34 protein-coding genes (1 of these 34 running past the window's edge) are annotated in these 43265 nt (G+C 70.6%); 18 read left to right on the top strand and 16 right to left on the bottom strand.

The features are described from left to right. Window positions 1-160 precede the first annotated feature (160 nt). Window positions 161-1270 carry a potassium channel family protein gene (locus IF67_RS0121525; protein ID WP_030988024.1) on the bottom strand — a complete coding sequence of 370 codons (1110 nt, stop codon included), beginning with the start codon at window positions 1268-1270 and terminating at the stop codon, window positions 161-163. A gap of 475 nt (window positions 1271-1745) precedes the next feature. On the opposite strand from IF67_RS0121525, the gene IF67_RS0121520 reads away from it, so the two are divergent. The 3 genes from IF67_RS0121520 to IF67_RS0121510 all read left to right on the top strand — a co-directional run bounded on the left by IF67_RS0121520 (window position 1746) and on the right by IF67_RS0121510 (window position 4515). Beyond that, on the top strand, window positions 1746-2723 hold the full coding sequence (locus IF67_RS0121520) for an NAD(P)H-quinone oxidoreductase (RefSeq protein WP_030988022.1): 978 nt from the start codon (window positions 1746-1748) through the stop codon (window positions 2721-2723). Window positions 2724-2876: 153 nt separating this feature from the next. Further along, complete coding sequence (locus IF67_RS0121515) at window positions 2877-3812, top strand: hypothetical protein (RefSeq protein ID WP_030988020.1); 936 nt, start codon at window positions 2877-2879, stop codon at window positions 3810-3812. Window positions 3813-3951: 139 nt separating this feature from the next. Then, entirely contained in the window at window positions 3952-4515 is a 564-nt protein-coding gene (locus tag IF67_RS0121510; protein ID WP_030988019.1) for a bacterial proteasome activator family protein, read from the top strand. A 171-nt stretch (window positions 4516-4686) separates the two neighbouring features. On the opposite strand, the gene IF67_RS0121505 is transcribed toward IF67_RS0121510, so the two are convergent. After that, complete coding sequence (locus IF67_RS0121505) at window positions 4687-6381, bottom strand: protein kinase domain-containing protein (RefSeq protein WP_030988017.1); 1695 nt, start codon at window positions 6379-6381, stop codon at window positions 4687-4689. A gap of 310 nt (window positions 6382-6691) precedes the next feature. Here IF67_RS0121505 and IF67_RS0121500 point away from each other — a divergent pair, with 310 nt between their 5' ends. Further along, window positions 6692-8305: a protein kinase domain-containing protein gene (locus IF67_RS0121500; RefSeq protein WP_030988014.1), complete on the top strand. Its 1614-nt coding sequence runs from the start codon at window positions 6692-6694 to the stop codon at window positions 8303-8305. 51 nt (window positions 8306-8356) lie between these two features. Here IF67_RS0121500 and IF67_RS0121495 read toward each other — a convergent pair whose 3' ends face one another. The 3 genes from IF67_RS0121495 to IF67_RS0121485 all read right to left on the bottom strand — a co-directional run bounded on the left by IF67_RS0121495 (window position 8357) and on the right by IF67_RS0121485 (window position 10656). Then, window positions 8357-9400 (bottom strand): phosphotransferase, encoded by a 1044-nt coding sequence (locus IF67_RS0121495; protein ID WP_030988013.1) that lies wholly within the window; start codon window positions 9398-9400, stop codon window positions 8357-8359. A 52-nt stretch (window positions 9401-9452) separates the two neighbouring features. After that, window positions 9453-9869: a pyridoxamine 5'-phosphate oxidase family protein gene (locus tag IF67_RS0121490; protein ID WP_030988010.1), complete on the bottom strand. Its 417-nt coding sequence runs from the start codon at window positions 9867-9869 to the stop codon at window positions 9453-9455. A gap of 127 nt (window positions 9870-9996) precedes the next feature. Continuing rightward, window positions 9997-10656 (bottom strand): response regulator, encoded by a 660-nt coding sequence (locus tag IF67_RS0121485; protein WP_030988009.1) that lies wholly within the window; start codon window positions 10654-10656, stop codon window positions 9997-9999. Between the two features lie 327 nt (window positions 10657-10983). Here IF67_RS0121485 and pdhA point away from each other — a divergent pair, with 327 nt between their 5' ends. The 5 genes from pdhA to IF67_RS0121465 all read left to right on the top strand — a co-directional run bounded on the left by pdhA (window position 10984) and on the right by IF67_RS0121465 (window position 16095). Further along, window positions 10984-12201 (top strand): pyruvate dehydrogenase (acetyl-transferring) E1 component subunit alpha, encoded by a 1218-nt coding sequence (gene pdhA, locus IF67_RS0121480; RefSeq protein ID WP_030988007.1) that lies wholly within the window; start codon window positions 10984-10986, stop codon window positions 12199-12201. 2 nt (window positions 12202-12203) lie between these two features. After that, window positions 12204-13187, top strand: a complete 984-nt coding sequence (locus IF67_RS0121475; RefSeq protein ID WP_030988006.1) for an alpha-ketoacid dehydrogenase subunit beta — start codon at window positions 12204-12206, stop codon at window positions 13185-13187. 23 nt (window positions 13188-13210) lie between these two features. Further along, on the top strand, window positions 13211-14719 hold the full coding sequence (locus IF67_RS0121470) for a dihydrolipoamide acetyltransferase family protein (RefSeq protein ID WP_030988004.1): 1509 nt from the start codon (window positions 13211-13213) through the stop codon (window positions 14717-14719). A gap of 767 nt (window positions 14720-15486) precedes the next feature. Beyond that, a complete protein-coding gene (locus tag IF67_RS45775) occupies window positions 15487-15621 on the top strand; it encodes a hypothetical protein (protein WP_267959225.1) in 135 nt (44 codons plus the stop codon). Between the two features lie 51 nt (window positions 15622-15672). Next, a complete protein-coding gene (locus IF67_RS0121465) occupies window positions 15673-16095 on the top strand; it encodes a VOC family protein (protein ID WP_030988002.1) in 423 nt (140 codons plus the stop codon). Between the two features lie 27 nt (window positions 16096-16122). Here IF67_RS0121465 and IF67_RS44340 read toward each other — a convergent pair whose 3' ends face one another. Further along, a complete protein-coding gene (locus IF67_RS44340) occupies window positions 16123-16299 on the bottom strand; it encodes a hypothetical protein (RefSeq protein WP_199812759.1) in 177 nt (58 codons plus the stop codon). Window positions 16300-16506: 207 nt separating this feature from the next. Here IF67_RS44340 and IF67_RS0121455 point away from each other — a divergent pair, with 207 nt between their 5' ends. The 3 genes from IF67_RS0121455 to IF67_RS0121445 all read left to right on the top strand — a co-directional run bounded on the left by IF67_RS0121455 (window position 16507) and on the right by IF67_RS0121445 (window position 19571). Beyond that, on the top strand, window positions 16507-17379 hold the full coding sequence (locus IF67_RS0121455; RefSeq protein WP_030988001.1) for a GNAT family N-acetyltransferase: 873 nt from the start codon (window positions 16507-16509) through the stop codon (window positions 17377-17379). A gap of 165 nt (window positions 17380-17544) precedes the next feature. Continuing rightward, complete coding sequence (locus IF67_RS0121450; RefSeq protein WP_030987999.1) at window positions 17545-18228, top strand: GntR family transcriptional regulator; 684 nt, start codon at window positions 17545-17547, stop codon at window positions 18226-18228. A gap of 89 nt (window positions 18229-18317) precedes the next feature. Further along, window positions 18318-19571, top strand: coding sequence for an MFS transporter (locus tag IF67_RS0121445; protein WP_037839669.1), 1254 nt, complete (start codon window positions 18318-18320; stop codon window positions 19569-19571). A 164-nt stretch (window positions 19572-19735) separates the two neighbouring features. Here IF67_RS0121445 and IF67_RS0121440 read toward each other — a convergent pair whose 3' ends face one another. Then, window positions 19736-20560, bottom strand: coding sequence for a maleylpyruvate isomerase family mycothiol-dependent enzyme (locus tag IF67_RS0121440; RefSeq protein WP_030987995.1), 825 nt, complete (start codon window positions 20558-20560; stop codon window positions 19736-19738). Between the two features lie 151 nt (window positions 20561-20711). Next, entirely contained in the window at window positions 20712-21242 is a 531-nt protein-coding gene (locus IF67_RS0121435; RefSeq protein WP_051818395.1) for an LURP-one-related/scramblase family protein, read from the bottom strand. Window positions 21243-21306: 64 nt separating this feature from the next. On the opposite strand from IF67_RS0121435, the gene IF67_RS0121430 reads away from it, so the two are divergent. Next, the gene (locus tag IF67_RS0121430) at window positions 21307-23115 is read left to right on the top strand and encodes an NHL domain-containing thioredoxin family protein (RefSeq protein WP_030987994.1); all 1809 of its coding nucleotides are present in this window, start codon (window positions 21307-21309) and stop codon (window positions 23113-23115) included. Window positions 23116-23187: 72 nt separating this feature from the next. On the opposite strand, the gene IF67_RS0121425 is transcribed toward IF67_RS0121430, so the two are convergent. From IF67_RS0121425 to IF67_RS0121395, 6 genes are all read right to left on the bottom strand, one after another. Beyond that, window positions 23188-23859, bottom strand: coding sequence for a DUF4232 domain-containing protein (locus tag IF67_RS0121425; protein WP_030987993.1), 672 nt, complete (start codon window positions 23857-23859; stop codon window positions 23188-23190). Between the two features lie 226 nt (window positions 23860-24085). Further along, window positions 24086-25156, bottom strand: a complete 1071-nt coding sequence (locus IF67_RS0121420) for a helix-turn-helix domain-containing protein (RefSeq protein WP_234341229.1) — start codon at window positions 25154-25156, stop codon at window positions 24086-24088. Between the two features lie 724 nt (window positions 25157-25880). Further along, on the bottom strand, window positions 25881-26708 hold the full coding sequence (locus IF67_RS0121410) for a DUF4232 domain-containing protein (protein WP_030987990.1): 828 nt from the start codon (window positions 26706-26708) through the stop codon (window positions 25881-25883). 400 nt (window positions 26709-27108) lie between these two features. Next, window positions 27109-29175 (bottom strand): AfsR/SARP family transcriptional regulator, encoded by a 2067-nt coding sequence (locus tag IF67_RS0121405; protein WP_030987989.1) that lies wholly within the window; start codon window positions 29173-29175, stop codon window positions 27109-27111. 1 nt (window position 29176) lies between these two features. Continuing rightward, the gene (locus IF67_RS0121400) at window positions 29177-30472 is read right to left on the bottom strand and encodes a M18 family aminopeptidase (protein WP_030987988.1); all 1296 of its coding nucleotides are present in this window, start codon (window positions 30470-30472) and stop codon (window positions 29177-29179) included. Window positions 30473-30771: 299 nt separating this feature from the next. After that, window positions 30772-32598 (bottom strand): acyl-CoA dehydrogenase, encoded by a 1827-nt coding sequence (locus tag IF67_RS0121395; RefSeq protein ID WP_030987986.1) that lies wholly within the window; start codon window positions 32596-32598, stop codon window positions 30772-30774. A gap of 164 nt (window positions 32599-32762) precedes the next feature. Between IF67_RS0121395 and IF67_RS0121390 the strand changes: the two genes are divergently transcribed. From IF67_RS0121390 to IF67_RS0121380, 3 genes are all read left to right on the top strand, one after another. Continuing rightward, complete coding sequence (locus IF67_RS0121390) at window positions 32763-33236, top strand: SseB family protein (protein ID WP_030075592.1); 474 nt, start codon at window positions 32763-32765, stop codon at window positions 33234-33236. A gap of 215 nt (window positions 33237-33451) precedes the next feature. Next, the gene (locus IF67_RS0121385; protein WP_030987984.1) at window positions 33452-34405 is read left to right on the top strand and encodes a pirin family protein; all 954 of its coding nucleotides are present in this window, start codon (window positions 33452-33454) and stop codon (window positions 34403-34405) included. Window positions 34406-34564: 159 nt separating this feature from the next. Next, window positions 34565-35650 (top strand): AI-2E family transporter, encoded by a 1086-nt coding sequence (locus tag IF67_RS0121380; RefSeq protein ID WP_420708701.1) that lies wholly within the window; start codon window positions 34565-34567, stop codon window positions 35648-35650. Here IF67_RS0121380 and IF67_RS0121375 read toward each other — a convergent pair. Next, a complete protein-coding gene (locus IF67_RS0121375) occupies window positions 35590-37743 on the bottom strand; it encodes an ATP-binding SpoIIE family protein phosphatase (protein WP_030987978.1) in 2154 nt (717 codons plus the stop codon). The genes IF67_RS0121380 and IF67_RS0121375 overlap by 61 nt on opposite strands. A gap of 276 nt (window positions 37744-38019) precedes the next feature. On the opposite strand from IF67_RS0121375, the gene aspS reads away from it, so the two are divergent. Continuing rightward, window positions 38020-39816, top strand: coding sequence for an aspartate--tRNA ligase (gene aspS / locus IF67_RS0121370; protein WP_030987975.1), 1797 nt, complete (start codon window positions 38020-38022; stop codon window positions 39814-39816). A gap of 190 nt (window positions 39817-40006) precedes the next feature. Beyond that, on the top strand, window positions 40007-41761 hold the full coding sequence (locus IF67_RS0121365; RefSeq protein WP_051818393.1) for a hypothetical protein: 1755 nt from the start codon (window positions 40007-40009) through the stop codon (window positions 41759-41761). Window positions 41762-41939: 178 nt separating this feature from the next. On the opposite strand, the gene metG is transcribed toward IF67_RS0121365, so the two are convergent. Continuing rightward, a protein-coding gene (gene metG, locus IF67_RS0121360) for a methionine--tRNA ligase (RefSeq protein ID WP_030987972.1) crosses the window boundary here: on the bottom strand, window positions 41940-43265 show its 3' portion. The gene runs 390 nt beyond the window's last position; the window shows 1326 of its 1716 coding nt (coding positions 391-1716); its start codon lies off the right edge, out of view; its stop codon occupies window positions 41940-41942.

Here is a 43265-nt window from a genome sequence, read left to right as displayed (position 1 = left end):
GCAGATGTCGCAATCCACACCAGGCCAGAAGGCCCTCACCCATTTCAAGATCACTCAGCCGAGACCTGCGTCACCAACCTCCGTGGACAGAACACCTAGTAGGCGCCGCCCGCCCCCTCAGCCGGCCGTCCGCCAGGCGTACCCGTCCGCTGCTCCCCTGTCAGCTGCTCGGTACCGCCTGCCTGATGGTGATCACACGGTCGGTGAGTTCGAGCGTTGCGGCCTGCGGGTCGGTGTAGTTCAGCACCCGGTGCCCCCGTACGACCGCCACCACCAGATCCTCCAGCTCGCGGGGGGAGCGGCCTGCCTCGCTCCTCGTCACCGGCCGCTCGTCGAGATCCAGACCGTTTCCGTAGGTCAGCAGGTCCTCCAGGATCGTGCCGACGTTCGGGCTGGCCATGGACATACCGAGCAGTCGCCCCGCCGCGCTCGAACTCGTGATGACCAGGTCCGCGCCGCTCTGCTTCAGCAGCGGTACGTTCTCGTCCTCCCGGACCGCCACCACGATGGAGGCGTGCTTGTTGAGCTGCCGTGCCGTCAGGGTGACCAGGGCGGCGGTGTCGTCGCGCTGGGTCGCCACGACCACGCGCGCGGCGCGCTGCAACTCGGCTCGAGTGAGAGTGTCGGAGCGGGTGGCGTCTCCGTGCACGCCCACGAAGCCGTCGCTGCTGGCAGCGTCCACGACCGTCTGCTGGGGGTCGACGATGACGATCTTCTCTTTGGAGATGCCCTGGACGATCAGGGTCTCGATGGCGTGGCGGCCCTTCGTCCCGTAGCCGATGACGACGACGTGATCTCGCATACGGGATCTCCAACGGTGAATGCGTACCTGGTGCCGGGTGCGTGCGGTGAGGACTTCGAGCGTGGTGCCGACCAAGATGATCAGGAACAGTACGCGGAGCGGTGTGATGACCAGGATGTTGATCAGCCGTGCGCTGTCGCTGACCGGAGTGATGTCGCCGTAGCCGGTGGTCGAGAGGGTGACGGTCGCGTAGTAGGCCGCGCCGAGAAAATCGACCTGCTGATGGGCGTGGTCGCGGTATCCGTCGCGGTCGAACCAGACGAGCAGCGTGGTGACGGCGAGTACCCCGAGCGCCATGATCAGCCGTCGCAGGACCTGTTGGAGCGGCGGTGCCATGCCCTGGGCGGGCAGGACGATGGAGCGGCCGGCCTCGGTGTCGTCCTTGGCCTCGGTCCGTGTGCGGGACCAGAGGGAGCGGAGGATCGAGAATCTGCCGGTCTCACGGCGCGGTTGCTGCGCGTCACTCATCCGGCCGACCCTCCCGGAACGGTGTGCGCTGCGACGGTCTGCGTAGGGGACATGCCTCCCATGCTCCGGCATGCGGGCGCCCGTGCGCCCGCAACTGCGGCAGGAATTGGGGACCGGCGGCAGGGCTCTGCCGCAACGGCGAAGATGCGAACCGACGTCTTGACCATGGAGCGTTGATATCGCCGGCAGGGGAGCCGTGGTGGGGCAATGCCGGGGTGCTCACCCGGTGGAGTGGCACGTGGTGGCGGAGCGACGAGATGCCCTGCCCGAAGCACCGCACCAGGCCCGCCGACCCCGTGCACCGCGGTATGTCCAGCACCCGCCGCGGACCCCCGATTCCCCCGCAGCGGCATCGCCCCGGTCCGGCGGGCGGACGGATAACCGCACTTCATGCGGGGTCCGGTGGCCGACCCGGCGGTAGTCGTCGGCCCCCGCACCGTCGCCCCGTGCGCGGACGGCGAGTAGCCTCGCGCCCATGCGAGCGATCACTATCCCCGAGCCCGGTGGCCCCGAAGCACTTGTCTGGGCGGACGTGCCCGATCCGAAGCCCGCCGAGGGCGAGGTCCTGATCGAGGTCGCGGCCAGCGCTGTGAACCGCGCCGACCTGCTCCAGCGCCAGGGCTTCTACGATCCGCCGCCCGGGTCCTCCCTCTACCCGGGGCTGGAGTGCTCGGGGCGGATCATCGAGCTCGGACCCGGCGTGCACGGCTGGGCCGTCGGTGACGAGGTGTGCGCGCTGCTGTCGGGCGGCGGATACGCGGAGAAGGTGGCCGTCCCGGCCGGGCAGCTGCTGCCGGTGCCGGACGGCCTGGACCTGGTCTCCGCTGCCGCGCTGCCCGAGGTGACCTGCACGGTCTGGTCGAACGTCTTCATGATCGCGCACCTGCGCCCCGGCGAGACGCTGCTGGTCCATGGCGGCGCCAGCGGCATCGGCACCATGGCGATCCAGCTCGCCAAGGCGGTCGGCGCGCGGGTGGCGGTCACCGCGGGCGGACCCGAGAAGCTGGCCCGCTGTGCCGAGCTGGGCGCGGACATCCTCATCGACTACCGCGAGCAGGACTTCGTCCAGGAGATCCGCAAGGCCACCGACGGCAAGGGCGCGGACGTCATCCTCGACATCATCGGCGCGAAGTATCTCCAGCGGAACGTCAAGGCGCTGGCGGTCAGCGGACGGCTGGCGATCATCGGGCTTCAGGGCGGGGTGAAGGCGGAGCTGAATCTCGCCGCCCTGATGGCCAAGCGCGCCGCGATCACCGGCGCCGGGCTGCGCGCCCGCCCGCTGAACGAGAAGGCGGCCATCGTCGCCGCCGTACGGGAGCACGTCTGGCCGCTGATCAGCAACGGTCAGGTGCGGCCGATCGTGGACCGTACGCTCCCGCTGGCGGAGGCCGCCGAGGCGCATCGCATCGTGGAGGCGAGTACGCACATCGGCAAGGTCGTACTGACGGTCTGAGCCGCCCAGCACCCCGCCCCGTAGCCCGCGCCGCCTGCGCCCGCCCTCCCGCGTTCCCATCGAGTAACCCGTGCGATATGCCCGAGATGCCGTGAATCTCATCACATGTGACGCTGGGGTGGTCACTCGACGGCTCGGCACGGGAGGGGCACTGTGGTCGCTCCAGGTTTCCGTTCGCGCATTGCCACCGGTCTGTTGGTGGCCGCCGTCGTGCTGCCCGTACCGATAGGAGCCGCCTCCGCGGCGGCTGCGGATCGGCGGGCCACACCGGTCGACCGCCCCCCGCAGCTCGCCCGGCCGGGCGATCAGCCCGAGGACTATGCGCAGGAAGAGGCCGGGCCCGGCGGCGACGACTTCGACGGCTACGGCTCCGACGACTATGCGGCTGACCCCCGCGCGGGCGACGGGCGGGGTGCCGGAGGGCGCCGGGGCCACCATGGTCACTCCGGCCATCCGGGGGCCCCGGGGCACCTCCCGGAGCTGCCGCCCCGCTTCCCCGGCCTGCCGGACGCCGTTCCGGGCTTCCCGCACGGGCCTTCGCACCACCACTTCGGCGGGCTTCGTGGGTCCGGGCGGTGGTACCACCGCCCGCATCACCCGTTCGACCCTTCCTTCATCGGGCCGGACGCGCCCCGGTACTCCTTCCCGGGTCGCGACGACGACGTGTACTACCGGAGGCCTGGCCATCACGGGCCGTCCGCCGGGGCGAGCTCTTCCGACGCCGACCGTGCGCACCCCCGGCCTGGCCGGCGCGCCCCGTCACCGAAGCGCCACAAGCCCTCGGCGCCCACACCCCATGCGAGAGACGGGGCCCCGGCACGGCCGTCCCCCTCGCACCGCTTCCAGGCCGCGGACCGGCTCATCCAGCACCCCTACGAGGCATTGCCGCCGCTCCCGACCCCTGCCGTCCCGCAGGAGGAGGCGCGCTCTGCACCGGACAGCGCGGATGGCGAATCGGCCGCGACGGCGAGTCCCTATGCGATGGAAGCCCCGGGCGCACCGGTCGAGCGGGTCCTTCCGATGGGCGCCGGCCTTGCTCTGACGGGTCTGGGTCTGGCCTTCTTCGCCCTTCGGCTGCGTCGGAGCTGATTTTTCGGTGGTTTCACGTGAAACGGTGGGAATCCGTTGTTTCACGTGAAACCACGGCAGCCGAGGCCGCCCAGAAGGGTGGATCACCTTCTCTCAGGGGCACCACCCTTCATGACCCCTCGTACGAGAGAATGGCGGCATGGATATGCCGATGAATGAACGGTCGCAGGAGAATTCGCACGTCCTGGTCGTCGGCCCGGACGGCATGGCACTCGGCAGCACCGGCTCCGGTGGCGGGGACGACGACAACGAGTCCCGCGAGACCCCCGTGACGGACATGGTCGAACAGCCTGCGAAGGTCATGCGCATCGGCAGCATGATCAAGCAGCTGCTGGAGGAGGTGAAGTCCGCTCCTCTGGACGAGGCGAGCCGGGTCCGGCTCAAGGAGATCCACTCCAGCTCGGTCAAGGAGCTGGAGGACGGGCTGGCGCCCGAGCTGGTCGAGGAGCTGGAGCGGTTGTCGCTTCCGTTCACCGATGAATCGGTGCCGACGGATGCGGAGCTGCGGATCGCCCAGGCCCAGCTGGTGGGCTGGCTGGAGGGCCTCTTCCACGGCATCCAGACCGCATTGTTCGCCCAGCAGATGGCCGCCCGCGCCCAGCTGGAATCGATGCGCCGTGCCCTTCCGCCCGGCGCCGTTCCGATGGAGGCCGAGGACGGCCACCCGGGTCAGGGCGGCGCCCGCTCGGGCCCGTACCTCTAGCCCGTACCTTCCAGGGAGACATCCCCTGGCGTTGTCCCCAGGGCCTGCACCGTCGAGCCGGCGCATCCGCGCGCGGATACGGCACCGGCTGACAAAGACAGAAGGGGCCGGCACGCATTCCGCGTGCCGGCCCCTTCCGCTGTCCACGGGAGGCCCGTGGGCCGTATGCCGTCAGCCGCTGCGGCCGGTCGAGACGGTCAGCTCGATGGTGTCGGACTTGCTCGGGTACCACCAGCTGATGGCGGCCGGGGTCTGATTCGTGACGGTGTTCTTACCCCAGATCGAGCTGTCCTCCTGCCCGACGACCTTGTACTTCCAGCCCGCGGCCTCGATGCACTTCTTCACCGAGTCGAGGTTCTTGAAGCGGAACGACGGGATGAGGATCTTGCCCTTGTCGCTGTAGCTCTTGGTGGGGTTGGTGCACTCGGACGCCAGGATCGTCGCCGACTTGTCCTCGGGCCGGACGCTCTCGGTGGGCGACGGCGACGAGGTGTCGGAGTACGCCGACGTCGGGGTGACATCCCCGCCGTTGGCGTCGCTGGAGCCGGCACTCAGACCGATGCCGATCGCGATCGCGGTGACCACGACCACGCCGACTATCGCCGAGACGACGATCACCGCGGTGTTGCTCTTCCGCGGGCCGGGGCCACCGGCCGACGGCATCGAGGCCGTCACGGGCGGCGGGGTGTAGGCCGGCGGGGGCTGGAAGCCACCCGAGTTGAACGGTGCCGGCCCCGGGATGGGACCCGGCGCCGGCGTCGGGTAGGCGTTGTTCGGCGGCGGCGTCGGGTAGGTGTTGTTCGGCGGCGGGGGCGTCGAGGGGCCGAACCCGACCGCCTGCGTCGGCTGATACGGCTGCTGCACGCTCGGCGGGGCCGGGGTCTGAAGGTTGCCGGAGGCGGTGGGGAACACCGCGGACGCGACCGACGAGCCGCTGGTGCGCGCCTTCGGGCCCTCGCCGATGATCAGCGGCGTCGCACCGGACTGCCCGGAACCGACGATCCGCAGGCACTCGTCCCGCATCGCCTCGGAGGTGGGGAACCGCTCGTTGGGATTCTTCTTCAGCGCCCGGGCCACCAGCGCGTCCACGGCCGGCGGCAGCGAGCTGTTGATGCTCGACGGGACCGGGGGCTCTTCCTGGACATGGGCGTAGGCGATGGCGAGCGGGGAGTCCGCGTCGAACGGCAGCTGACCGGTCAGCAGCTCGAAGAGCATGATGCCGACGGAGTAGAGGTCGGAGCGGGCGTCCACAGCGCGGCCCAGGGCCTGCTCGGGCGACAGGTACTGCGGAGTGCCGACGACCATGCCGGTCTGCGTCATCGACGTCACACCGGACTGCATGGCGCGGGCGATGCCGAAGTCCATGACCTTGACGACGCCACGCTTGTTCAGCATGACGTTCCCGGGCTTGATGTCGCGGTGGACCAGGCCCATTTCATGGCTGACCTCGAGCGCGGCCAGGACATCGGCCGTGATCTTCAAGGCCTTTTCCGTCGGCATCGCGCCAATCTGCGCAATGTCGTTGTCCAGATCGGAGCGCAGCGGCTGGCCCGCGACGTACTCCATGACGATGTACGGCACCATGCCGCCGTCGAGCTCGTCCTCACCGGAGTCGTAGACCGAGACGATATTGGTGTGCGTGAGTTTCGCCACGGACTGGGCCTCGCGGCGGAAGCGCTCACGGAAGGCCTGCTCGCGACCGAGCTCGGTGTGCAGGGTCTTGATCGCGACCTCGCGGTCGAGCACGCTGTCGTAGGCGAGGTGCACGGAGGCCATGCCACCGGCGCCCAGAAGATCACGAAGCTGGTAACGTCCTCCGCCGACCGAACGGCCCTCGAATTGGCCTTGAGCGCCGTCCTGGCTCATCGTCCGCTTCCCCCTAGGCGCACTACATACGTAGAGCGATCAAAATCTGGAATTCCGCAGCCAAGTCTGCCCCAGGCCTCGGACACGTCAAGCCGTGTGCCCGTTCCGTGACCAGATGTGCAAGATCCCGTCACGGCCATGAGACTTTTGCGCGCCCGGTCACCCCTGGTGAACTTGCGACTCTTGGCTCTCGGCAGGTTCGATGGCCGGTCCACGACGGACCGGCGGGTGCCGCGGAACCTGTAGCGTGCTCTAGCGAAGACCGATGACCCTACCGCTCTCATGCGGATCGATTCGACGGCGAGGACCGATGGCACCGACGCAGAGCCCACAGGGCCCGTCCGATCCTGACGCCACCGGCTCCAATATCCCCGACGCACCGGAGATGTGGGGCAATGGCGGGCTGGTCGGCGATGGCCGCTACCGGCTCACGCATCGGCTCGGCCGCGGTGGAATGGCGGAGGTGTTCGCGGCCGAGGACGTACGTCTCGGCCGGACCGTCGCCGTGAAGCTGCTGCGCGCCGACCTGGCCGAGGACCCGGTCTCCAAGGCCCGCTTCACGCGTGAGGCACAGTCCGTGGCCGGGCTGAACCACCACGCGGTGGTGGCGGTCTACGACTCCGGCGAGGACCTGGTCGGCGGCAACACCGTGCCGTACATCGTGATGGAGCTGGTCGAGGGCCACACCATCCGCGATCTGCTGCTCAACGCCGATGCCCCGCCGCCGGACCAGGCGCTGATCATCGTCTCCGGTGTGCTGGAGGCGCTGGCCTACAGCCACCAGCACGGCATCGTGCACCGTGACATCAAGCCCGCGAACGTGATCATCACGAACAGCGGCGCCGTCAAGGTCATGGACTTCGGCATCGCCCGCGCCCTGCACGGCGCCGCGTCCACCATGACCCAGACCGGCATGGTCATGGGCACCCCTCAGTACCTCTCCCCGGAGCAGGCGCTCGGCAAGACCGTCGACACCCGCTCCGACCTGTACGCCACCGGCTGTCTGCTCTACGAACTCCTCACGTTGCGGCCGCCGTTCACCGGCGAGACCCCGCTGTCGGTCGTCTACCAGCACGTCCAGGACATGCCGGTGGCGCCTTCCGGGGTCGCCAACGCGGTGCCGCCGGAGCTGGACGGCCTGGTCATGCGGTCGCTGGCCAAGGACCCCGACGACCGGTTCCAGTCCGCCGAGGAGATGCGCGGCCTGGTCCAGTACTCGCTCCAGATGCTGCACGAGCAGGGTGGCCACACCGGCACCTGGAACACCGGCCCGGTCGCCCTGCACGAGGGCGGTCACAGCCCCATGGGGACCGCGGCCACCACGGCGTTGCCGCACCCCGACGCCGGCCGCACCACGGCGCAGCCGATTCTGACGCCCGGAATGCGGGATGACGACGGCGGCTTCGACGGCGGTCCCCGGTCGGCCAAGGGTGGCCGCGGCAAGATCTGGCTGATCGCGGCGCTCGCGGTGATCGCCATCGCCATGGGTGTGGCCTACGCGATACAGAACACCGATGGTCAGGGCAAAAAGCACGAGACCCCCACGTCGCAGTCGCCGAAGCCGACGAAGGACGACAAGGCGAGCGAGTCGCCTTCGGAGGAGCCCAGCGTCCCGGAGACCGACCCCGGCGACACGGGCGAGGACGACAGCACCTACAGCCAGCCGCCGCCCGAGCAGCCCAGCACGCCGGAGACCTCGCAGTCGCCCAGCTCGCAGCCTTCGACGCCTGAGCCTTCGACGCCTGAGCCGTCGACCGACCCCTCCGGTGGGACGACCGACGGCGGTCCCACGGACGGTGGCACCGATGACGGGGGTGCCGCGAACGGTGGCGCCGCCGACGGCGGGACGAGCACCGGTACGGACAGCGGGGCCACCGCCGGCAGCGGCACGGACAGCGGCGCCTCACTCGGTACGACCGGCTGACCGGACGCGGTATGACCGGCTGACCGGCTGACCGGCGCCCCGCGCGCCGGTTCAGCGGGTGAAGGCGTTCCGTACGGCCCGGTACTCGCGGGTCCACCACACGGCCAGTGCGGCCGCCGCCGGGAACTGTGGATCGGTGCGGCGGTCACCCAGCTGGTAGCGCCAGGTGAGCATCCAGAAGTCGTTCAGCCGCTCCCACCACACCCGGTGGACGGCTGCCGCGAGCTCATCGGCTCCCGCTCCGCAGGCCCTGCGGTAGGCGCCCGCGTACGCCGCCACCTTCGCCAGGTCCAGCGTGCCGCAGGGGCGGACGAAGAAGATCGCGGCGGCGCGTACCGTCTCCTCGGCGCGGGGCTGGACGCCCAGCCGGTCCCAGTCGACGATCGCGGTCGGCTCCGCGTCGCGGTAGAGCACATTCAGCGGGTGGAAGTCGCCGTGCACCCAGCCCGCCGGGGGCTCCGCGCCCGGGGCCGGGCGATGGCGCGCATGCTGCGTCAGCAGGGCGCGGCGCTCCAGCAGACGGTGTTCGGCGAGTTCGTCGAAGCTGGTGCGCGGGCGGGCGCCGCGGGCCAGCGCCAGCAGCTCGTCGATCATCTCGAAGGTCCGCTCGGGGTCGGCGGCGGCGTCCGCGCACGGTGGCCGGGGCGGATGCGGCTCGTCGGCCATGACCTGCTCCAGCGCGGTGTGGACGAGCCCGAGCAGAGCGCCGAGCTGCCAGGACTGGCCGCGGGTCAGTGCGGCGCCGCCCAGGTGGTGGCCTTCGACCCAGGGGTGCAGGGCGTAGCAGCGGCCGTCGAGGACGGTGACGGTCCGGCCGTCCGCGTCGGCGACGGGTGGGGCGACCGGCAGACCGAGCGCGGCGAGCCGACGGCCGGCGCGGTGCTGGCGGGTGAGGGCGGCGCGGTCGCCGTCGAGGTGGTGTTTGAGGAAGTAGCGGCCGCGCGTGGTGGCGAGGAAGTAGCCATGGTTGAGCAGGCCCTCGGCGACGGGTTCGCAGGAGAGCGGCGCGCCGGCACCGGTGTAGTGGCGGAGCAGGGATCCGAGAGTGTCTTTGTCGGGCGTCGCCGCCGTCCGGACTACAGATGAGCGCAGCACGCGCCAGATGTTAGATCAACTACGCCCGTCGGAGTGGGTGTACCGCATGGATTTACGGAGAGTGCGCATAGCGGAAGACCGGTACATCGGTGAGGTAGTGCAGGGTCACGAACTCCGGCTCGATGCGCAGGAACACCGGGTCGAAGGGGACGCCGTCGGCCAGCAGGGGGGTGCGGCCGAAGAGCTCGCGCTCGGCCGGGGTGGGCTCGACGACCCGGGCGGTGCCGGTGAACTGCACCGACCATGTGTCGTGCTCACCGCTGTTGACGTTGTCGGCCTCGTAGGCGACCACGCTGCCGTCCAGGGCCTGGTGGTAGTCGTAGCCGCGGTGCAGCCGCAGCATCAGTCGCCCGTCCAGGATGAGATGGCGGGTGACGGTGGTGAAGGGCAGCGCCCGCCGACTGGCCGAGACGCGCCCGTAGGGCGTGCGGCTCAGCAGCTCGATGGCACGGTGATTGTCGGTGGGCATGTCACCACCTTGCCGGGTGGGTCCGGTCGCAAGTAGGGGCCGGCAGCCCCGAGGAACCGGGACGATGGTCCTGAATCACCATGAGCCGGGCGGAGTGTTACCGGTGTCTCTTTGCCGACCTGGTGTTTCAGTGGCGTTCCGCCTGCATCCGCGCGACATACGCGGCGGCCTGGGAACGGCGCTCCATGCCGAGCTTGGACAGCAGGCTGGAGACATAATTCTTGATCGTTTTCTCGGCGAGATGGAGCCGTTCGCCGATGGCGCGATTGGTCAGTCCCTCGCCGATCAGATCGAGGATCCTGCGCTCCTGGTCGGTGAGGCTCGTCAGCCGGTCGTCGCCCTTCGGGGCGTTGCCGTCGCGCAGCCGCTCCAGTACCCGGGCGGTGGCCACGGGGTCGAGCAGCGACTTGCCGGCCGCCACGTCGCGTACCGCGGAGAGCAGTTCGTTGCCCCGAATGGCCTTGAGGACATATCCGGCCGCACCGGCCATGATCGCATCGAAAAGGGCCTCGTCATCCGCGAACGAGGTGAGCATCAGACATTTGATGTCCTCGTCCTGCGAACGGATCTCGCGGCAGACCTCGACACCGCTCCCATCCGGCAGCCGGACGTCGAGCACCGCGACGTCGGGACGCGTCGCCGGGATCCTGACCAGGGCATCTGCGGCGGTACCCGCCTCGCCGATCACCTCGATGTCGTCCTCGACCGACAGCATTTCGTGAACGCCACGCCGGACAACTTCGTGGTCATCGAGCAGGAATACCGTGATTTTTCCGTCTTCGCGCACCTCACCAGTCTCACACATCAACCCTTCCCGTGCTCCAGGTCAGCGATATAACGTGCCGTTGTCCCGGCGGCCTGCAACGCTGTGACCAGGAGTTGTTCCAAGCCTTAGCGATTTACTTGGAAATCCAAGCAAAATCGCAGGTCAGCGCCGTTTCCACTTCGGCTTTGACAATGGGTAACGTGCAATGAGCAGGCCACTGTCCGGGAGCTTTGTTCCACCCGGATCCGGCCGCGTTCGCACACACCCCGTGCGCCGTATCGGATACCGGGTGAGCCGCAATACGGCCACCGGCGGACCCCGGGGGCCGGACAGACGGAGGAGCAGCACGTGACCGTGGAAGGCACTGCGCAGCGGAAAAACGCCCGCGGCAGCAGCAAGCGCACCACCGCCAAGAAGGCGACGTCGGCCAAGAAGGCGTCCCCGGCCAAGACCCGGAACTCCGGTGGGCCCGAGCAGGCGGAGCAGGACCAGCTCGTACAACTGCTGACCCCTGAAGGCAAGCGGGTCGAGCACCCGGATTACTCGATCGATCTTTCCGCCGACGAGCTGCGCGGGCTCTACCGCGACATGGTGCTGACGCGGAAATTCGATGCCGAGGCGACCACTCTCCAGCGCCAGGGCGAACTGGGTCTGTGGGCTTCGCTGCTGGGCCAGGAGGCCGCCCAGATCGGCTCCGGCCGTGCGCTGCGCGACGACGACTATGTCTTCCCGACCTACCGCGAGCACGGTGTGGCGTGGTGTCGTGGCGTCGACCCGACGAATCTGCTGGGCATGTTCCGCGGTGTCAATCACGGCGGCTGGGACCCCAACAGCAACAACTTCCACCTCTACACGATCGTCATCGGTTCGCAGACACTGCATGCGACCGGCTATGCGATGGGAGTGCAGAAGGACGGCGCGGATTCCGCGGTCATCGCCTATTTCGGTGACGGCGCCTCCAGCCAGGGAGATGTCGCGGAATCCTTCACCTTCTCCGCGGTCTACAACGCCCCGGTCGTGTTCTTCTGCCAGAACAACCAATGGGCGATTTCCGAACCCACCGAGAAGCAGACCCGGGTGCCGCTCTACCAGCGCGCCCGCGGTTACGGATTCCCCGGTGTACGGGTCGACGGCAATGACGTACTGGCCTGTCTGGCGGTGACCAAGGCGGCGCTGGAGCGGGCGCGCACCGGCCAGGGCCCGATGCTCATCGAGGCGTTCACCTACCGCATGGGCGCGCACACCACCTCCGACGACCCGACGAAGTACCGGGCGGACGAGGAGCGGGTGGCCTGGGAGGCCAAGGACCCGATCCTGCGGCTGCGGACGTATCTGGAGGCCGAGGGCCTGGTCGACGAGGCGTATCTCGCCTCGATCGACGAGGAGAGCGAGGCCCTGGGCAAGCGGGTCCGCGACGCCGTTCGTGCCATGCCCGACCCGGACGACATGGCGATCTTCGAGAATGTCTATGCCGACGGGCATGCGCTCGTCGATGAGGAGCGCGCGCAGTTCGCCGCGTACCAGGCGTCGTTCGCCGACGCCGATGCCGTCGCGGAGGGGAACTGACCATGGCCGTCTTCGAGAAGATCACCATTGCCAAGGCGATCAACGAGTCGCTGCGTGCCTCCATGGAGGCAGACCCCAAGGTCCTCATCATGGGCGAGGACGTCGGCAAGCTCGGCGGAGTCTTCCGTGTCACCGACGGCCTCCAGAAGGACTTCGGCGAGGAGCGGGTGATCGACACCCCGCTGGCCGAGTCCGGCATCGTCGGCACCGCGATCGGTATGGCGCTGCGCGGCTACCGCCCGGTCGTCGAGATCCAGTTCGACGGCTTCGTCTTCCCCGCCTACGACCAGATCGTCACCCAGCTCGCGAAGATGCACGCCCGTGCGCTGGGCAAGGTCAAAGTGCCGGTCGTCATCCGCATCCCGTACGCGGGCGGCATCGGCGCGGTCGAGCACCACTCCGAGTCCCCCGAGGCGCTGTTCGCGCATGTCGCGGGCCTCAAGATCGTCTCCCCCTCGAACTCCTCCGACGCCTACTGGATGCTCCAGCAGGCCATCGCGGGTGACGACCCGGTCATCTACTTCGAGCCCAAGCGCCGCTACCACGACAAGTCGCGGCTGGACACCGAGTCGATCCCCGACCCGCTGCACAAGGCCCGGGTCGCCCGGACCGGCTCCGACCTCACGCTGGCCGCCTACGGCCCGATGGTCAAGGTCTGCCAGGACGTCGCCAATGTCGCGGCCGAGGAGGGGAAGTCGCTCGAGGTCGTCGACCTGCGCTCGCTCTCCCCGATCGACTTCGACACCGTGCAGTCGTCGGTGCAGAAGACCGGCCGGCTGGTCGTCGTCCACGAGGCCCCGGTCTTCTTCGGTGCGGGTGCGGAGATCGCCGCCCGGATCACCGAGCGGTGCTTCTACCAGCTGGAGGCCCCGGTCCTGCGGGTCGGCGGTTTCCACTCCCCGTATCCGCCCTCCCGTCTGGAGGACGAGTACCTTCCGGGGCTGGACCGGGTGCTCGACGCCGTCGACCGTGCGTTGGCGTACTGAGGGTTTGAGGAGAGTTCGTGACCATGACTGCAAGTACCGCCAATGCTCAGCGCTTCCGCGAGTTCAAGATGCCCGACGTGGGCGAGGGGCTCACCGAGGCCGAGATCCTCAAGTGGTACGTCAAGCCGGGCGACACCGTCACCGATGGCCAGGTCGTCTGTGAGGTCGAGACCGCCAAGGCCGCCGTGGAACTGCCCATCCCCTACGACGGGGTGGTGCATGAGCTGAACTTCGGCGAGGGCGTCACCGTCGATGTCGGCACCGTCATCATCTCCGTGGACACCGATCCCGGAGCCGGGCCCGCAGCGGCGCCGGCGGCGCAGCAGGCGCCGCAGCAGGCCGCCGCGTCCGAGGCGGAGGACGCCGAGCCGCAGGGCCGGCAGGCGGTGCTGGTCGGCTACGGCGCCGCGCCGTCCTCGACCAAGCGCCGGGCGCGCAAGCCCCAGGCGGCGGTGCCGGCCCAGCCGGAGCCCGCGAGCGCCGCGCTCCAGGCGGAGCTGAACGGGCGGGTCGCCCCCGCACCGACGGCCGCCCCGGCAATCACTTCCGCCGCGCCCGCGGCCGCTCCGGTGGCCCCGGTCGCGAACGGCACAGGTGCCGGGGCCGCCGGGCGGCCGCTGGCCAAGCCGCCGGTGCGCAAGCTCGCCAAGGACCTCGGCATCGACCTGGCGGCGATCGCCCCCACCGGGCCGGACGGCATCATCACCCGCGAGGACGTCCATGCGGCCGCCGCCCCGGCAGCGGCGCCGTCCGCGGCCGCCCCGACCGAGGCCGTCGCGCCGGTCTCCGCCCCGGCGGCTGCCCCCGAGCCCGGCCTCGTCGATGCGGCCGCCCGCGAGCGGCGGGTGCCGGTCAAGGGCGTACGCAAGGCCACCGCGCAGGCGATGGTCCACAGCGCCTTCACCGCGCCGCATGTCACGGAGTTCATCACCGTCGATGTGACCCGCACGATGAAGCTCGTCCAGGAACTCAAGCAGGACCCGGACATGGCGGGGCTGCGCGTCAACCCGCTGCTGCTCGTCGCCAAGGCCTTCCTGGTCGCCATCAAGCGTCACCCGGAGGTCAACGCTTCCTGGGACGAGGCGCGTCAGGAGATCGTCTACAAGGACTACGTCAACCTCGGGATCGCGGCGGCCACCCCGCGCGGGCTGATCGTCCCGAACATCAAGGACGCCGGAGTCAAGACACTCCCCCGACTCGCCGAGGAACTGGGCGAGCTGGTCGCCACCGCCCGCGAGGGCAAGACCTCCCCGGCCGCGATGAGCGGCGGCACGGTCACCATCACCAATGTCGGCGTCTTCGGCGTCGACACCGGTACGCCGATCCTCAACCCGGGGGAGTCGGCGATCCTCGCCTTCGGTGCGGTCAAGCTCCAGCCGTGGGTCCACAAGGGCAAGGTGAAGGCGCGCCAGGTCACCACCCTCGCGCTGTCCTTCGACCACCGGCTCATCGACGGCGAGCTGGGCTCCAAGCTGCTCGCGGACATCGCGGCCGTGCTGGAACGGCCCAAGCGTCTGATCACCTGGGGATGAGCCAGGATGCGGGGCCGGGCGGTTCGGAGCGGTGTTTCACGTGAAACGCCGCCTCGGGACCGCCCCGGCCTCGTGGACGAGCACCCGCTCACCCGCCCCGCTCCGCCGCTCCGGCCGTACGTCAGCTCGTACGCCGGATACCGGCAGGCCGGGGTCCCACCGGGGCGGCACCGTGGGCTTCCCTCGCCACGGCTGACCCTGATCTTCACTCTCGACGAGCCGCCAGGCCCCCGGCACCTACGGCGCCCTCATCGGCGGTCTGCACACCGGCCCCGCGCTGATCACCCACCAGGGCCGTCAGTCCGGCATCCAGGTCGGTCTGCACCCGCTGGGCGCCCGCGCGTTGCTGGGGCTGCCCGTCGCAGAGCTGGCAAGCATCGACCTTCCCGCGGAGGCGGTGCTCGGGCAGCAGGGCACGGACCTCGGGGAACGGCTGCGGACGGCCCGCAGCTGGCCGGAGCGGTTTGCGCTGCTGGACGCCTATCTGCTGCGCTGCCTGTCGCAGGAACCGCGCGGCACCGGCGCCGGTCCGGTGCCGGAGGTCGTCCGTGCCTGGCGGTTGCCGGCCCGGTCACGGGGTGCCGCACCGGTGGCGACGCTCGCCGAGGACATCGGCTGGAGCACCCGCCATCTGACCGCCCGTTTCCGGCAGGAAACCGGTCTGACGCCCAAGACCGCCGCGCGGGTCATCCGCTTCGACCGGGCACGCCGGGCGCTCGCTGACGCGGGCCCGTTCGGACACCCCGCCGCGGCTGTCCGATCTGGCCGTGCGCTGCGGCTACTTCGACCAGGCCCATCTCGCCCGGGAGTTCCGCTCGCTGGCCGGCTGCCCGCCCAGCCAATGGCTCGCCGAGGAGTTCCGAAACGTCCAAGCTCCCGGGGATGCCATCGAGGAATGCTGAGGTCAGCGGCTCACCAGGGGTCGCCTGTCCGATCTAGGAGGTCCGGCCACCATGCCCGAGAACCTGTCCGACACCACCCCCGCACCCCAGGTTTGGCCGACGCTGCGGGCCCGCGACGCCCGCGCGCTGATCCGTTTCCTGGTCGATGCGTTCGGCTTCGAGGAGACCGTGGTCTACGGGGAGGGCGAGCGCGTCGAGCACGCCCAGCTCTCCTGGCCGGAAGGTGGCGGGATCATGCTCGGCTCCGTCAAGGACGCGGACGAGGACCGCTGGCCGCTGCGGCCGGGGACGTTCGGGGCCTATGTCGTCACCGAGCACCCCGACGAGCTGTGTGCCCGCGCCAGAGCGGCCGGCGCGGAGATCACCGATGAGCTGACCGACACCGAGTACGGTTCGCGGGGCTTCGGCGCCCGCGATCCCGAGGGCAACCGCTGGTCGTTCGGCACCTATTGCGGTGAGCCGCGGAAGGCGTAGCGGGCACCGCGGCGCCCGCCGCCCCGGTCAGCCGCGGATGAGCTCCACCGCGCGGCTGAAGTGTGCCACCGGCCCGACCGGGACGGAATCGTCGGGGTGCGAGGCGCCGCGGGTCAGTGCGACGCCCGCCCACAGGCCGGCGACGATCAATGCCAGCACGACGGTGTTCCGCGTACGGCGGCCGGCGTTCGTCCTGGGCTGCATGGTCAACTCCCCTTGGATGGGGGAGCCTCCCCGGCTCCCTGCCTCTATTCACCCATGGGATCCGCGCCGGGCCGTACGCGGCAGGTATGGACTCTTGTCAGACTTGAGGCGGACCCGACATCCCTCTGCGGTCCCCCTTTCGACAGAGTCCGGGCCCGGCGCGAAAAGGGTTTGCCGCCCTCGGCCGTGCTGTTTACGGTCGGCGAAATGAGCAGCGAAATGATCATTCGGCGTTATCGGGCCTCCGACCAGGACGTGGTCACCGATCTGTGGTCCCGGGCCGTGCGGCAGGCGCACCCGTTCGTCGACGGGGAGGGCGAGGGGGAACGGGCCCGGGTCCTCCGCGAGGTGTATCTCGTCCAGGCGGAGAACTGGGTCGCCGAGCGTGCGGGCAGTGTCATCGGGCTGCTCGGACTGCTGCACGGCGGCCCCGGGGAAGGCGACGGGGGCGGTCCCGGGGCCGAGGTCGGCGGACTGTTCGTGGCACCGGAGGCCCAAGGGGGCGGCGCCGGGCGGGAGTTGCTGGAGCATGCGGCGGCGCTGCACGGAGCGCTGGCCCTGGAGGTCTTCGAGGGCAACGGCCGGGCCCGCCGCTTCTACGCGCACCTGGGCTTCACGGAGCGGGGGCGGCGGACGGACGAGGAGACCGGCCATCCGCTGATCGCCCTGGAGCGTGCCGCGCCGCTGAAGTCGGTGAGCTGGCTGCATCTGCGCGACGGGCGGCTGCTGAGCGTACGGACACGGGGGAATGACACGTTCTACCTCCCGGGCGGCAAGTACGAGCCCGGGGAGACCGCACGGGAGGCGCTGTCGCGTGAGCTCCACGAGGAACTCGGCCTGGTGGTGCCCGCCGAGGAGCTGTCGGAGGCGTTTGTCATCCATGACGTCGCCCATGGCAAGAGCGGCCGGCGGCTGCATATGACCTGCTTCACCGGCGGGCCGCAGAACATCGCACCGGCGCCCGGCCGGGAGATCGCCGAGTTCGCCTGGTTCGACCGCCGGGAGGCGCGTGAGCGCTGTGCCCCCGCCCACGCACAGGTGGTGAACCGGTTGATCGCCCAGGGGCGGATGCCGGCCTGAGCACGCGGCCGGGCAGCGGTCGGCCGGGGCTCGCCTCGCCGACCGGCCGCCGTTCAGCCGTCGGGACGCCGCCAATAGCGCCCCTACCAGGGCAAATGCCCACACCGTTGTCCGCATCGCGGAATGGACTGCCGTGTGCATACCTGTTGTATCTATCCTGTGTGCATGCCCTCCGCCGCTACGCCCACCGCTCCTGCCAGAGTGCCCGCCGCCAAGCAGCCGCCCGCCGCCGAGCGGGTCTATGCGCACATCAAGGACGCCGTCCTGGACCGCCGCTACGAGGGCGGGATGCTGCTCACCGAAGGTGAGCTGGCCGACGCCGTGGGGGTGTCACGGACGCCGGTCCGTGAGGCGCTGCTGCGGCTGGAGGTCGAGGGGCTGATCAAGCTCTATCCGAAGAAGGGCGCGCTGGTGCTGCCGGTCTCCGCGCAGGAGATCGCCGATGTCGTCGAGACCCGGCTGCTGGTGGAGAAGCATGCCGCGGCCAAGGCGGTGCCCGTGAGCGAGGCACTGACCGGCGAGCTGACCGAGCTGCTGGAGACGATGCGGGAGCAGGCCGCATCCGGTGATCTGGCCGCCGTCTCCGTCACCGACCGCGCCTTCCACGCCGCCATTGTGCGCAGCGCCGGCAATCAGATCCTGGACCGGCTCTACGAGCAGCTGCGCGACCGTCAGTTGAGGATGGGCGTCGCGGTGATGCATGCCCACCCGGACCGGATCGCCAAGAACATCACCGAGCATGCGGAGATCCTCGAAGCCCTGCGCGCAGGGGATGCGGACGCCGCCACCGACGCCGTGCACCGGCACGTCAGCTGGGTCCGTAACCTCGCGCAGGGGGACGTGCGATGAGCGGTGGCCCCGAAAGCGCCGGCAGCTCCGGCATAGGCGGCGGCTCCGCCCGGCTGCTGCCCGCCGATCCGCCCGGCGGCCGTAAGGCGATGGCCGTCTGGGGCATCGGCGTTGCGGTCTACTTCGTGGCGATCACCTACCGCACCAGCCTCGGCGTCGCCGGCCTGGACGCCGCCCAGCGCTTCCACATCAACGCCTCGGCGCTGTCGACGTTCTCCATCCTTCAGCTGCTGGTCTACGCGGGGATGCAGATCCCCGTCGGCCTGATGGTCGACCGGCTCGGCCCCAAGAAGGTGCTGACCCTCGGCGTGGTGCTCTACACCGTCGGCCAGTTCGGCTTCGCCCTCTCCTCGTCGTACGCCATGGCGCTCGGCTCGCGGGCCCTGCTCGGCTGCGGGGACGCGATGACCTTCATCAGCGTGCTGCGGCTGGGCTCCCGGTGGTTCCCGGCCCGCCGCGGCCCGATGATTGCGCAGATCGCCGCGCTGGTGGGGATGGCGGGCAATCTGATCTCCACGCTCGTCCTCGCCCGCTTCCTGCACACCTTCGGCTGGACCCCGACCTTCGCCTCCAGCGCTGCCGGCGGCATCGTCGTGCTGGTCGTGCTGCTGCTCTTCCTCAAGGACCACCCCAAGGGCTTCGAGCCGCCGCCCGCATCCGCCGAGCACACCGGCGCCGGATTCGTGCGCCGTCAGATCATGGACGCCTGGCGTGAGCCCGGCACCCGGCTGGGCATGTGGGTGCACTTCACCACCCAGTTCCCCGCGATGGTGTTCCTGCTGCTCTGGGGCCTGCCGTTCCTCGTCGAGGCGCAGGGCCTGTCCCGTGGCACCGCCGGTGAACTGCTCACCCTCGTGGTGCTCTCCAACATGGCGGTGGGCCTGGTCTACGGCCAGATCATCGCCCGCCATCACGCGGCCCGGACCCCGCTGGCACTGGGCACCGTCGGCGCCACAGCCCTGATGTGGGCGATCGTGCTGTGCTGGCCGGCCGATCATGCGCCGATGGGGCTGCTGATCGCACTGTGCGCGGTACTGGGCGCCTGTGGCCCCGCCTCGATGATCGGCTTCGACTTCGCGCGGCCCGCCAACCCGCCGGAGCGCCAGGGCACCGCCTCCGGCATCGTCAACATGGGCGGCTTCACGGCCTCGATGACGACCCTGCTCGCCGTCGGCGTCCTGCTGGACGCGACCGGCGACAACTACCGGATCGCCTTCGCCTCGGTCTTCGTCCTGGAAGCGACCGGCGTTTCTCAGATTCTGCGGCTGCGTCGGCGCGCGGCACGGCGCGAGCGCGAGCGGCTGGTCGTCAGCCGCGTCGAGGCGTTCCACGTGCCGGCCTGAGGCCCGGAACCGGGGCGGTCGGCCGGTCCGTTTCACGTGGAACGGACAGGGCTGTTTCACGTGAAACGGCTCAACTCCGGGCCCCCTCCGCGTGTGCCGGCCGGCCGAGGGGCAGGGCCTCGGTTGGCGTGGCGACTCGCCGGGACGCCGCCGGGCCCTCCCCGCTACGGCGTGATGGCGAAGTTGTCCAGGATCGCCTGGGCCAGCCCATGATCGCCGTCGATCTTGACCTGCTCGGCGACGGCCGCCGGACGGACCCGGCCGCAGGCCAGCTGGTGGAAGGTGTCCCAGTCCAGGGCGAGCGTCACGGTCGGGCCGAGCGAGACGCTGCCGTCGATCGTGGCCTTGCCCTCGGCGTCGAGGCGGACCGTGCGCAGGAATTCCAGCGGCCCGCTGACGTCGAAGACCACCGCCGAATCGGCGGGTGCCTGGGCCCTCTTGGCGACGATGCCGGGCAGCACCTTCACCAACAGATCGCGCGTCACATACGCGCCGGGGGAGTCGAGATTGCCGGGCTTGCCGAGCACCCGGCGCAGGTCCTGCTCATGTACCCAGACGTCGAACGCCCGCTGTTGCAGCACGAATTCCAGCGAACGGTCCTCACCGAGCGGGCTGCGCACCACGGCGTCCGGCTGGCGGGACTCGTTGCGCAGCTGCCGCGAGCGGCGGATGACGGTGTATTCGAGTTCGCTGAGCATCTCCGGCGCGGTGTGGTGACGGCGGACGTCGACCTGCACCTCCATGCGCCGCGCCGACTCGCTGCGTACGTGGTAGAGGTCGCGCGGCAGCGTGTGGATCGGCCGCGGGTCGCCCAGCATTTCGCATTCCAGGCCGATGACGTGGGAGACCACATCGCGAACGGACCATCCTGGGAGGCCCGTCGCCCTGTTCCACTCGCCTTCGACGAGCGGAGTGACCAGCTCGGTTATCGCTTCTATGGAGTGAGTCCAGGCATCGATGGAGGACTGAAGGCTGGGATGGACGGTCACGGGACCCCTCGGACGGTTCGTACGCGGGCTGCTGTCTGTGCAGTTAAGTTACGCTGCGCACGGGCACCCCGGCAGTGCTTTCGGATGACCATCGTAGGCCGATGTTTCCGGGCCGCAGAGGGGTGCGGCGTGCGGCCGGGAAGGCCGCTCGTCAGTCGTCCCCGTGCTCCCGCTCCGCCAGCCGGATCACACACACCGCGACGGCGATCAGCAGCGGCGGGTCCGCGTCGTCCCGTACGACATTGACCGCATAGGTGTCGCGCACGGTCAGCCAGCGCCGCGAGATCTCCGCGAGCAGTTCGCCGTCGTACTCGATCGCGAACTCCCGGTCCAGGATCTTTCCGCTGACATCCAGCTCGGTGCCGTCCACCAGCTCGACGCGGTAGTGGTTGCGCAGTAGCGAGAGCCGCTTGCGCTTGATCGTGGCCAGCGGCTGGTCGTCCCGCTCGATGGTCATCGTGTCGCGCAGGCTGAGCATCTTCTTGCGGATGGTGATCAGCACCCGCCGCTCGGTGTCCTTCAGCTCGAAGGTCTCCCGCAGCCGCAGCGCCTTCGCGTCCACGAGGAAGGCGTGCCGCCCGTGCTCGTCGTCGATCCAGTAGTCGTCGCCGATGCCGAAGATGCGGTCGCGCACCACGTACTTGCCCGAGTGCGGGGGCGGCCCCCCGGGAGATTGCTGCATGGCTGACGTGTTCCCGCGGGGACCTGCGGAATGCGCACGCACCGGAGTGACGTTGAATGTGCACATGGCTTCACGTGCACGCGTCCGCGCCCCCGAGCTGATCGGCAAGGGCGGCTGGCTGAACACCGGCAACAAGGATCTCACCCTCTCTGACCTGCGAGGACGCATTGTCGTCCTGGACTTCTGGACCTTTTGCTGTGTGAACTGTCTGCATGTCCTGGACGAGCTGCGGGAGCTGGAGGAGCGGCACCGCGACACGGTCGTGATCGTCGGTGTGCACTCCCCGAAGTTTGTGCACGAAGCCGAGCACCAGGCGGTCGTGGACGCCGTGGAGCGCTACGGCGTCGAGCACCCGGTCCTGGACGATCCCGAGCTCGCCACGTGGAAGCAGTACGCGGTACGGGCCTGGCCCACGCTCGTGGTGATCGACCCCGAGGGGTATGTCGTCGCGCAGCACGCCGGCGAGGGCCATGCGCACGCCATCGAGAAGCTCGTCGAGGAGCTGGAGGCCGAGCACGGCGCGAAGGGCACGCTGCGGCGCGGTGACGGCCCGTACGTGCCGCCGGAGCCCGTCGCCACCGATCTGCGTTTTCCCGGCAAGGCGGTCCGGCTGCCGGGCGGCAGCTTCCTCGTCTCGGACACCACCCGGCACCAGCTGGTGGAGCTGGCGGCGGACGGCGAGCAGGTGCTGCGCCGCATCGGTACCGGCGAGCGCGGGCTGACCGCGGACTCCTTCAACGAGCCGCAGGGCCTGGAGCTGCTGCCCGACGGCCGGGTGGCCGTCGCGGACACCGTCAACCACGCCCTGCGCGTCTTCGATCCGGAAACCGGCGCGCTGGAGACGGTGGCCGGCACCGGCAAACAGTGGTGGCAGGGCTCGCCGACCTCAGGAGCGGCGCGTGAGGTGGACCTCTCCTCGCCGTGGGACATCGCCTGGTGGCGGGACCGGCTGTGGATCGCGATGGCCGGGGTGCACCAGCTGTGGACCTACGACCCGGCCGCCGGCACGGTCGAGGTCGCGGCCGGCACGACCAACGAGGGCCTGGTGGACGGCCCGGCCGCGGAGGCGTGGTTCGCCCAGCCGTCCGGGCTCGCGGCAGCCGGCGACCGGCTGTGGATCGCGGACTCCGAGACCAGCGCGGTCCGTTGGGTGGAGCCCGCCGAGGAGGGCGACGGATATGTCGTCCGTACGGCCGTCGGCACCGGTCTCTTCGACTTCGGCCACCGCGACGGCGCCGCCGGCCAGGCGCTGCTCCAGCACCCGCTGGGCGTGACCGCCCTGCCCGACGGCTCGGTCGCCATCGCGGACACGTACAACCACGCACTGCGCCGCTTCGACCCTGCCAGCGGCGAGGTGACGACGCTGGCGACGGATCTGCGCGAGCCGTCCGACGCAGTGCTCGTCGACGACGACATCGTGGTGGTGGAGTCGGCGCGGCACCGGCTGACCCGGCTGAGGCTGCCCGAGGAGGCGGTCCGCGTCGAATCGGTGGCGCACCGCACCCAGCGCGCGGCCACCGAAGTCGCCCCGGGCGCGCTGCGGCTCGATGTGGTCTTCCAGGCCCCGGCGGGCCAGAAGCTCGACACCCGCTACGGCCCCTCCACGCGGCTGCTGGTCAGCGCGACGCCGCCGGAGCTGCTCGCCGACGGCGCGGGCGCGGGCACCGACCTCGCACGGGATCTGGTGCTCGCGGACGGCGTGACCGAAGGCGTGCTGCATGTCTCGGCGATGGCCGCGTCCTGTGACGACGACCCGGACATCGAGTACCCGGCCTGCCATGTGCACCAGCAGGACTGGGGCGTGCCGGTCGAGATCGCCGAGGGCGGGGTGGCCCGGCTGGGGCTCGTCCTGGCAGGGCTGGACGCCGAGTAGGAGCGAGACCCCGGGCCCGCCGGCCGGGTCCGGGACGGGTTCGGCCGGTGGGAAAGGCGAGGCGTCGGCGGGTTACTTTCCGACGCCGCCCGCCAGCTGGGCCCCGTGAATGCTCGAGCTCCAGTTGGTGACCTTGCTCTTGCCGACGGAGAGGTGCAGCCGCTTCTCCGCGAAGTTGACGGTGACCGGACCGTGCGTGACGGAGCTCGCCGAGATGCCCATGAAGTCGATGGTCACCGACTTCTGTTCGGTGCCCTTGGCGGCCGCGGTGTTGGTCGGGATGACCGCGTAGGCGTATCCGTGGGCGGGCACCGTGATGCGGGTGCCGTCGAGGTGGCCGGGCGTGCCCTGGAGGAGGGGCAGCGGGGTCTTGGCGTTGTTGAAGCGCAGCAGCGGCGCGTTGTAGAGCTTGCAGTCGCGGCTGGTGGAGTTCTTGAACTTCAACGCCACATGGCTCTTCGGGCCGGTCTGCTGGGAGAACGTGACCTTGTACGTGCTGGGGTAGCAGTCGGGGACCCGCTGCGACGCCGTGCCCGCTCCCGTCGCGGCCGTGCCGCCACCGATGATCCTGCGCTTCTTGCTCTTCGAGGACGACGAGGAGGACATCTTCGACTTCGACGAGGAGGACTTCTTCGACTTCTTCGAGGAGTGGCTGTTGCAGCCGGTCAGGGCGAGCGAACCGGCCAGTCCGAGGGCCAGCGCGGCGTACGCGGCGGATCGGCTGCGGGAGCGGCGTGCGGTCATGGGTGGTTCCCCCCGTGGGTTGCTGCAATCAGCGTGGCGTGGCTGTCATGGCACGGCCACGATATCCATTGCCGGGCAATGCGCCAGGGCGGGTGCGCCGCGCCCTGGCCCGATGGCGCGTCATAGCAGGTCAGAGGGGGTATACGGAGTCGAGAACGGTCCGTGGAGAGGGCGTGAAGATCAGCTTGTGGGCGGCTCGGCACCGTTCCGCGGCAGCCGTCGAAGATCAGTCCGGGCAGCTGGGCAGCTCGGTGTTCTCCAGCTGTTCCGGGCGAATGCGGATGCCCGGCACCCACACCTGCTTGCCGTCGTGAGCTACCCGGAACCACATGCTGCTGTGCCCGCCCACCTCGTCGGTGACCGTGACTCCGTCGGCGATCCGGCAGACGGCGTGCAGCACGTCGCCGTGCCGGACATGGCCCACGATGTTGGAGCGGCGGTAGGGCCGGTACGGGTCGCCGGCCAGGCCGAGTGCGCAGTTCTCGGTGCGCCGGTGCTGACAGTTCCGTTCGACATTGTGGACGGTGATCCGGGCGGAACCGGCGGCCGGGGCCTCGGCCTGCGCGCCTTGCGTCCGGCGGTCGCCGTCGTCCGTCGCCCCGTCCGCGCCGGTCAGCGCCGGTACGGCCAGCGCCGCTGCGGCGATCACCGCGGCGGCCCCGAGCGCGGCGAGCACCAGCCGCACCCGACGCCTCCCGGCCGTCGACCCGGCCCCGGCTGCCGTGTCGGTCCCGGCCCCGTCCCGGGCGTCGGCCCGGGGCACCTCCGGGGACGCGGCGTCCCGCTCCGCCGCCTCGTCCGCCGCTCCCCGCTCGCCCGCATCCGCTGCCTCCAGGGCGCGATGCAGCAGTTCGACCAGGGCGGGCAGCCGGTCCGCACCGGTGAAGGAGAGCTTGCACCACTGCACCAACAACCGTTCGTCCGGCAGGCTCTGACCGCGCAGATAGCGCGAGAGGGACGAGCGGCTGGCGGGCAGCCGGCCCTCCAGCTCCTTGAGGCTGTATCCGAGTTCGCCATGCATACGGCGCAGAGCGGCGACGAAGTCCCGCATCGGGCCGGAGAGTTCATCGGGCAGAGGAGCTAACGGCTTACGGCCGGCCGCGTCGATGAGCAGGTCGCCGGGCTTGAGCTCGCCCAGCGAGAGGGGCCGGGTGATGTTGCGATGGGTGGCCAGGCCCACGGTGTTGGTCCCGGGCGTCGGCAGCCCGAGCGCCATCGACGCATAGCCCGAGCAGTCCTGGCGGTAGCCGTCCTTTTGGCGTCCGCGGTGGCGTGCACCGTCCAACGGGTGCCCCATGTGGGGAAGTCCGCAGCCGCGGCCTGCTTCACGGAACCGGTGCGGGCGGTCAGGGCGGAGCCGGTGGCGGAGGAGGCGCGGGAGAGCTTGGTGGCGGTCGTGGAGTGCCCGCCGGCGGCCGCCGCGGAGCCTGCCCCGCTGCCGTGGGCGGGCCCCGCGAACCCGGCGACGCCGATGCCGGCGGCGGCCACCGCGGGCAGGAACGTGCGCAGGACGGTCCTGCGGAACGGGGAATTCTTCTGGCGCGTGGGTGCTGCGCAGTGCGCGGGGGTCGTGGTGTCCGCCGGGTGCGTGCTGCTGTGCTCGTACATGCCGATTCCCCTCCGCAGGCGGCCGGTTGGCCGATGGCTGAGCCACCGGATGGTCTGGTCGCGGCGACGGAATCCATCGTCGAGCGGGGCACGGGCGCCGGCCGGAGGTTCCTCGTCCCATGAGATGTCCCGACCGGTCGCACGGCTGTGACCTGCGGAGCTACGGGAATGCCGGGACAGGGTCGGCCGCTGTGCGAGACATGACGGGACGCCGGACAGGGGAAAGGGCGCCCGCTGGGGGATGCGGGCGCCCTGGTTCAGGGGGATCTCCGTCGACGGCATCGGACGGCGTCGGACGGCGTCGGATGGGATCGAACGGGATCGGTGGGTGACGGCCTGCCAGGAGGCCGTTCGGCAGTTGTCAGTCGCTCAGCAACTGTCAGTCGGCCGGACTGCGGAGCACCGGGCGCGGCTCACCAGGCCGCTGCCTCGCTCGCGTCCGACTGCCAGTAGGTCACCCAGGCGCTGTCGTCGAGGTACACCGAGCCAAGGGGAAGCGCCACCGCCGCCGAGCCGCCGATGCTGCCCTTGCCGTCACGGCCGGGGAGGCTGACCGACAGCGAGGTCACGGTGCGGCCGTTGCGGCCGGAGCCGTCGGCGGACGAGGTCAGCACGCCGGCGTAGCCGGACTCGCCGGGGGCGAGGGTGACCACGGCCTGGGGCTTGCTGTCCGGCAGCTCGGGGAGCGGGGACTGCGCCGCGTCGAACCGCAGATACGGTGCGAAGTAGAGGTCGCAGGTGGCGCCGGAGGTGTTGGTGGCCTTCACCAGCAGGTGGTTGACCGGCCGGGTCAGCGGCTCGGCGACGATGCGGATCTTCGCGGCGTCGCAGGCGCGGTGCCGGACGCCGGGGGCGTCGGCGGACTGGCCCGCGCCGTTCGTGATCGCCCCGGCGGCATTCGTCCCCGCGTCCGCTCCGGTGCCGTTGCCACCGTGTCCCGCGGCGACCTGTTCCGTCCGGCCACCGCCGGTCCGTGCGCCGTCCGGGGCGGCACCCTCAGCCCTCGCGGCCGGGGCATCGGAGTCCCGGTGCGCCGGGTGGAACGGCTTGGCGGCGCTGGTCTGGAGGGGGTTGTCCTGGCTGCCGCAGGCGGTGAGGCCGAGGGCGGCGACGGCGGTGAGCCCGGCCGCGGCGATCCGCAGCGTCCGGCGGCGGGCGGTACGGGACCCAAGAGGAACACCGGTGGCGGTGCCGGCGCCCGTCTCGACGACGGCCTCGGAGCGGGTATGGCTGCGCGGCATTTCGGGTCTCCCCCGGTCGGTGGTCCGTGCCGCGGCTGCGGTACGTCCTGCGGTCCGGCCTGTGAGCTGTCCTCCGGCCTGAACACCAGGTTGCCGTCCGCCGCTGCCGTGCCACTAACGTGCGCCTAACGTTCCCCCGCGCCGGCAGGGGAGTGACGGCCACGGCTCAGCCGCGGCCGTCACTCCCCAGGGCCTGATCCGAACGACAGGCCTAGGGCGTTTCGTTCGGATCATGGTGGGCTCGCGGGGTCTGGCACGCACTCCCCCACGCCTGAACGGCGCGGGGGCCCCATCCGCGTTGTCGTCACTCGCCGACGCTCCGCGTCGACTGCCTCCTCCGCCTTGCGATCGCACGCACCAGACCCCGCTCCCTGATCCACCCTGATCCGAACGAAACGCCCTAGCTCCCGTCGCCCGTTCCGCCGGTGTCGCTCTCGCCGCCTTCACCGCGCTCGTCCCGTGCGAACAACTGCGTCAGCGTGCTGATCGTGTAGACATCGGTGGCCTCTTCGTCCACCAGGTGCATCTCCGTGAGCCGGTCCAGACCGTCCTGGGTGCGCTCCGGGTCGTACCCGGCGAGCGCCGCCGCCAGCGACGCGTTGAGGTGCCCGTCCGCGCTGGTCGCCAGCGCGCTGAGCAGCCGTGCGTCGTCCGCGGACAGCCGGGCGACGGACATCCGAAGTGCCGCCGCGATGCCGGTGTCCTCGGCCGACAGCAGCGCCAGCCGCCGCCGTTCGTCGCGCAGCGCGGCCGCCAGCCGGGCCAGCCGCCAGCGCGGCCGGGCGGTCAGCTGGGCCGCCGCGGCCCGCAGCGCCAGCGGCAGACCGTCGCACAGGTCGACCAGTTCCCGCGCGGCGGCCGGGTCCTCGGCGACCCGGTCCGGGCCGAGCATGGCGCCGAGCAGTGCCGCGCCCTCCTCGTGGCCGAGCGTCTGGAGACCGACCGGCCGGGCGCAGTCGGTGGCGACCAGGCCGTCGAGACGGCTGCGGCTGGTGACGACCGTGGCGCAGTGCGGACCGCCGGGCAGCAGCGGCCGTACCTGGGCCGAGCTGCGCGCATTGTCGAGGACGACCAGCAGCCGGCGCTCCGCGACCAGCGACCTGAACAGTGCCGATGCGGCCTGCGCCGAACTCGGCACCCGCTCCGGTGGAGTGCCGAGCGCCAGCAGGAAGTCGCCCAGGATCTCGGCCGGCGCCGCCTCGTCGCCCTCGCCGAAGCCGCGCAGATCGGCGAAGAGCTGCCCGTCGGGGAAGGATCCGGCATACAGATGTGCCCACTGAACGGCGCAGGCGGTCTTGCCGACGCCGGCCGGTCCGGCCACCACCGCGAGCGGGCTCTCGCCGGTCGTACCGTCCGTCAGCACCGTGGTCAGCGCGGCGAGTTGGTCCTCCCGGCCCAGGAAGCGGGCCGGCGGCCGGGGCAGCAGCCGCGGTGGTGCACCGGTCCGCCCGGAGCCGGACCCGCCACGGCCGCCGGCCGGTGTTCCTTGGCTCGTCCCGTCGGTACCTGGTGCACCCGTGTCACCGCGCGCATCGTCCGTGCCGGCACTCCCCGGTACGGGCGTCCGCGCCGTACCGTCAACGGGCCGTGCTCCACCGCCCGTTGCGGAACGACCCTCTCCGGAAGTTCCGGAACGGCCGTCTCCGGAAGTCGTCCCACCGGAAGTGCCGCCCGTTCCGCGCGCCCCGCTTGCAGGCTTCGCCGCGCCCGTCCGTCCCCCGCCGGCCGCCTCCGCCCGCAGAATCTCCTCGTAGGCGCCCCGCAGCCGCTCGCCGGGGTCGACACCCAGCTCCTCGTTGAGCAGCCGCCGGGTGCGGTGGAACCACTCCAGCGCGTCGGACTGCCGCCCCGTATGGAACAGCGCGCGCATCAGCCCGGCGATCAGCCCCTCCCGCAAGGGGTGGTTGACGGCCGCGGAGTAGAGGATGGCCGCGGCCTGTTCGTGCTCGCCGAGCGTGCCGTGCGCCCGCCCCAGCGCCTCGACGGCCGTCAGCCGGCGCTCCTCCAGCGCATGTGCGGCGGCTGCGAACGGCGGGCTGGTGACCGTGCCGGTCAGCGCGGGCCCGCGCCACAGCCCCAGTGCCTCGCGCAGCAGCGGTACGGCATCGGCCGGCGCCGCCTCGGGGCGCGCCAGCGCCACCAGTTCACCGAACCGGTGGGCGTCGATCAGCTCCTCCGGCAGCCGCAGCAGATAGGCCGAGCCATGGGTGGCCAGCTCGATGCCGTACGCCTCCGCACCGCCCTCGGCGAGCGTGGCGCGCAGCCGCGAGACATGCCCCTGGACGACCGTACGGGCGTGTTCGGGCGGCTCCTCCTCCCACAGGGAGTCGATCAACTGCTCCAGTGGGACGGTGGTGTTGGGCTGCAACAACAGCAGTGCCAGCACACTCCGCCGTTTGGCGGGGCCGAGCGACAGCTCCGCGGAGCCGGTCGTCACGGCGATCGGACCGAGCAGTGAGAATTCCAACTCAGCCCTCCAGGAAGGCCGTCAGGGCGTTCGCCAGCAGATACGGGTCCTCGGCGCCGCACAGCTCACGCGCCGAGTGCATGGACAGGATGGCAACGCCGATGTCGACGGTGGCGATGCCGTGGCGGGCCGCGGTGATCGGCCCGATGGTGGTGCCGCACGGCATCGAGTTGTTGGACACAAAGCTCTGCCACGGCACCTCGGCACGCTCGCAGGCCGCCGCGAAGACGGCCCGTCCGCTGCCGTCCGTGGCATAGCGCTGATTGACGTTGACCTTGAGGATCGGCCCGCCGTTTGGCATCGGGTGGTGGCCCGGCTCGTGCCGTTCGCTGTAGTTGGGGTGGACGGCGTGCCCGGTGTCGGACGACAGGCAGATGGTGCCGGCGAAGGCCCGCGCCCGGTCCTCGTACGAGCCGCCGCGGGCGAAGACCGAGCGCTCCAGCACCGTGCCGAGCAGCGGCCCGTCCGCGCCGGTGTCGGACTGGCTGCCGTTCTCCTCGTGGTCGAAGGCGGCCAGCACCGGAATGCTGGTCAGCTCGCTCCCGGCGGCCGCAGCGGCGGTGAGCGCGGCCGTACCGGCGTGCACGGACACCAGGTTGTCCATCCGGGGGCCGGCCACCAGCTCGCGGTCGCGGCCCAGGTAGGCGGGCGCCTCGATGCTGTGCATCATCAGGTCCCAGCCCTTGATGTCGTCGGCCGGTATGCCGCTCTCCTCGGCGACGAAGGTGATCAGATCGCCCTCGGCCACCTCGCCCAGGCCCCAGATCGGCGTCATATGGCGCTGCTTGTCCAGCTTCAGGCCGTCGGCGTTCACCGAGCGGTCGAGGTGTACGGCCAGCTGGGGCACTCTCAGCAACGCCCGGTCGACGTGGACGAGCCGGTGGCTGCCGTCACTGAGCGTCACCCGCCCGCTCAGCCCCAGGTCGCGGTCGAGCCAGGTGTTGAGCAGCGTGCCGCCGTAGATCTCGACGGCGATCTGCCGCCAGCCCCGGGAGCCGGTGTCCGGAATCGGTTTGACGCGCAAATTGGGAGAGTCTGTGTGTGCACCGACAATCCGGTACGAAGTCGAGGCGCTTGCGCCCTCGGGGACGTACCAGGCGATGATCGCGCCGCCGCGCAGCACATACTTCCCGCCGGTCCCGCCGTCCCATTCATCGACCTCGGCGACCTGCCGGAACCCGGCCTTCTCCAGCCGCTCCGCCGCATTCGCCACCGCGTGGTAGGGCGACGGGCTGGCGGCGAGGAAGGACATGAGGTCGTCGGTGTGGCCGCGATCGAAGCGGGCGGAGTTGGTCATGGATTCAGCATAAGGAGCCGGACGCCGCATTCCCCGTGCGCAGGCATCGTGACTCCGCTCCCTTCCGGCCAGGATTTCCGTATTCGGGACGGGAAAGCCCTCTGGAGCGGGCGATTCCGGGTTTCCGGGCCGATGTCCCCGGCGTACGTGCCGCGCGGCCATGGCGGCCGGTGCGACCGTGGACCGGACATGACGAAGCCCGCCTCTCCGGGGGAAGAGAGGCGGGCACCATCAGTCTGAACGGCCAATCTGAGAGATGTCTAAGAACGGCCGCCGCGGCGGGGCCGCGAAACGCGCTCCTAGAAGGCGGCCTCGTCGAGCTCCATCAGCGACTGGTCGACGGACTCGGCCAGACCGCGCTGGACGCCGACACCCGGCAGCACGTTGTGCGCGAAGAACTTCGCCGCGGCGATCTTGCCGGTGTAGAAGGGCTTGTCCTTCGCCGAGGCGCCGGCCAGCTTCTCGGCGGCCACCGACGCACCCTTGAGCAGGAGGTAGCCGATGACGACATCGCCGGAGGCCATCAGCACGCGGGTGGTGTTCAGGCCGACCTTGTAGATGGACTTGACGTCCTTCTCGGTCGCCGCGAGGTCGGTCAGCATGGCGCCGACGATCGCCTCGAGGTCGGCGGCGGCCTTGGCCAGCTCGCCGCGGGCCTGCTCCAGCTCCTCGCCGCCGGTGTTGTCGGCGAGGAACTGCTTGATCTCGTCGGAGAGGGCGGTGAGCGCCTGGCCCTGGTCGCGGACGATCTTCCGGAAGAAGAAGTCCTGGCCCTGGATCGCGGTGGTGCCCTCGTAGAGGGTGTCGATCTTGGCGTCCCGGATGTACTGCTCGATCGGGTATTCCTGGAGGTAGCCGGAGCCGCCGAAGGTCTGGAGCGACTGCGCCAGCTGCTCGTAGGACTTCTCCGAGCCGTAGCCCTTCACGATCGGCAGCAGCAGGTCGTTGAGGCGGATCGCGGCGCTCGCGTCCTCGCCCGCGGCCTCCTTGACGAGGATCTCGTCCTGGACCGTCGCGGTGTAGAGCACCAGGGCGCGCATGCCCTCGGTGTACGCCTTCTGCGTCATCAGCGAGCGGCGCACATCGGGGTGGTGGGTGATGGTGACGCGCGGGGCGGTCTTGTCGGTGAAGGCCGCCAGGTCCGGGCCCTGCACGCGCTCCTTGGCGTACTCCAGCGCGTTGAGGTAGCCCGTGGAGAGGGTGGCGATGGCCTTCGTGCCGACCATCATCCGCGCAAACTCGATGATCTTGAACATCTGGCGGATGCCGTCGTGCTTCTCGCCCAGCAGCCAGCCCTTGGCCGGGTGGTTGGCGCCGAAGGTCATCTCGCAGGTGTTGGAGGCCTTCAGGCCCATCTTGTGCTCGACGTTCGTGGCGTAGGCGCCGTTGCGCTCGCCCAGCTCGCCGGTCTCCCAGTCGAAGTCGTACTTCGGCACGATGAACAGCGACAGGCCCTTGGTGCCCGGACCGGCACCCTCGGGGCGGGCGAGGACGAAGTGCACAATGTTCTCGGACATGTCGTGCTCACCGGAGGTGATGAAGCGCTTGACGCCCTCGATGTGCCAGGAGCCGTCCGCCTGCTGCACGGCCTTGGTGCGGCCGGCGCCGACATCCGAACCGGCGTCCGGCTCGGTGAGCACCATCGTGGAGCCCCACTGCTTGTCCACCATCAGCTGGGCTATGCGGTGCTGCTCCTCGGTGCCCTCCTCGTGGAGGACACCGGCGAAGGCGGGGCCGGATGCGTACATCCACACGGCCGGGTTGGCGCCCAGGATCGTCTCGGCGAAGCCCCACAGGAGGGAGCGGGGCGCAGTGGTGCCGCCGAGCTCCTCCGGGATGCCCAGACGCCACCACTCGGCGTCCATGAAGGCCTGGTAGCTCTTCTTGAAGGTGTCCGGAACCGGCGCGGTGTTGGTGTCCGGGTCGAAGACCGGGGGGTTGCGGTCCGCGTCGGCGAACGACTCGGCCAGCTCGTTCTCGGACAGCCGGGCGATCTCGGACAGCACGCTCTTGGCAGTGTCGACATCCATCTCCGCGAACGGTCCGGTGCCGTACACGCTGTCACGGCCGAGCACCTCGAAGAGGTTGAACTCGATGTCGCGGAGATTCGACTTGTAGTGCCCCATGGATACGGCTCCGTAAGGGTTCGGGAGGGAGGACCTCAAACGCAAATACCAGCAAGTAGCAAGTACCTACGATGATGCTACCCACCGGTAATAAGAATCAACCCCTACCGCCCATCTGTGACGAGCGTCCCCCGGCGAATCGCCGACTCAGTACGCTGTGGCGCATGTACGGCTACGACCAGAACGCGGGTGCAGGGCAGCAGCAGTACGGAGCGCCGCCCCCGCCGCAGCAAGCGGCCCCCGGGGGCTACGGCGAACAGCCGCTGTATCCCGAGCCGTCCCCGCCCTCCCTCGCCGATGCGGTGCGCGCCTTCACCACCGGCTCGATGTCGGCCGAGGACTTCCAGGGCATCTTCTCCACGTCCAAGATCTACTGCCCGCGTGGCGACAACCCCGGCTTCCTGGCGCTGCACAACACCCAGCAGCCGGTGATCCCGATGTTCACCTCCCTCAAGGAGCTGCGGCGGTACGCGGGCAAGGAGTCCAAGTACTTCGTGATCACCGGCGCCGAGGTGCTCGATCTGCTGCCGACCGGCTACGGGTTCGTCCTCGACATGGAAGGTGACCACCGGATGGTCTTCGACGCGAAGGCCGTGGAGCAGATGGTCGACTTCGCCATGCGTCGTATGTATGGCTGACCGCCACTGCTGTGCAGATGGCTGATGGCCGCCGCGGCGGCTGATGCGAGGGCCGGTCCCGGACGGGGGGCCGGCCCGAAGTGTGTGCGCCGGTCCGGCGCCGGAGCCGGTCCGGATCAACCCCTTCGACCTGCGGAAATACGCGCGGGAATGCCGCACGCCTTGCAGGTTGTTCACCATTCAACTAAGTTGAGCGAACGACCGAGGAGGCCGTCATGCCCGCTGTGACCGTAGAGAACCCGTTGACCCTGCCGCGTGTGGCGGCGCCCGTCGCGGCACACACCCGTCCCGTGCTGGCCGTTGCCACCGCTCCCAGCGGCTTCGAGGGCGAGGGCTTCCCGGTGCGCCGGGCGTTCGCCGGCATCGACTACAAGCACCTCGACCCGTTCATCATGATGGACCAGATGGGCGAGGTGGAGTACGCGCCCGGAGAGCCCAAGGGCACGCCGTGGCACCCGCACCGCGGCTTCGAGACGGTGACGTATCTGATCGACGGCACCTTCGTGCACCGTGACTCGCACGGCGGCGGCGGCGTCATCAACGACGGCGACACCCAGTGGATGACGGCCGGCTCGGGGCTGCTGCACATCGAGGCGCCGCCGGAGTCGCTTGTCATGTCCGGCGGTCTCTTCCACGGCCTCCAGTTGTGGGTCAACCTGCCGAAGAGCGACAAGATGATGGCCCCTCGCTACCAGGACATCGGTGGCGGCCAGGTCAAGCTGCTGACCTCGGGCGACGGCGGCGCGCTGCTGCGGCTGATCGCCGGTGACATCGACGGCCACAACGGTCCGGGCATCACGCATACGCCGATCACGATGATGCATGTGACGGTGAACCCGGGCGCCGAGCTCACCCTGCCCTGGCGCAAGGACTTCAACGCCCTCGCCTACGCCCTGGCCGGAAGCGGCTCGGCCGGTGCGGAGGGCCGCCCGTTCCGGATGGGGCAGGCGGTCGTGTTCGGCACCGGAGACTCGATCACGATCCGGGCGGACGAGTCCCAGGAGTCGCGCAGCCCGAACTTCGAGGTGGTGCTGCTGGGCGGGCAGCCGATCCGCGAGCCGATGATGCATTACGGCCCGTTCGTGATGAACACCCATGCCGAACTGGCCCAGGCCTTCGAGGATTTCCAGGCCGGCCGGCTCGGGAAGATCCCCGCCGGCGAGCACTGACGCCGCGTCGGCGGCAAGGGCGGTGTTTCACGTGAAACACCGCCCTTGACCCGTTTCGGGGTCCGCGCCCCGGGCCTTCGGCCGTGGTGGACTGTCCGGGTGCAAAACGACTCGGATGGATCGGACGGAAAAGGGCGCGACGCCGAGCCTGAACGGCCACTGCCCTCACAGCCGTTGCTGCCGGTCCAGGCCCGCCGTGCCGGGGCCTGGTGTCTGCTGGGGCTGCTGATCGCGGCCGTGGTGGCCCTCGTGGTGTGGCTGTGTGTCGAACTCAGCGCGGCGGTGACGCCCGTACTGCTGGCGCTGCTCGGCAGCGGGCTGCTCGGACCGCTCTACCGGCGGCTGGTGGCGATGAAGCTCAACCATTCGCTGGCGGCCGGGCTGACCTGTGCCGTTCTTGTGCTGGTGGTCGGCGGCGCCGGATACATCGTCATCAGTGCGCTGGTCGACACCGGTGACCAGATCATCTCCTCGCTCCGACAAGCCGCCAAGGATCTCTCCCAGCACTTCGGCGCGGCCGGTGCCTCGCTCGACGATCTCGCCTCCAAGTCCAAGGGGCTGGTCACCAAGTTCGGCGGCACCGCGGCCTCGGGGCTGCTGACCGGTGTCAGTGCGGTCGGCCAGTTCCTCGCCGCCGCGGTCCTGGCCCTGCTGCTGACCTTCTTCTTCCTGCGCGACTCCCACAAGGCCGTGCGCACGTTGAACCGCTGGGCGCCGGGCAGCTCCGCACCGCAGCTGGAGCGGATGGCCCGCCGCGGCTTCCAGTCCATCGAGGGTTTCATGCGGGGCACCACCTTCATCGCCCTGATCGACGCCATCTGCATCACCGTCGGACTGCTGATCCTTCGGGTGCCGGGCGCCGTCGGGCTGGGCGCGCTGGTCTTCGTCGGCGCCTATATCCCCTACCTCGGCGCCTTCATCTCCGGCGCCGTGGCGATCCTCGTGGCGCTGGCCGACCGCGGCTTCGTGATCGCGCTCTGGGCGCTCGGCGTCGTCCTGGCCGTGCAGGTGCTGGAGGGGCATGTACTCCAGCCGATGATCCAGAGCCGTACGGTCCATATGCATCCGGCGACGGTGCTGCTGGCGATCACCGCGGGCGCCAGCGTCGCCGGAATCCTCGGCATGCTGCTGTCCGTACCGCTGACCGCCGCCGTCACCGGTGTGCTCCAGGAGCTGCGGGCGTACTACGCCGAGGGTTCGGACTCCGGTGACACCGGACCCGCCGCGTCCCCCGCGTCCTCGTAGAGCTCGAACCACGTCGACTTGCCGTCCCCGCGCGGATCCACGCCCCACGCCCCGGCCAGCAGCTCCAGCAGCAGCAGACCGCGCCCCGACGACGCCAGTTCGCCGGGGCAGCGGCGGTGCGGCAACTCGTCGCTGCTGTCCGCGACATCGACGCGGATGCGCCGGGCGCCTCGCTCGCCGGCGATCTCGGCGACCAGCAGCGCGTCCCCGTCGGTGTGCAGCAGGACGTTGGTGACCATCTCGGAGACCATCAGCACCGCCGAGTCCACCTGGTCCGGGTCGGCCCAGTCGTGCAGCACATCACGGACCTGACGGCGCGCCTCGGCTATCCGCTCCGGCTCGGCCTGCGCGACGGAGAGCACGGTGCGCCGTACGGGCTGCGGGGTCAGCAGACCGCCGGTACCGATCCCGCAGCTGTCGCCCTCGCGGCGGAGCAGCAGTACGGCGATGTCGTCCTCGCGGCGGTCCGCCAGCGGCCCGGTGGTGTGATGCGACGGCGGTCCGTGCACGGCCTGGACCAGGGCGTCGGCGAGCCGTTCCAGGCTCTCGTCGTCCTCGCCGGGCTCATGCGCCTCGAGGATGTCGCGCAGGCGCGCCCAGCCGGTCTCCAGATCGTGGCCGCCGGTCTCGATCAGTCCGTCGGTGCACACCATCATGGTTTCGCCGGGCTCCAGGACGAACCGGGTCGTGGGGTAGTCGGTGTCCGGGACGATGCCCAGCGGCAGCCCGCCCGCGGTGGGCCGGACCAGCATCGTGCCGTCGCTCATCCGGATCGCCGGGTCGGGGTGGCCGGCCCGCGCGATGTCCAGCAGTCCCGTCGCCGGATCCACCTCGATGTAGAGGCAGGTCGCAAAGCGCTGGTCCTCGCCGTGGCCGCGGAACTCGGTCTCGTTGATCCCGGCCAGGAACCGGGAGGCGCGGGAGAGCACCGCGTCGGGGTGGTGGCCCTCGGAGGCGTAGGCCCGCAGCGCGATCCGCAGCTGTCCCATCAGGCCCGCGGCCCGGACGTCGTGGCCCTGGACATCCCCGATGACCAGGGCGATCCGGCCGGACGGCAGCGGGATCATGTCGTACCAGTCGCCGCCGACCTCCAGCCCGCCGCCGGTCGGGACATAGCGGGCCGCGACCGTCATCCCCGGGATGTCCGGCTGCACGGTCGGCATCATGCTGCGCTGGAGCCCCAGTGCCAGCTCCTGCTGCTCCTCCTGCACACCGGCCCTGGCCAGGGCCTGGGCCAGCATCCGGGCGACGGTGGTCAGCACCGAGCGCTCGTCGGGAGTGAACGCCACCGGCTGGGTGAACGCCGCCATCCAGGCGCCGATCGTCCGGCCCGCGTTCACCAGCGGCAGGAACGCCCAGGACGTACGGCGGAAGCGGGCGGCCAGCGGCCAGGTGGCGGGGTAGCGGCGGCTGTAGTCCTCGGGCGTGGGCAGATAGATGGCCCGGCCGGTGCGGATGACCTCGGCGGCCGGATACTCGGTCTCCCGCGTCATGGCGACGAACGGCCGCTCGTCGTCGGCATGGTGGCCGTGATGGCCGATCACCGACAGCCGGTCACCCTCGATGCCGAAGACTGCCAGCCCGTCCGGCATGAACCCGGGCATCGACAGTCCGGCGGCGACCCGCAGCACCTCGGCGGTGGACCGCGCCTCGGCCAGTCCCCGGCCCGCGTCCAGCAGGAACGCCTCGCGCGAACGGCGCCAGTCGCCCGTTATCGGGGTGTGCGCTGCGGAGGTCCCGGGCTGTGGCTCGGGCACCTCCTGAAGGGTGCCGACCAGCTCGAAACCGCCGTCGACGGTCCGGGGGCGGGAGCGGGAGCGGACGATGCGCTGCACCCGCCCGCGCTCGTCCACGATGCGCAGCCGGGCCTCGGCGAGCGTCTTCTCGGCGACCGCGAGCTGCACGATCCCGTTGATCTCGGCGAAGTCGACGGGATGAAAGCGGGAGCGCACCGCGGCCTCGGTCAGCTCCACCGGGGCGGCGGGCAGCCCGAGCAGCCGGGCCGCTTCGGCGTCGAGGGTCACCCGTCCCGATGCGTTGTCCCAGCGCCACAGGCCGGTCGCGATGGCGGCCAGGAGATCCTCGGTGCGCATTGCATCACTTTATGTGCCTTTGGAGGGGCCCGACCAGCGAGCCGGAAGTGACCATCGTCCCAGTCGGGAAGCCTCACCCGGCCCCGGGCGACGCTGATGCGTATATGTCAACGAAGACGTGCGGGCCGGGACGGTAACCTGGAGCGGTTATGTCAATCCTGGGGTGGCCTTTCGGGTGATCCACGGGGAGAGCGACCGGGCATCCGAGCCCGTACTCCTTTTCCTCTCCCTCTCCCGACAACTCCTCACCTCGACTCGCGACGACTTGGATGAGCGATGCATCGGTACCGGTCCCATAACTGCGGCGAGCTCCGAGCCGCGGACGTCGACACGGACGTCCGCCTCAGCGGCTGGCTGCACAATCGACGTGACCTGGGCGGCATCCTCTTCATCGATCTGCGCGACCACTACGGTCTCGTTCAGCTCGTCGCCCGCCCCGGCACCCCCGCCAACGAGGCCCTCGGCTCCCTGACCAAGGAGACCGTCGTCCGTATCGACGGCAAGGTCAGCGCGCGTGGCGCCGACAACGTCAACCCCGATCTGCCGACGGGCGAGATCGAGATCGAGGTCTCCGAGGTCGAGGTGCTCGGCGCCGCCGACCAGATCCCCTTCACGATCAACGCGGACGACGGCGTCAACGAAGAGAAGCGTCTCGAGTACCGCTTCCTCGACCTGCGCCGCGAGCGGATGCACCGCAACATCATGCTGCGCACCGCCGTCATCTCCGCCATCCGGCACAAGATGGTGACCCTCGGCTTCAACGAGATGGCGACCCCGATCCTGTCCGCGACCTCCCCCGAGGGCGCCCGCGACTTCCTGGTCCCCTCGCGTCTGCACGCCGGCAAGTTCTACGCGCTGCCGCAGGCCCCGCAGCAGTTCAAGCAGCTGCTGATGATCGCCGGGTTCGACCGCTACTTCCAGATCGCGCCCTGCTTCCGCGACGAGGACGCCCGCGCGGACCGCTCGCCGGGCGAGTTCTACCAGCTCGACATCGAGATGAGCTTCGTCGAGCAGGAAGATGTCTTCGGGCCCGTCGAGAAGCTGATGACCGAGCTGTTCACCGAGTTCGGCAACGGCCGCACGGTCACCTCCCCCTTCCCGCGCATCCCGTTCCGCGAGGCGATGCTCAAGTACGGCTCCGACAAGCCGGACCTGCGTGCCGAGCTGGAACTGGTCGATGTCTCCGACGTCTTCGCGGGCTCCGGCTTCAAGGCCTTCGCCGACAAGCACGTCCGCGCCCTGGCCGTGCCGGACACCGCCGACCAGTCGCGCAAGTTCTTCGACCAGCTGGGTGACTTCGCCGTCCAGCAGGGCGCCAAGGGCCTGGCCTGGGTCCGCGTGGGCGAGGCCCCCCAAGGCCTTGAGGGCCAGGGAGGTGCCCCCATCGCGCTCAGCGGCCCGATCGCCAAGTTCCTCACCGAGGACGACGTCAAGGCGCTGGTCGCCGCCCTGGACCTCAAGCCGGGCCACGCCGTCTTCTTCGGCGCCGGCGAGTTCGACGAGGTCTCCAAGATCATGGGCGCGGTCCGTGTCGAGGCCGCCAAGCGCGTCGGCCGCTTCGTCGAGGACGAGTTCCGCTTCTGCTGGATCGTCGACTTCCCGATGTTCGAGAAGGACGAGGACACCGGCAAGATCGAGTTCTCGCACAACCCCTTCTCCATGCCGCAGGGCGGCCTGAAGGCGCTGGAGACCAAGGACCCGCTGGACATCCTGGCCTGGCAGTACGACATCGTCTGCAACGGCACCGAGCTGTCTTCCGGCGCCATCCGTAACCACGAGCCCGAGGTCATGTACAAGGCCTTCGCGATCGCCGGTTACGACAAGGAGACCGTCGAGGCGGAGTTCGGCGGCATGCTCCGCGCCTTCAAGTTCGGCGCCCCGCCGCACGGCGGCATCGCCCCCGGCGTCGACCGCATCGTCATGCTGCTGGCCGACGAGCCCAACATTCGCGAGACCATCGCCTTCCCGCTCAACGGCAACGCCCAGGACCTGCTGATGGGCGCCCCGAGCGAGGTCGAAGAGGCGCGCCTCAAGGAGCTGCACCTCACCCTGCGCAAGCCGCAGGCGAAGTAGGCATCACCCAGGGGCGATACCGCCCCACGACGGGCCGGGGCGGCGTTTCACGTGAAACGCCGCCCCGGCCCGTTTGCTGTCGGGCGGACGGCCGCGGGGTGCGCGTCGGAACGGGCCCCGACACGGCCCGCATGCCCCGACCGCCGCACTCCTGTGGCCGGGCCCCGGCACGGCCCGCACTGTGGTGCCCATGCAGCAAGCCAGTCTCCTCTCCGCCAGGTCCGCCCTGGGGCCGCCGGCCCATGCGACGCGGCGGCCCCTCCCGGCCGGCGATCTGTGGTGGCTCACCGCCGTGGCCGCCGTCTTCACCGCCTGCCTGCTCGCTTCCGCGCTCGTCACCCCTGGCCTGGGGTGGGACGAGACGGTGTACGTCAGCCAGGTGGACCCTCATGCGTCGGCCTCGTTCTTCAGCGCCCCGCGCGCCCGCGGCGTCACCCTCCTCCTCGCCCCGGTGGCCGCCCTGACGACCTCGGCCACCGTGCTGCACTGCTACCTGGCGGTGCTCTCCGGCGTCGCGCTCCTGCTCACCCTGTGCATCTGGCGGCGCCTGCTGCCCGCCCCCGTACCGGCCCTGGGCGGTGCGCTGTTCGCCGGTCTGTGGATCACGCTCTTCTACGGTGCGCAGGCGATGCCCAACCTGTGGGTCGGCTACGCCGCGCTCGCCGCCACCGGCTGCTTCCTGCGGGCCGTGCGGAAGCCGTCCCGTCAACTGGCCCCGCGCGCCGACCGGGGCGCGGCCGCCGGGCTCGCCGCCGCGGTGGCCGTGGCCGCCCTGATGCGCCCCACCGACGCCGTCTGGCTGGCCGTGCCGCTCTTCGCCGCAGCGTTGTGCGTACCGGCCTGGCGGCGCCCCGCCGTGCTGCTGGCGCTGCCGGCCGGCCTGGCCCTGGGGTGCGCCGAGTGGGCCGTGGAGGCGTATCTGTCCTACGGCGGCCTTCTGGCACGGTTGCGGCGGGCCGGGCAGATCCAGGGCGGCCTCGGCTGGCATCTGTCCTTCGACGACCACGCACGGGCACTCCAGGGCAAGACGCTGTGCCGCCCCTGTCATCTGACCTGGGAACATCCGGTGACGGCGGTGTGGTGGCTGGTGCTGCCGCTGGCGGTCGCCGGAGCGGTGTGGGCGGTGCTGCGCGTGCGCGAGCCCCACGGTGCGCTGCACGGGTACGGGCCTGCGGCGCGCAGCGGCGCCTGGCACCCCCTAGGGCTGGCGCCCATCCGGCCGGGCAGCCTCGTACCGGACCCGGCGGGCGACCCCGGGCCCGCCGACGGGCGGTACGGCTCCGGTCCCGCCTGGTCGGTGGTGCGCCTCCGCGACCCGCGTGGCCCGCTGCACCGGTACGGACCGTCTCCCGTCATCCTCCCGGCGCTGGTCGGCCTCTGCCTCGCCGCCCCCTACCTCCTGACGGTGGACTACGCCGCCCCGCGTTTCCTGCTGCCCGCCTACGCGCTGCTGATGATGCCCGCCGCCTGGTTCCTGTACTGGCTGACCCGCCTGCCGCGCCACGGGCACGCCTGGGCGGTGGCGCTCCTCGTCCTCGCGCTGACGGGCCACGAAGCCATCCAACTGGCGATCGCGCACACGATGGTGCGGAGCACCGCACGCTCCCAGGCAGGGATCGACCGGATCACCAAGTCGCTGCGCGCGGCCGGCGTCCGGCCGCCCTGTGTGGTGAGCGGTGAGGAAGCGGTACGGGTGGCGTATCAGACGGGCTGTGCGTCCCGTCAGCCCGCCGGTCACGACGCCACCATCACCCCCGCGGGCCTGGCCCGGCTGGGCGCGGGCCGCCCGGTCGCCGTCGTCGTGGCCGGCGGCCACAAGCCGCCGGCCTACGCCCGTGGCTGGCGGCGGGTGGCCCTGCCGGCGGTGCCGGACTTCACCTCGCTGAGCGCCTATGTGTCCCGGCCCGACCGGCACGCCAGACCCGCCCGGCCCGCCCGGCACTGAGCCAGGGCCCGCCCGGCGGCCGTCCGCCGCCGCCCGGACATGCGCGCGCCCGTCCGGCCGCAAGGGCCGGACGGGCGCGTGGGCGGTCCTCAGGTGTCCGCGCCGCGGACACGCGCGCTCGGACGGGCCTGCCGCTCCGGTGCTCCGGCCGGCAGCGGCGCCCGGGTGCGGGCCGGGCCTACTGCTCCGCGCCGCCGAAGCGCTCGCGGTAGGACTCCAGGTCCTCCTCGGTGATCTTCGCGAAGAGCACCGGCGGCACCGTGAAGGGCGTCCCGGCCGGCACCGAGGCCAGCGCCTTCGCCTCCTCCGGGGAGACCCACACCGCGGTGTCGTTCTCCAGGGTGAACGCGCCGCGCATCGCCTTGGCCGATGCCGGAATGAACGGCTCGGAGAGGACCGCGTACAGATGGATCAGGTTCATCGCCGTACGCAGGGTCAGCGCCGCCGCGTCCTTGTCGGTCTTGATCTCCAGCCACGGGGCCTTCTCCTCCAGGTAGGAGTTGCCCGCGCTCCACAGGGCACGCAGCGAGGCCGACGCCTTGCGGAACTGGAGGGCCTCCATGTGGCCCTCGTACTCCGCCAGCAGTGAGGCGATCTCCTCGCCCAGCTTCTGCTCCGCGGCACCGGCCTCGGCGCCCGCGGGCACCTCGTCGCCGAACCGCTTCCGGGAGAACGACAGCACCCGGTTGACGAAGTTGCCGAGGGTGTCCGCCAGGTCCTTGTTGACCGAGGACGCGAACAGCTCCCAGGTGAAGGAGGTGTCGTCCGACTCCGGGGCGTTGGCGATCAGGAAGTAGCGCCAGTAGTCGGCCGGCAGCAGCTCCAGCGCCGCGTCCGTGAAGATGCCGCGCCGCTGGGAGGTGGAGAACTTCCCGCCGTAGTAGTTCAGCCAGTTGAAGGCCTTGAGGAAGTCGACCTTCTTCCACGGCTCGCGGGTGCCCAGCTGCGTCGCCGGGAACATCACGGAGTGGAACGGCACATTGTCCTTGGCCATGAACTCCGTGTACCGGACGTCATCGGCCTCGTACCACCACGACTTCCAGTCGCGGTTCTCCGGGTCGACGTCCGCCCACTCCTTCGTCGAGCCGATGTACTCGATCGGCGCGTCGAACCATACGTAGAAGACCTTGCCCTCGGCCGACAGCTCCGGCCACACATCGGCCGGCACCGGAACGCCCCAGTCCAGGTCACGGGTGATCGCCCGGTCCTGGAGGCCTTCGGTCAGCCACTTGTGCGCGATGGACGAGGCCAGCGTCGGCCACTCCTTGCTGCCGTTGCCGTCCAGCCAGCCCTCGACCTCGTGCTGGAGCTTCGACTGGAGCAGGAAGAGGTGCTTGGTCTCGCGCACCTCCAGCTCACCGCTCCCGCTGATCGCCGAGCGGGCGTCGATCAGGTCGGTCGGGTCGAGTACCCGGGTGCAGTTCTCGCACTGGTCGCCGCGCGCCTTGTCGTAGCCGCAGTGCGGACACGTACCGACGATGTAGCGGTCCGGCAGGAAGCGGTC

This window comes from Streptomyces sp. NRRL S-1813 (assembly GCF_000719605.1).
GTDB lineage: Bacteria > Actinomycetota > Actinomycetes > Streptomycetales > Streptomycetaceae > Streptomyces > Streptomyces decoyicus.
This window is presented reverse-complemented; position numbering and strand designations above follow the sequence as displayed.

Excerpts from the sequence above, each read along its gene's own strand:
- IF67_RS0121525 (WP_030988024.1), bottom strand. The coding sequence starts at position 1,270 with ATGAGTGACGCGCAGCAACCGCGCCGTGAGACCGGCAGATTCTCGATC.
- IF67_RS0121520 (WP_030988022.1), top strand. The coding sequence starts at position 1,746 with ATGCGAGCGATCACTATCCCCGAGCCCGGTGGCCCCGAAGCACTTGTC.
- IF67_RS0121510 (WP_030988019.1), top strand. The coding sequence starts at position 3,952 with ATGGATATGCCGATGAATGAACGGTCGCAGGAGAATTCGCACGTCCTG.
- IF67_RS0121505 (WP_030988017.1), bottom strand. The coding sequence starts at position 6,381 with ATGAGCCAGGACGGCGCTCAAGGCCAATTCGAGGGCCGTTCGGTCGGC.
- IF67_RS0121500 (WP_030988014.1), top strand. The coding sequence starts at position 6,692 with ATGGCACCGACGCAGAGCCCACAGGGCCCGTCCGATCCTGACGCCACC.
- IF67_RS0121490 (WP_030988010.1), bottom strand. The coding sequence starts at position 9,869 with ATGCCCACCGACAATCACCGTGCCATCGAGCTGCTGAGCCGCACGCCC.
- IF67_RS0121475 (WP_030988006.1), top strand. The coding sequence starts at position 12,204 with ATGGCCGTCTTCGAGAAGATCACCATTGCCAAGGCGATCAACGAGTCG.
- IF67_RS0121470 (WP_030988004.1), top strand. The coding sequence starts at position 13,211 with ATGACTGCAAGTACCGCCAATGCTCAGCGCTTCCGCGAGTTCAAGATG.
- IF67_RS0121465 (WP_030988002.1), top strand. The coding sequence starts at position 15,673 with ATGCCCGAGAACCTGTCCGACACCACCCCCGCACCCCAGGTTTGGCCG.
- IF67_RS44340 (WP_199812759.1), bottom strand. The coding sequence starts at position 16,299 with ATGCAGCCCAGGACGAACGCCGGCCGCCGTACGCGGAACACCGTCGTG.
- IF67_RS0121455 (WP_030988001.1), top strand. The coding sequence starts at position 16,507 with ATGAGCAGCGAAATGATCATTCGGCGTTATCGGGCCTCCGACCAGGAC.
- IF67_RS0121450 (WP_030987999.1), top strand. The coding sequence starts at position 17,545 with ATGCCCTCCGCCGCTACGCCCACCGCTCCTGCCAGAGTGCCCGCCGCC.
- IF67_RS0121445 (WP_037839669.1), top strand. The coding sequence starts at position 18,318 with ATGGCCGTCTGGGGCATCGGCGTTGCGGTCTACTTCGTGGCGATCACC.
- IF67_RS0121435 (WP_051818395.1), bottom strand. The coding sequence starts at position 21,242 with ATGCAGCAATCTCCCGGGGGGCCGCCCCCGCACTCGGGCAAGTACGTG.
- IF67_RS0121430 (WP_030987994.1), top strand. The coding sequence starts at position 21,307 with ATGGCTTCACGTGCACGCGTCCGCGCCCCCGAGCTGATCGGCAAGGGC.
- IF67_RS0121425 (WP_030987993.1), bottom strand. The coding sequence starts at position 23,859 with ATGACCGCACGCCGCTCCCGCAGCCGATCCGCCGCGTACGCCGCGCTG.
- IF67_RS0121420 (WP_234341229.1), bottom strand. The coding sequence starts at position 25,156 with ATGGGGCACCCGTTGGACGGTGCACGCCACCGCGGACGCCAAAAGGAC.
- IF67_RS0121410 (WP_030987990.1), bottom strand. The coding sequence starts at position 26,708 with ATGCCGCGCAGCCATACCCGCTCCGAGGCCGTCGTCGAGACGGGCGCC.
- IF67_RS0121400 (WP_030987988.1), bottom strand. The coding sequence starts at position 30,472 with ATGACCAACTCCGCCCGCTTCGATCGCGGCCACACCGACGACCTCATG.
- IF67_RS0121395 (WP_030987986.1), bottom strand. The coding sequence starts at position 32,598 with ATGGGGCACTACAAGTCGAATCTCCGCGACATCGAGTTCAACCTCTTC.
- IF67_RS0121390 (WP_030075592.1), top strand. The coding sequence starts at position 32,763 with ATGTACGGCTACGACCAGAACGCGGGTGCAGGGCAGCAGCAGTACGGA.
- IF67_RS0121385 (WP_030987984.1), top strand. The coding sequence starts at position 33,452 with ATGCCCGCTGTGACCGTAGAGAACCCGTTGACCCTGCCGCGTGTGGCG.
- IF67_RS0121375 (WP_030987978.1), bottom strand. The coding sequence starts at position 37,743 with ATGCGCACCGAGGATCTCCTGGCCGCCATCGCGACCGGCCTGTGGCGC.
- aspS (WP_030987975.1), top strand. The coding sequence starts at position 38,020 with ATGCATCGGTACCGGTCCCATAACTGCGGCGAGCTCCGAGCCGCGGAC.
- IF67_RS0121365 (WP_051818393.1), top strand. The coding sequence starts at position 40,007 with ATGCAGCAAGCCAGTCTCCTCTCCGCCAGGTCCGCCCTGGGGCCGCCG.